General features: G+C 66.3%; 53 protein-coding genes (1 of these 53 cut by a window edge). 24 read left to right on the plus strand and 29 right to left on the minus strand.

Going from position 1 to position 55,510, the window contains the following annotated elements; genetic code table 11:
* The 5 genes in view from BW970_RS00535 to BW970_RS00555 are tightly spaced (at most 52 nt apart) and all read left to right on the plus strand, a layout consistent with a single transcriptional unit that may run on beyond the window.
* Positions 1 to 1,216, plus strand: the 3' portion of a protein-coding gene (locus BW970_RS00535) for an ABC transporter substrate-binding protein (protein WP_076527671.1). Its footprint begins 389 nt before the window's first position; 1,216 of the gene's 1,605 nt are visible here — the last part of the coding sequence; its start codon lies beyond the left edge, outside the window; the stop codon is at positions 1,214 to 1,216.
* Between the two features lie 52 nt (positions 1,217 to 1,268).
* The gene (locus tag BW970_RS00540; RefSeq protein ID WP_076527673.1) at positions 1,269 to 2,336 is read left to right on the plus strand and encodes an ABC transporter permease; all 1,068 of its coding nucleotides are present in this window, start codon (positions 1,269 to 1,271) and stop codon (positions 2,334 to 2,336) included.
* A 9-nt stretch (positions 2,337 to 2,345) separates the two neighbouring features.
* Positions 2,346 to 3,251, plus strand: coding sequence for a nickel transporter permease (nikC, locus tag BW970_RS00545; protein ID WP_076527675.1), 906 nt, complete (start codon positions 2,346 to 2,348; stop codon positions 3,249 to 3,251).
* Positions 3,248 to 4,081, plus strand: coding sequence for an ABC transporter ATP-binding protein (locus tag BW970_RS00550; RefSeq protein ID WP_076527677.1), 834 nt, complete (start codon positions 3,248 to 3,250; stop codon positions 4,079 to 4,081). The genes nikC and BW970_RS00550 overlap by 4 nt, the downstream gene beginning before the upstream one ends.
* Before the next feature lies 1 nt (position 4,082).
* Positions 4,083 to 4,844 carry an ABC transporter ATP-binding protein gene (locus tag BW970_RS00555; protein WP_076527679.1) on the plus strand — a complete coding sequence of 254 codons (762 nt, stop codon included), beginning with the start codon at positions 4,083 to 4,085 and terminating at the stop codon, positions 4,842 to 4,844.
* 104 nt (positions 4,845 to 4,948) lie between these two features.
* Here the strand turns inward: BW970_RS00555 and BW970_RS00560 are convergent, their stop codons facing one another.
* A complete protein-coding gene (locus BW970_RS00560; RefSeq protein WP_076527680.1) occupies positions 4,949 to 5,548 on the minus strand; it encodes a response regulator transcription factor in 600 nt (199 codons plus the stop codon).
* A gap of 43 nt (positions 5,549 to 5,591) precedes the next feature.
* Entirely contained in the window at positions 5,592 to 6,185 is a 594-nt protein-coding gene (locus BW970_RS00565; RefSeq protein WP_076527682.1) for a GcrA family cell cycle regulator, read from the minus strand.
* A 129-nt stretch (positions 6,186 to 6,314) separates the two neighbouring features.
* On the opposite strand from BW970_RS00565, the gene BW970_RS00570 reads away from it, so the two are divergent.
* The 5 genes from BW970_RS00570 (at position 6,315) to BW970_RS00590 (ending at position 11,997) form a co-directional block, all read left to right on the plus strand.
* Positions 6,315 to 7,457, plus strand: a complete 1,143-nt coding sequence (locus tag BW970_RS00570; RefSeq protein WP_076527684.1) for an HPP family protein — start codon at positions 6,315 to 6,317, stop codon at positions 7,455 to 7,457.
* Between the two features lie 161 nt (positions 7,458 to 7,618).
* Positions 7,619 to 8,797, plus strand: a complete 1,179-nt coding sequence (locus tag BW970_RS00575) for an aspartate aminotransferase family protein (RefSeq protein ID WP_076527686.1) — start codon at positions 7,619 to 7,621, stop codon at positions 8,795 to 8,797.
* Positions 8,798 to 8,903: 106 nt separating this feature from the next.
* Positions 8,904 to 10,559 (plus strand): calcium-binding protein, encoded by a 1,656-nt coding sequence (locus BW970_RS00580; RefSeq protein WP_076527688.1) that lies wholly within the window; start codon positions 8,904 to 8,906, stop codon positions 10,557 to 10,559.
* Between the two features lie 151 nt (positions 10,560 to 10,710).
* Positions 10,711 to 11,637, plus strand: a complete 927-nt coding sequence (gene argF / locus BW970_RS00585) for an ornithine carbamoyltransferase (RefSeq protein ID WP_076527690.1) — start codon at positions 10,711 to 10,713, stop codon at positions 11,635 to 11,637.
* Between the two features lie 99 nt (positions 11,638 to 11,736).
* The gene (locus tag BW970_RS00590) at positions 11,737 to 11,997 is read left to right on the plus strand and encodes a sulfurtransferase TusA family protein (RefSeq protein ID WP_076527692.1); all 261 of its coding nucleotides are present in this window, start codon (positions 11,737 to 11,739) and stop codon (positions 11,995 to 11,997) included.
* Between the two features lie 376 nt (positions 11,998 to 12,373).
* On the opposite strand, the gene BW970_RS00595 is transcribed toward BW970_RS00590, so the two are convergent.
* Positions 12,374 to 12,817 carry an iron-sulfur cluster assembly scaffold protein gene (locus BW970_RS00595; RefSeq protein ID WP_076529086.1) on the minus strand — a complete coding sequence of 148 codons (444 nt, stop codon included), beginning with the start codon at positions 12,815 to 12,817 and terminating at the stop codon, positions 12,374 to 12,376.
* Between the two features lie 69 nt (positions 12,818 to 12,886).
* Between BW970_RS00595 and hisI the strand changes: the two genes are divergently transcribed.
* The gene (gene hisI / locus BW970_RS00600) at positions 12,887 to 13,246 is read left to right on the plus strand and encodes a phosphoribosyl-AMP cyclohydrolase (protein WP_076527693.1); all 360 of its coding nucleotides are present in this window, start codon (positions 12,887 to 12,889) and stop codon (positions 13,244 to 13,246) included.
* Positions 13,247 to 13,294: 48 nt separating this feature from the next.
* On the opposite strand, the gene gluQRS is transcribed toward hisI, so the two are convergent.
* The 3 genes from gluQRS to BW970_RS00615 are packed head-to-tail and all read right to left on the minus strand — an operon-like array spanning position 13,295 to position 15,845.
* On the minus strand, positions 13,295 to 14,164 hold the full coding sequence (gene gluQRS / locus BW970_RS00605; protein WP_076527695.1) for a tRNA glutamyl-Q(34) synthetase GluQRS: 870 nt from the start codon (positions 14,162 to 14,164) through the stop codon (positions 13,295 to 13,297).
* Between the two features lies 1 nt (position 14,165).
* Positions 14,166 to 15,506 (minus strand): methylenetetrahydrofolate--tRNA-(uracil(54)-C(5))-methyltransferase (FADH(2)-oxidizing) TrmFO, encoded by a 1,341-nt coding sequence (gene trmFO, locus BW970_RS00610; RefSeq protein WP_076529088.1) that lies wholly within the window; start codon positions 15,504 to 15,506, stop codon positions 14,166 to 14,168.
* A 36-nt stretch (positions 15,507 to 15,542) separates the two neighbouring features.
* On the minus strand, positions 15,543 to 15,845 hold the full coding sequence (locus BW970_RS00615; protein ID WP_076527697.1) for a hypothetical protein: 303 nt from the start codon (positions 15,843 to 15,845) through the stop codon (positions 15,543 to 15,545).
* Between the two features lie 298 nt (positions 15,846 to 16,143).
* Between BW970_RS00615 and BW970_RS00620 the strand changes: the two genes are divergently transcribed.
* A complete protein-coding gene (locus BW970_RS00620) occupies positions 16,144 to 17,304 on the plus strand; it encodes an isovaleryl-CoA dehydrogenase (protein ID WP_076527698.1) in 1,161 nt (386 codons plus the stop codon).
* Between the two features lie 11 nt (positions 17,305 to 17,315).
* Positions 17,316 to 17,804: a lysozyme inhibitor LprI family protein gene (locus tag BW970_RS00625; protein WP_076527700.1), complete on the plus strand. Its 489-nt coding sequence runs from the start codon at positions 17,316 to 17,318 to the stop codon at positions 17,802 to 17,804.
* A gap of 65 nt (positions 17,805 to 17,869) precedes the next feature.
* Here the strand turns inward: BW970_RS00625 and BW970_RS00630 are convergent, their stop codons facing one another.
* Positions 17,870 to 18,469 carry an OmpW/AlkL family protein gene (locus tag BW970_RS00630; protein ID WP_076529090.1) on the minus strand — a complete coding sequence of 200 codons (600 nt, stop codon included), beginning with the start codon at positions 18,467 to 18,469 and terminating at the stop codon, positions 17,870 to 17,872.
* Positions 18,470 to 18,684: 215 nt separating this feature from the next.
* On the opposite strand from BW970_RS00630, the gene BW970_RS00635 reads away from it, so the two are divergent.
* From BW970_RS00635 to BW970_RS00645, 3 genes are all read left to right on the plus strand, one after another.
* A complete protein-coding gene (locus tag BW970_RS00635) occupies positions 18,685 to 20,289 on the plus strand; it encodes a carboxyl transferase domain-containing protein (protein WP_076527702.1) in 1,605 nt (534 codons plus the stop codon).
* 150 nt (positions 20,290 to 20,439) lie between these two features.
* Positions 20,440 to 21,399 carry an NAD(P)H-dependent flavin oxidoreductase gene (locus BW970_RS00640; protein ID WP_076527704.1) on the plus strand — a complete coding sequence of 320 codons (960 nt, stop codon included), beginning with the start codon at positions 20,440 to 20,442 and terminating at the stop codon, positions 21,397 to 21,399.
* A 70-nt stretch (positions 21,400 to 21,469) separates the two neighbouring features.
* On the plus strand, positions 21,470 to 23,410 hold the full coding sequence (locus BW970_RS00645; protein ID WP_076527706.1) for an ATP-binding protein: 1,941 nt from the start codon (positions 21,470 to 21,472) through the stop codon (positions 23,408 to 23,410).
* 127 nt (positions 23,411 to 23,537) lie between these two features.
* Here the strand turns inward: BW970_RS00645 and BW970_RS00650 are convergent, their stop codons facing one another.
* From BW970_RS00650 to BW970_RS00675, 6 genes are all read right to left on the minus strand, one after another.
* Positions 23,538 to 24,539, minus strand: a complete 1,002-nt coding sequence (locus tag BW970_RS00650; protein ID WP_076527708.1) for a FliM/FliN family flagellar motor switch protein — start codon at positions 24,537 to 24,539, stop codon at positions 23,538 to 23,540.
* 57 nt (positions 24,540 to 24,596) lie between these two features.
* Entirely contained in the window at positions 24,597 to 27,293 is a 2,697-nt protein-coding gene (locus BW970_RS00655; protein WP_076527710.1) for an ATP-binding protein, read from the minus strand.
* 3 nt (positions 27,294 to 27,296) lie between these two features.
* Positions 27,297 to 27,563 (minus strand): hypothetical protein, encoded by a 267-nt coding sequence (locus BW970_RS00660; protein WP_076527712.1) that lies wholly within the window; start codon positions 27,561 to 27,563, stop codon positions 27,297 to 27,299.
* Positions 27,560 to 27,931: a response regulator transcription factor gene (locus tag BW970_RS00665; RefSeq protein WP_076527714.1), complete on the minus strand. Its 372-nt coding sequence runs from the start codon at positions 27,929 to 27,931 to the stop codon at positions 27,560 to 27,562. The genes BW970_RS00660 and BW970_RS00665 overlap by 4 nt, the downstream gene beginning before the upstream one ends.
* Before the next feature lie 79 nt (positions 27,932 to 28,010).
* Positions 28,011 to 28,826 carry a histidinol-phosphatase gene (gene hisN / locus BW970_RS00670; RefSeq protein WP_076527716.1) on the minus strand — a complete coding sequence of 272 codons (816 nt, stop codon included), beginning with the start codon at positions 28,824 to 28,826 and terminating at the stop codon, positions 28,011 to 28,013.
* A gap of 80 nt (positions 28,827 to 28,906) precedes the next feature.
* Positions 28,907 to 29,269, minus strand: a complete 363-nt coding sequence (locus BW970_RS00675) for a helix-turn-helix domain-containing protein (RefSeq protein WP_076527718.1) — start codon at positions 29,267 to 29,269, stop codon at positions 28,907 to 28,909.
* Positions 29,270 to 29,598: 329 nt separating this feature from the next.
* Between BW970_RS00675 and BW970_RS00680 the strand changes: the two genes are divergently transcribed.
* Positions 29,599 to 30,558, plus strand: a complete 960-nt coding sequence (locus BW970_RS00680) for an NADPH:quinone oxidoreductase family protein (protein WP_076527721.1) — start codon at positions 29,599 to 29,601, stop codon at positions 30,556 to 30,558.
* A 94-nt stretch (positions 30,559 to 30,652) separates the two neighbouring features.
* Here BW970_RS00680 and BW970_RS00685 read toward each other — a convergent pair whose 3' ends face one another.
* The gene (locus BW970_RS00685) at positions 30,653 to 31,507 is read right to left on the minus strand and encodes a LysR family transcriptional regulator (RefSeq protein ID WP_076527724.1); all 855 of its coding nucleotides are present in this window, start codon (positions 31,505 to 31,507) and stop codon (positions 30,653 to 30,655) included.
* A gap of 123 nt (positions 31,508 to 31,630) precedes the next feature.
* On the opposite strand from BW970_RS00685, the gene BW970_RS00690 reads away from it, so the two are divergent.
* Positions 31,631 to 31,858: a YjiS-like domain-containing protein gene (locus BW970_RS00690; protein ID WP_076527725.1), complete on the plus strand. Its 228-nt coding sequence runs from the start codon at positions 31,631 to 31,633 to the stop codon at positions 31,856 to 31,858.
* A 126-nt stretch (positions 31,859 to 31,984) separates the two neighbouring features.
* Positions 31,985 to 32,764 carry a Bax inhibitor-1/YccA family protein gene (locus BW970_RS00695; protein ID WP_076527727.1) on the plus strand — a complete coding sequence of 260 codons (780 nt, stop codon included), beginning with the start codon at positions 31,985 to 31,987 and terminating at the stop codon, positions 32,762 to 32,764.
* Between the two features lie 165 nt (positions 32,765 to 32,929).
* On the opposite strand, the gene BW970_RS00700 is transcribed toward BW970_RS00695, so the two are convergent.
* From BW970_RS00700 to BW970_RS00760, 13 genes are all read right to left on the minus strand, one after another.
* A complete protein-coding gene (locus BW970_RS00700) occupies positions 32,930 to 33,202 on the minus strand; it encodes a putative quinol monooxygenase (RefSeq protein ID WP_076527729.1) in 273 nt (90 codons plus the stop codon).
* Entirely contained in the window at positions 33,199 to 34,755 is a 1,557-nt protein-coding gene (guaA, locus tag BW970_RS00705) for a glutamine-hydrolyzing GMP synthase (RefSeq protein ID WP_076527731.1), read from the minus strand. Before guaA ends, BW970_RS00700 begins: the two co-directional genes overlap by 4 nt.
* Before the next feature lie 48 nt (positions 34,756 to 34,803).
* Positions 34,804 to 35,640, minus strand: a complete 837-nt coding sequence (locus BW970_RS00710; RefSeq protein ID WP_076527733.1) for a DMT family transporter — start codon at positions 35,638 to 35,640, stop codon at positions 34,804 to 34,806.
* Positions 35,641 to 35,903: 263 nt separating this feature from the next.
* Positions 35,904 to 37,250, minus strand: coding sequence for a phosphoglucosamine mutase (gene glmM, locus BW970_RS00715; protein WP_076527735.1), 1,347 nt, complete (start codon positions 37,248 to 37,250; stop codon positions 35,904 to 35,906).
* 146 nt (positions 37,251 to 37,396) lie between these two features.
* The gene (locus tag BW970_RS00720; RefSeq protein WP_076527737.1) at positions 37,397 to 38,158 is read right to left on the minus strand and encodes a cell wall hydrolase; all 762 of its coding nucleotides are present in this window, start codon (positions 38,156 to 38,158) and stop codon (positions 37,397 to 37,399) included.
* Between the two features lie 170 nt (positions 38,159 to 38,328).
* On the minus strand, positions 38,329 to 40,920 hold the full coding sequence (locus tag BW970_RS00725) for a putative PEP-binding protein (protein ID WP_076527739.1): 2,592 nt from the start codon (positions 40,918 to 40,920) through the stop codon (positions 38,329 to 38,331).
* A gap of 36 nt (positions 40,921 to 40,956) precedes the next feature.
* Entirely contained in the window at positions 40,957 to 41,676 is a 720-nt protein-coding gene (locus BW970_RS00730; RefSeq protein ID WP_076527741.1) for an alanyl-tRNA editing protein, read from the minus strand.
* Position 41,677: 1 nt separating this feature from the next.
* Positions 41,678 to 44,209 carry a DUF3772 domain-containing protein gene (locus BW970_RS00735; RefSeq protein ID WP_083701078.1) on the minus strand — a complete coding sequence of 844 codons (2,532 nt, stop codon included), beginning with the start codon at positions 44,207 to 44,209 and terminating at the stop codon, positions 41,678 to 41,680.
* Complete coding sequence (locus tag BW970_RS00740) at positions 44,209 to 45,240, minus strand: cysteine synthase A (RefSeq protein WP_076527743.1); 1,032 nt, start codon at positions 45,238 to 45,240, stop codon at positions 44,209 to 44,211. Before BW970_RS00740 ends, BW970_RS00735 begins: the two co-directional genes overlap by 1 nt.
* 64 nt (positions 45,241 to 45,304) lie before the next feature.
* Positions 45,305 to 46,414, minus strand: a complete 1,110-nt coding sequence (locus BW970_RS00745) for an NUDIX domain-containing protein (RefSeq protein WP_076527746.1) — start codon at positions 46,412 to 46,414, stop codon at positions 45,305 to 45,307.
* A 142-nt stretch (positions 46,415 to 46,556) separates the two neighbouring features.
* Complete coding sequence (locus BW970_RS00750; RefSeq protein ID WP_083701079.1) at positions 46,557 to 47,000, minus strand: TrgA family protein; 444 nt, start codon at positions 46,998 to 47,000, stop codon at positions 46,557 to 46,559.
* 98 nt (positions 47,001 to 47,098) lie between these two features.
* Positions 47,099 to 48,331, minus strand: a complete 1,233-nt coding sequence (locus tag BW970_RS00755) for an aminotransferase class V-fold PLP-dependent enzyme (RefSeq protein ID WP_076527749.1) — start codon at positions 48,329 to 48,331, stop codon at positions 47,099 to 47,101.
* A 173-nt stretch (positions 48,332 to 48,504) separates the two neighbouring features.
* Positions 48,505 to 49,134, minus strand: coding sequence for a J domain-containing protein (locus BW970_RS00760; protein WP_076527752.1), 630 nt, complete (start codon positions 49,132 to 49,134; stop codon positions 48,505 to 48,507).
* 85 nt (positions 49,135 to 49,219) lie between these two features.
* Here BW970_RS00760 and BW970_RS00765 point away from each other — a divergent pair, with 85 nt between their 5' ends.
* Positions 49,220 to 49,477: a BolA family protein gene (locus tag BW970_RS00765; protein WP_076527754.1), complete on the plus strand. Its 258-nt coding sequence runs from the start codon at positions 49,220 to 49,222 to the stop codon at positions 49,475 to 49,477.
* Between the two features lies 1 nt (position 49,478).
* Here the strand turns inward: BW970_RS00765 and BW970_RS00770 are convergent, their stop codons facing one another.
* The gene (locus BW970_RS00770) at positions 49,479 to 49,955 is read right to left on the minus strand and encodes a DUF4177 domain-containing protein (RefSeq protein ID WP_076527756.1); all 477 of its coding nucleotides are present in this window, start codon (positions 49,953 to 49,955) and stop codon (positions 49,479 to 49,481) included.
* A gap of 232 nt (positions 49,956 to 50,187) precedes the next feature.
* On the opposite strand from BW970_RS00770, the gene BW970_RS00775 reads away from it, so the two are divergent.
* The 4 genes from BW970_RS00775 (at position 50,188) to BW970_RS00790 (ending at position 54,197) form a co-directional block, all read left to right on the plus strand.
* Complete coding sequence (locus BW970_RS00775; protein WP_076527758.1) at positions 50,188 to 51,459, plus strand: FAD-binding domain-containing protein; 1,272 nt, start codon at positions 50,188 to 50,190, stop codon at positions 51,457 to 51,459.
* Between the two features lie 343 nt (positions 51,460 to 51,802).
* A complete protein-coding gene (locus tag BW970_RS00780) occupies positions 51,803 to 52,576 on the plus strand; it encodes a gamma-glutamyl-gamma-aminobutyrate hydrolase family protein (RefSeq protein ID WP_083701080.1) in 774 nt (257 codons plus the stop codon).
* Between the two features lie 84 nt (positions 52,577 to 52,660).
* Complete coding sequence (locus BW970_RS00785) at positions 52,661 to 53,359, plus strand: glutathione S-transferase family protein (RefSeq protein WP_229740417.1); 699 nt, start codon at positions 52,661 to 52,663, stop codon at positions 53,357 to 53,359.
* Complete coding sequence (locus tag BW970_RS00790) at positions 53,343 to 54,197, plus strand: hydroxymethylglutaryl-CoA lyase (protein WP_076527762.1); 855 nt, start codon at positions 53,343 to 53,345, stop codon at positions 54,195 to 54,197. Before BW970_RS00785 ends, BW970_RS00790 begins: the two co-directional genes overlap by 17 nt.
* A 202-nt stretch (positions 54,198 to 54,399) precedes the next feature.
* Here BW970_RS00790 and BW970_RS00795 read toward each other — a convergent pair whose 3' ends face one another.
* Positions 54,400 to 55,473, minus strand: a complete 1,074-nt coding sequence (locus tag BW970_RS00795; RefSeq protein ID WP_076527764.1) for a saccharopine dehydrogenase C-terminal domain-containing protein — start codon at positions 55,471 to 55,473, stop codon at positions 54,400 to 54,402.
* Between the last annotated feature and the right edge of the window lie 37 nt (positions 55,474 to 55,510).

Here is a 55,510-nt window from a genome sequence, read left to right on the forward strand (position 1 = left end):
GACCCCGGCCTTCATCCTGACGCAGTTCGGCTTCACCCCCGACAACGTGGATGATCTGATCAAGGCCGATGGCGATATGCTGACCATCACCATCGACAAGAAATTCGCTCCGTCGATGTTCTACAACTGCATGACCGCAGTCGTTGCCTCGATCATCGACAAGGAAACCGCCATGGCCAACGAGGTCAACGGCGATTTCGGCTATGAATGGCTGAAGACGAACACGGCGGGGACCGGCGCCTATGTGCTGCGCAGCTACAAGCCGCAGGACAGCTATATCCTGGAGGCCCGTCCCGGCTATTGGCGCGGCGATGCCAAGCTCAAGCGCGTCTTCATGCGACATGTGCCCGAAGGGTCGGCCCAGCGGCTGTTGCTGGAAAAGGGTGACATCGACGTGGCCCGCGGCCTGACGCCGACCGATGTGCAGGGCCTGGCCGGCAGCCCGGATGTGTCGGTGGATGCCGATATGGAAGGCTATATCTACTACCTCGCCGCCAACCAGAAGGTCGAGCCGCTGAACAACCCCAAGGTGCTGGAGGCGATCCGCTACCTGGTGGACTACGAAGGCATGGTAAACACCGTGCTCAAGGACAAGATGATCGTGCAGCAGGGCTTCCTGCCGCGGGGCTATCTGGGCGAAGTGACCGATACGCCTTATGCGCTGGACGTCGAAAAGGCCAAGGCCCTGTTGGCCGAAGCCGGGTTCCCCAACGGAATCGAAGTCACCATGTCGGTGCGCAACGACCCGCTGCGGATGGAAATGGCGCAGGCGATCCAGAATACGCTGGGGCAGGGCGGTATCAAGGTGACGCTGAAGCCCGGCGCAGGTGCCGAGGTTCTGGGCGACTATCGCGCGCGCAACCATGAACTGACGCTGCAAAGCTGGGGCCCGGACTATCCCGATCCGCATACCAATGCCTCGACCTTTGCCTGGAACCCGAACAACTCGGACGATGCCAAGCTGACCGGGGTTCTGGCCTGGCGCACGGCATGGGATGCGGGCGAGATGACGGCGATGGTGGATGCAGCCGTTGTCGAGCGCGATTCTGAAAAACGCCGCGTGATGTACGAGGATATTCAGAAACTGCACCGCGACACCTCGGCCTTTGTGACCATGTTCCAGGAAATCGGCCTGACGGCACGCCGCAACAATGTGGCGAACCTGCACACCGGCGGGACCACCGATCAGGTCACCTACTGGTATGTGACGAAGTAAGTTGGCTGGCGCCCCCCGAAGGTAGTCTTCGGGGGGCGCCCGCATGACGCGCATGACCGCACCCGACATCTCCTCCCCCCGCCCGCCGTCCCAGATCGCCCGTCGTTTCAAAAGGGTAGCCAGTGTTGTTCTGGCGCTTTTTGCAACGTTTCTCGGGCTGTTGCTGGTTACTTTCATCATCGGGCGTGTGGTGCCCATCGACCCCGTGCTTGCGGTGATCGGCGAACGCGCCAGCCAGGCGCAATACGAGGCCGCGCGCGAGGCGCTGGGTCTCGACAAGCCGATGTGGCAGCAGTTCGGGATCTATGTCTGGAACGCGCTTCAGGGCGATCTGGGCCAGTCGCTGCTGACGCGGCGCCCGGTGGCCGAAGATATCGCCCGCGTCTTTCCCGCCACGCTCGAACTTGCGACCATCGCAACCATCTTTGGTATCCTGGCGGGCATTCCGGCCGGGGTGCTGGCTGCGACACGCCCTGGCAGCTGGATTGATCAGCTTGTGCGGTTGATCGGGCTGATGGGCTATTCCATGCCGGTGTTCTGGCTGGGCCTGATGGGGCTGCTGCTGTTCTATGGCATGTTGGGCTGGGTCGGCGGGCCGGGCCGGCTGGATGCCGTGCACGAAATGATGTTCGAACTCGAGGTGCGGCGGGTCACAGGCATGATCCTGATCGACACCGCGCTGGCCGGACAGTGGGAGATGTTCCGCAACGCGGTCAGCCATATCATCCTGCCGGCCGGTGTGCTGGGCTATTACTCCATGGCCTATATCAGCCGCATGACGCGCAGCTTCATGATGAATGAACTCAGTCAGGAATACATCACCACGGCGCGCGTCAAGGGAATGCCCGAATGGCGCGTGGTCTGGGTCCATGCGTTGAAGAACGTGATGGTCCCGCTGATCACGGTGATCGCCCTGTCCTATGCCAACCTGCTGGAAGGGTCGGTCCTGACCGAGACGGTCTTTGCCTGGCCCGGTCTTGGCCTTTACATCACCAATGCCCTGTTCTCTGCCGACATGCCTGCGGTGCTGGGTGGCACGGTCGTGGTCGGGCTGGTGTTTGTCGGGCTCAACATGTTCTCCGATGTGCTGTACCGGCTCGTCGATCCGCGTGCGAAGTAAGAGGGCGCCATGACCACATTGACCGAATGGCTGCGCGACCCGTCGCCGTCTTCGCGTGCCCAGGCGCGGCTGGGGCAGCTCTGGCTGGGCTGGCTGCGGTTCCGCCGCAACCCGATGGCCATGCTGGGCGCAACGATCGTCGTGCTGCTGCTGCTGATGGCGGCATTCGCGCCCTGGGTGGCGCCCTATGATCCGATCACCCAGAATCTGGCCGAACGGCTGAAGCCGCCGATGACGGGCGGCCATCTGATGGGCACTGACGAATTCGGGCGCGACATCTTTTCGCGCATCGTCTGGGGTTCGCGCGTCACGCTCTATATTGTCGTGCTGGTGGCGGTGACCGCGCCAGTCTTTGGCATGTTGATTGGCACCGTCGCCGGATATGCCGGCGGCTGGGTCGATCAGGTGCTGATGCGGATCACCGATATTTTCCTGGCCTTTCCCAAGCTGATCCTGGCCCTGGCGCTGGTTGCCGTGCTGGGACCGGGGATCGAGAATGCGGTCCTGGCCATCGCGCTTACGTCCTGGCCGCCCTATGCGCGGGTGGCGCGGGCGGAAACGCTGACCGTGCGCAACTCGGACTATATCGCTGCGGTGCAGTTGCAAGGCGCGGGGCCGGTGCGGATCATCCTGGGCCATGTGATGCCGATGTGCCTGTCGTCGGTGATCATCCGGGTGACGCTGGACATGGCGGGGGTCATCCTGACCGCTGCGGGCCTGGGCTTTCTGGGCCTTGGGGCGCAACCGCCGATGGCCGAATGGGGCATGATGATTTCCTCGGGCCGCAAGTTCCTGTTCGAACAATGGTGGGTCGCCACCATGCCGGGTCTTGCGATCTTTATCGTCTCGCTCGGCTTCAACCTGCTGGGCGATGGCCTGCGCGACGTGCTGGACCCAAGGAGTGCCGGGAAATGAGCCTGCTGTCCGTCAAGAACCTGCGCGTCACCTTCGATACCGAATCCGGCCGGGTCGAGGCGGTGCGCGGGGTCAGCTTCGATCTGGGCCGCGAGCGGCTGGGCATCGTGGGCGAATCCGGCTCGGGCAAGACCATGACGGGGCGGTCCGTCCTGCGCCTGATCCGCCCGCCGGGGCGGATCGAGGCCGACGAGATGACCTTTGACGGCATCGACCTGATCCGGGCATCAGAGCGCAAGATGCGGTCCTTGCGCGGGCCCCGCATTGCCATGGTGATGCAGGATCCGAAATATTCGCTGAACCCCGTGATGAAGATCGGCCGCCAACTGACCGAGGGTTTGCGCCTGCGCGACCGGATCGGGGCCGCCGAGGCGCGCAAGAAGGCCATCGAGGCGCTGGAGGCCGTCCAGATCCGCGACCCGGAGCGCGTCATGGAGGCCTGGCCGCACGAGCTTTCGGGCGGCATGGGCCAGCGCGTGATGATTGCCATGATGCTGATCCCGAACCCCGATCTGCTGATCGCGGATGAACCCACATCGGCGTTGGATGTGACCGTTCAGGCCGAGGTGCTGAAGATCCTCGACGACCTGGTGAAAACCCGTGGCATGGGGCTGATCTTCATTTCCCACGATCTGCGGCTGGTGGCGCGGTTCTGCGACCGGGTTCTGGTGATGTACAAGGGCCGCGTGGTCGAGGAAATCGAGGCGGGCAATCTGATGGCGGCGAAACATCCCTATACCCAGGGCCTGCTGAACTGCCTGCCACGTATCGGGGGTGCGCGCGAACCGCTGCCCTCGCTTGATCGTAGCGGTGCATGGGCGGAGATGTAGAATGGCATTGATCGAAATCGACAATCTCTCCGTGCACTTCGACGCAGGGGACCGCATCGTCAAGGCGGTGCAAGAGGTCTCGCTCAAGGTCGATGCCAGGGAAAGCTATGGGTTGGTGGGCGAATCCGGCTCTGGCAAATCCACCATCCTGCGGGCGATTTGCGGCCTTGCGCCCATTTCGGGCGGTTCGATCCGCATCGGCGGCGAGCCGTTGAAAACCCCGCGTGGCAAGGGGTTTTCCGCCCGTGTCCAGATGGTGTTCCAGGATCCCTATTCCAGCCTGCATCCGCGCCATACCATCGACAGCACTCTTGCAGAGCCTTTGGCAATTCATGGTGTTGGCGATACCGACCGCCGGGTGGTGCAGGCACTGAAGGACGTGGCGCTGGACCCGAAGTTCCGCTTCCGCTACCCGCATCAGCTCTCGGGTGGCCAGCGGCAACGGGTGGCGATTGCGCGGGCGCTGATGCTGCAACCGGAAATCCTGCTGCTGGACGAACCGACCTCGGCGCTCGATGCCTCTGTTCAGGCGGAAACGCTGAATCTGCTCAATCGGTTGCGGGCCGAACGCGGGCTGACCTTCCTGATGGTCAGCCATGATCTGGCGGTGATCGACCACATGTGCGACCGGGTTCTGGTCATGCAGCATGGCCGCGCGGTCGAGGAACTGGCCCGCGCAGATCTGGCAGCGGCGCGGATGCAGACCGACTATGCCCGCACCCTGTTCGAGGCCAGCGCCGACCGTTTGCTCGACACGGCCTGATCTTCGCCCTGATCCCGATATCTTGCGGGGCGCCGACCGGCAATGCCGGTTGGCGGCGGGGGGCAACGCCCGCCCCTGACTGCATCCGGGGCAGGTGCAAGCGGTCAGAACAATCCGGTCTCACGGGCGACCATGGCCGCCTGCGTGCGATTGGCCGCGCCAAGCTTGCGGCACAGGGTGCGGGCGTGAAGTTTGACCGTAGGTTCGCTGATGTCGAGCTTTGCCGCGATCTCCCGGTTGGACAGCCCATGGCAGAACCCTTCGAGCACCTGCAATTCGCGCCGCGTCAGCGGGCGTTCGCCAGTGGCTGGCCGGGACTGTTCCGACCGTTCCTGCGGGCAGGCGGCGCCGCTTGCCATGGCGCGGATTGCGGCGGTGAAATCCTCTGGCGACAGGGTTTTTTCCAGAAATCCCGCGGCGCCAAGGGCTTTGGCCTGGTCAACGGTTTCGCGGCGCACGCTGCCCGAGATCAAGGCGACCGGGCGGCCGCCATTGGCCTCCAGCATATGGCGCAGGCCAGCCAGCCCGTTCATGCCCGGCATGGCCAGATCCAGCAGCACAAGATCGAAAGGCCCTGCCGCGTCGATCCGGGCCATCGCGCCGTCCAGATCGGCCGCCGTGTCGGTGCGTATGCCTGCGGAGTGCAGGAAAAGCGCGAGCGTATCGCGCAGCAATTCGTGATCGTCGGCAAACAGTACCCGCATCGCGGTCACTCCGGGGACAGGGCGATGCGGGCAGAAAGTCCGATCAGCGGCGACGGTCGCGCCGTGCACTCATGGGTTGGAACGCGACGCCGACATGCGCCTCGCAATAGGGTTTTCCCGGTTGCGACGGCAGGCCGCAGAACCAGAAATCATCCGTCGCCGGATCGCCGATGGGCCATTTGCAGGTCCGCTCGGTCAATTCCATCAGGGTGATCTTGCGCGCACGCTTTTCAACCTCGCGCACCGAGGCCAGCGCCTCGGGGCTGATCTCGTTCAGCGCGGGTTGGGGCGGCAAGGGCTGGCCTGCCGGAATGATCGCCTTGCGCGTGATCGGCACAACGGGCGCCGGGGCTGCCGCGGCTGCCCGCACGGGTTCGGGCTCGTGCGGCGGTGCTGCCGCATGCACAGGCTCGGGCGGCTCGCGCCGGGGTTCGGGGTCGGGCGGGGCCACCACTTCGGGCTCTGCCTCGGTTTCGGCACTGGTGCCGGCCACACGATTGGACAGACCCAGGCGGTGGACCTTGCCGATCACCGCGTTGCGCGTCACACCGCCCAGTTCCTTGGCGATCTGGCTGGCCGACTGGCCCTCGCTCCACATGCGTTTGAGCGTCTCGACCCGCTCGTCGGTCCAGGTCATCGGCAACCCTCTCAAATCCGGCTGATGGTGCCGCATTCTAGCGGCAAAGGCACGGGATACAAGGTCGCGCGGGCAAGTTCAAGCACCAGCTGCCTTGCCCAGGGCGCAAGGCGGTGCCACAACACCCTCATGTCACGTTCGTCGCCCCGATTTTCCCTGTCCCGCGGCCTGCACCGCCTGATCCAGGCGTTTCGCCCGCCGCCAGGGCAACTGGATCGCGTGGCGCTGATGCGTGTCTCGGCAGGTACGGCGCTGGCGGTCTTGCTCGCGGGGGCGTTTGTGGCGGCGGTGCAGATGCCTGTGATGAGCGGACTCGCGCTGATCGCGCCGTTCGGGGCCTCGGCGCTGCTGGTCGTCGGCGTGCCCAACAGTCCGATGGCGCAGCCCTGGCCCTTGCTGGTCGGGAATGGCGGGGCGGCGGTTCTTGGTGTGCTGGCGGCGCATTGGGTGCCATGGCCACTGCTTGCGGCGGCATTGGCGCTGGGGGGGGCGGTGGCCTTCATGTATCTGGCGCGGGCGCTGCATCCGCCTGCCGGGGCGATTTCGCTGTTGCCGGTGCTGGAGCCGGAGATCGCCACCGACCTGGGCCTGCGCTTTGCGCTGATGCCGGTGATCAGCGAAGGGATCTTGCTTCTGGCATTCGGCATGGTCTGGCACCGGGCCACCGGGCGGGTCTACCCCTATCGCCAGATGAACGAGACGCCGCGCGCCGCGCAACGCTTCAGCGCGTCGGATCTGGCGATGATTCTGGCGCGGTTGCGGCTGTCTGCCAACATCGGGGTGGCCGATTTTGCCCGGCTTCTGGCCGCGACGGATGAAATGCGGTTTGCCGACCAATGCACCGAAGGGTTGGTCTGTTCGGATGTTGCCGGACCGCCACCTGCACCGCTGGCGCCGGACACGCCCCTGGCCGAGGCGCGCACGCGGATGCTGGCACAGCGCGCCTATGCCTTGCCGGTGACAGATGCGGCCGGGCAGCTTGTCGGCATCGTGTCGCAAAGCGACCTGCTGCGTGCCGATCCGGCCCGGACAGAGGCCGTGGTGGCCGACAGCATGACCGCCCACCCGGTCAGCCTGAGTGCCGATGCGCCATTGCGCAAGGCGTTGTCGGTCCTGGCCGAGGGGGGCTGGCGCTCGGTTCCGCTGACGGATGGCGACGGGCGGTTCGTGGCGATGCTGAGCCGCGCCGATCTGATCGACATCCTGGCCCATCGTCCTGGCGCGACTTCGCCCTTGCAGCCGCGGTCGCCATCGGGTATCGCCGAACCATGACCAACGCGGCTTTCCAGTTCCAACTGCCCCGACGCCGACGCTGATGCGTTCCGGCGCCTTGGTCGCGCCTGCCCGGACATCGGGCCTGTTCCCCGCCTTTGCAACGTTGACAGCCCGCAGTGCCCTTGGCACGACTTGGGCCTGACTTCAGGGATATCCACATGATCGCTTCTGTCCTGCCGACCTATTCCCGCGCCCCCATGGCCTTTGATCATGGCATCGGCGCATGGCTTGTCACCACGGGGGGCGAGCGTTTCCTTGACCTTGGTGCCGGTATCGCGGTGAACGCGCTTGGCCATGCCAACCCCGAACTGGTCAAGGCGCTGACCGATCAGGCGGGCAAGCTGTGGCACACCTCGAACCTGTACGAAATTCCGAACCAGCAGCGCCTGGCGGATCTGCTGGTCGAGCACACGTTCGCCGATACGGTCTTTTTCACCAACTCGGGGACCGAGGCGGCGGAGCTGGCGATCAAGATGGCGCGCAAGTTCCATTCGGCGGCGGGTCATCCCGAACGGCAGAAGATCATCGCCTTTGAAGGGGCATTCCATGGCCGGTCCACCGGCGCCATTGCGATGGCGGGCGGCGACAAGATGACCAAGGGCTTTGGCGATCTGATGCCTGGTTTCGTCCATCTGCCGTTTGGCGACATGGCGGCCCTGCGCGGCGCGATGGGCCCCGATGTGGCCGCTGTCATCGTGGAACCGCTGCAAGGCGAAGGCGGCATCCGGCAGGTGCCGGACCAGATGCTGCGCGACATGCGGGCGGTCTGCGATGCCCATGGCGCGCTGCTGATCTTTGACGAGGTGCAATGCGGCATGGGGCGCACCGGCAAGCTGTTCGCCCATGAATGGGCCGGTGTCACCCCTGACATCATGATGGTGGCCAAGGGCATTGGCGGCGGCTTCCCGCTGGGCGCCCTGCTGGCCACGGAAACGGCGGCGGCGGGCATGGTCGCGGGCAGCCATGGGTCCACCTATGGGGGCAACCCGCTGGCCTGTGCCGTGGGCTGCAAGGTGATGGAGATCGTGGCAGAGCCGGCATTCCTCGCCGAGGTGAACCGCAAGGCATCGCTGTTCCGGCAGGGGTTGGAGGGGCTGGTCGCCAGCCATCCCGACGTGTTCGAAGAGGTCCGGGGCCAGGGGCTGATGCTGGGCCTGAAATGCAAGGTTCCCAATGTGGATGTGGTCAAGGCCGGCTATGCCGCCCAGGTGCTGACCGTCCCCGGCGCGGACAATGTCATCCGCCTGTTGCCGCCCCTGAATATCGAAGATGCCGATATTGCCGAGGCGGTTGCCCGGCTGGATGTGGCCGCGCAGTCTGCCCGCCCGGCAGGCTGAGCCCGGAACCCCCGCGGGTGCCCGCTCCCCTCCCCGGTTCGAGGGGGAGAGCCGCGCCCGCTGTGCGTGATAGCTTGGCGCGGATTTGTATCAAGGGGAGGTTGGAATGCCTGTCACGATGAACATGGTCCGCTTCGAGGCAAGCGGGCCCAGAGAATTGAACACCCTCGTCGGCTCGGGGCTGATTTTCCCGCAAGGCACGTTCAGCCTTGTTGGTGGCGTCGCTCCGGCGGTTGTCGGCGGCCCGGTCGAAGACGGGATGCCCGTCCTGATCGGGGTGAATGCGTCCAATGGCGTGCGCGTCTCGATGGTCGGGGCATTTCCGGCGCCGTTGCGCGTGACCGACATGTTCGATCTGCCGAAGGTCGATGCCTGGCTGGCGCAGGCGGCAAATGTCCGGCTGACGGCCGTGCGGGTCGAGATCCCGAACGAGACCGGCTCTGGTCATGCGCTGATCGCCAATATCTGGTTCAACGATGTCCAGGGGCCAACGGCCAAGACCCTGTTCGAAAGCTGGACGCTGGCCACGCTGTCGGCATTGAACCCGGTCTTTGGCGAGGCGCCGGTCGACCCTGACGGGGTGATCCGCGGCACCGATGGCGCGGACCGGCTGGAGGGGACCGGCGGTGACGATACCATCCGTGCCCGTGACGGCGACGACACCGTGTCGGGCGAGGCTGGCAATGACGAGATCTATGGCGGCAAGGGCAAGGATTCGATCCTTGGCGGCGCCGGGACCGACCGGATCTGGGGCGATGGCGGCAATGACACGCTTGTCGGCGACAGTGGCAACGACACCCTGAACGGTGGCAAGGGCAACGATCGGCTGTTCGGCGGCACGGGCAACGACTCGCTGTCCGGGGATGCGGGCGATGACCGGCTGTATGGCGGCGATGGCAATGACAACCTGATCGGCGGCGACGGCAATGACAAGCTGTTCGGCGGCCTGGGCAATGACCTGCTGCAAAGCGGGCAGGGCACCGATACGCTGAACGGCCAGGCAGGCGATGACCGGCTGTACCTGACCGCCAGCGGCGTGGCCAGGGGGGGCGACGGCAACGATTCGATCTACGGCGGTTCCGCCGGAAGCCGCAGCGAGATCTTTGGTGGCAAGGGCGACGACCTGGTCATCCTGTTCAACGGCACCAATGTGATCCGGGGCGACGGCGGCAACGACGACCTGCGCGCCAGCAACGGCGATGACCGGCTGTTCGGTGGCAAGGGCAGCGATACCTTGTCGGGCAGCGGGGGCAACGACCTGCTGGATGGCGGCGATGGCGCCGACATTCTGTATGGGGGCACCGGCAACGACACGCTGCGCGGAAGCAAGGGCAAGGACGTGCTGGGCGGCGGCAGCGGCGATGATGTCCTCTATGGCGGCGATCATGGCGATGCGCTGAATGGCGAGGCTGGCAACGATATGCTGTACGGCGGCGCAGGCAATGACACGCTGCGCGGCGGAGGCGGAACGGATACGCTTTACGGTGGCAAGGGGGCCGATACCTTTGTCTTTGACATCCGCTCGGGCATCGTGAGTGTGATGGATTTCCGCAAGGGCCAGGATGACCGGCTGGAACTGACTCAAAGCTCTTTCCTGGGCAGTTGGGGCAATTCCACCGTCCAGCAGGTGCTGGACACCTATGGCAGCCTGAACCTGAATGGCGATCTTATGCTGACATTCTCGGGTGGCAATTCCATCACCTTTGTCGGCATCGATTCTGCAAATGCGATCCGGTCACAGATCGACCTGATCGACCTCTGATCCGGTCCGATAGTGGCGACCGCAGCCCGGTGTTGTGGTCGCTCTGCGGATCGGTGAGACTATCGGCCGTCAGACGCGGGCGGCCGGTCCGATACGATCCCTGGTTCCGGGCATACGAGGTGCCCGGCTCCCTTCTTGTGAAAGTCCAATGATGAACCACTTTCTCGATCTGCACACCACCGACCCTGCGGCCCTGCGGCACATGATGGATACGGCCCACGCCATGAAGACCGCGCGCGCCGGTCTGCCGCGCGGCACCCGAGACGCCGATCAGCCGCTGGCCGGGCGCATGGTGGCGCTGATCTTCGAGAAACCCTCGACGCGGACGCGGGTGTCGTTTGACGTGGGTGTGCGCCAGATGGGCGGCGAAACCATGGTGCTGTCGGGCAAGGAAATGCAACTGGGCCATGGCGAGACGATTGCCGATACCGCGCGGGTGCTGTCGCGGTATGTCGATCTGATCATGATCCGCACCTTCGAGGAAGCGACGCTTCAGGAAATGGCTGAGCACGCCACCGTGCCGGTGATCAACGGGCTGACCAACCGCACCCACCCCTGCCAGATCATGGCCGATGTGATGACCTACGAGGAACATCGCGGCCCCATCGCCGGGAAAAAGGTGGTCTGGTCCGGGGATGGCAACAATGTCTGTGCCAGTTTCCTTCATGCCGCGGGGCAGTTCGGCTTTGATTTCACCTTCACCGGGCCGCCCACGCTGGACCCCGAGGATGCGGCGGTCAGGTTTGCCCGCGAAAAAGGCGTGCGGGTGGCGATCGAGCGCGATCCGCACAAGGCGGTCGACGGCGCCGATCTGGTCGTGACCGATACCTGGGTGTCGATGCATGATCCTGAAAGCGCCAAGGAACGGCGGCACAACCAACTGCGGCCCTATCAGGTCAACGAGGCGCTGATGGCGCGGGCCAAGCCCGATGCGTTGTTCATGCATTGCCTGCCCGCGCATCGCAATGACGAAGCAACCAGCGCCGTGATGGATGGCCCGCATTCCGTGGTGTTTGACGAGGCCGAGAACCGCCTGCACGCGCAAAAGGCCGTGTTGCGGTGGTGCCTGGGCCTGTGATGCGCGGGCGGCAGGCGGCAGGCGCCAGCGACGACCTGCCACCTGCCGGCCCCTGCTTGCCCTGGCACTGACAGACCGGAAAAGACGGGACAACATCAGATGACTTCGGTGCCAGAGGCGCATGTGACCGTGGATGCCCGTGGCCTGCTGTGCCCGCTGCCGGTGCTGCGGGCACGCAAGGTGCTGCTTGGCATGTTGCCCGGCCAGATCCTGTGCCTGCGCGCCACGGATCCGGCTGCTGTGGTTGATGTGCCGCATTTCGCGCGAGAGAATGGGCATGAGATCCTGACCTCGGACGACAGCGGGGGGGAAAGCCGTTGGTGGGTGCGGCGGGGCGAATATTCCCCATTTGTTCCGTAAAGTTCTTAAAAAGTTCTTGACGTAAGGCGGTGTGAATGAGAACAATGAGGCAACATCAGCAAGGAGGCCCCGATGATTTCCGATTTCTTCGCCATCGCCGCCAGATCGCGCCGCCATCTGGCGCAGGATGCAATCGGGGTGTGCGGGTTGTTTGTCCTGCTGATCGGTTCCTTGCATTTCGCTGCTGTCTGACCTGCCTGTTCTCTGTTCAGCAAGGGCCTTGTCCCGGTCCGAGCCTGTCCCCGACAGAGACGACTGCCGCCGCCGCGTACCCCCGCGGCGGCGGTTTTTTCTTGGGCAAAGCGGTCGTCGGGCAGGGGGTGCCTCTGTGGCAGCCGCTGTGGCGCGACAGATCCGCCACCGGCATCGCGGCAGGCTATGGCTGCTGGTCTTCGGCGGCGGCGATGGCCTCTGCGGCGGCCTGAAGGGCCAACTGGATCGAGGCGTGGCGGTTCTTGTAGTCGCGTGCGGGCATCAGCACCTCGAACCCGTCGAAAGGCGCATCAGGGACCGGCCCGCCTTGCAGCATGGTGGCAAGCTGGTCGCGGGCCTGTTCGACCTCGGCCCGTGTGCGGCCGGGTAGCACGGCGCCCATGACCGACGCGGCGGCCTGACCCAGGGCGCAGGCCTTGACGTCTTGGGCGAATTGCGCGACGCGGCCGTCCTGCATCGTCACATCCACCGTCACCGTCGAGCCGCACAGGGGCGAGCGCCGCCGCGCGCTGCCTTGCGGCGCGGGCAGGCGGCCCAGATGCGGAATGGATGCCGTCAGCGCCAGGATGCGCGCGGAATAGAGCTTCATCAGGTCGCTGTCGCTCATGGTCGGGGTGCTTTCGTTCGGGACCTTGCAGGTATAGATAGGCGCCTGGACCACGCGAGGAAAGACGCCATGACCTTTGATCCTGCCAGCCTGACCTACGATGTGAACGGATTGATCCCCGCCATTGCACAGGACCATGCGACGGGCGAGGTGCTGATGATGGCCTGGATGAATGCCCGATCGCTGGCGCTTACGCTGGAGACCGGGCAAGTCACCTATTGGTCGCGGTCGCGCCAGGCGTTCTGGGCCAAGGGCGAAACCTCGGGCCATGTGCAACGGCTGATCGAGCTGCGAGTGGATTGCGACCGCGATTGCCTGTTGTTGCGTGTCGATCAGGCCGGGCCTGCCTGCCACACCAACCGCCGCTCGTGCTTTTATACCGCTGTACGGGGCGGAGACGAGGTGGAAATCATGGCGCCCATGGTCTGAGCGCCCGCCTGATACCGGGGGCGAATGCCTTTGGCGGGGATACCCGGATCAGGCCGACGGGGGCACCGGATCGAGACCCACCATACGGCGGATTGTCTGCGGGGTGGCGCCTTCGGCCCGGAATTTCGCAAGGGCGCGGGCATCGTCGCGTTTGGCCAGGCGCTTGCCCTGACTGTCCCGGATCAGTCGGTGATGGTGATAGACCGGATGGGGCAGGCCAAGCAGGCGTTGCAGCAGGACGTGGATGGCCGTCGCCTCGAACAGATCGGCGCCGCGGGTGACATGGGTGATGCTCTGGGCGGCATCATCCACCACGACCGACAGGTGATACGAGGTGCCGAAATCGCGCCGGGCGAGCACGATGTCGCCAATGCGGGCGGCGTAGTCCTGCGCGGTGCGCGTGATGGTGCCTGCGTGGTCCGGGCCGGTTTCGAGGAAGGTGGTGGAGCTGATCCCCGACAGCGCGGCTGCCATGTCCAGCCGCAGGTGCTGGTCGGTCGGGCGCGGGCCGCTGCGCGGTCGGGTGCGGCAGATGCCGGGATAGACCGGGCCATCGGGGCCATGATGGGGCGCGCCTTCCTGCGGGGCGCCAAGCGCAAGGTCGATGTCGCGCCGGGTGCAGGTGCAGGGATACAGCAGGCCCAGCGCCCAAAGCTGGTCGAGCGCGGCGCGGTAGGCGGGCATCCGGTCCGACTGCCGCATCGGTGCGGCGTCCCAGCGGATGCCCAGCCAGGCAAGATCGTCGATCAGTTGGGCGTGCCATTGCGGCTTGCTGCGCTGGGGGTCGATATCTTCGATCCGCAGCAGGAAGGTGCCGTGGTTGGCCCGCGCCATGTCATGGGCCAGAAGGGCGGAATAGGCGTGGCCCAGATGCAGCGGCCCGGTGGGCGAAGGGGCAAACCGGGTGGTGAAGCTCACGTCAGCTTTGCCCTGCAAGCCATTGGTTGAACGCCTCTTTCGCGCGGTCGGTATAGGCTTTGTAGCGATCCTTGCGCCCGCGGCGCCCGCCCTTGGCCTCGATCGGGGGGAACAGGCCGAAGTTGACGTTCATCGGCTGGAACGTCTTGGCATCGGCATCGCCCGTGATATGCGCGACCAGCGCACCCAGAGCGGTTTCGCGCGGCGGCGGCGCAAGGTCGCGGCCCAGGATCTCTGCTGCTGCCATCCGGCCTGCCAGAAGGCCCATCGAGGCGCTTTCGACATAGCCTTCGACGCCGGTGATCTGTCCGGCAAAGCGGATGTTGGGCCGCGATTTCAGGCGCATCCGGCCATCCAGCAGCGTTGGCGAATTGATGAACGTGTTGCGGTGGATGCCGCCAAGCCGGGCAAAGGACGCCTGTGTCAAGCCGGGAATCATCTTGAAAACAGTGGTTTGCGCGCCATACTTCATCTTGGTCTGAAAGCCCACGATATTGTAGAGCGTTCCCAGCGCGTTGTCCCGACGCAATTGAACCACGGCATAGGGTTTGACATCGGGCCGGTGCGGGTTGGTCAGGCCCACCGGCTTCATCGGGCCAAAGCGCAGCGTTTCGCGCCCGCGTTCGGCCATCACCTCGACCGGCAGGCAGCCATCGAAATAGCCCGCCGTCTCGCCTTCGTGGAACTCGGCCTTCTCGGCGGCCAGCATGGCGTCGATGAAAGCTTCGTACTGGTCGCGGTCCATCGGGCAGTTGATATAGGCGGTGCGCTCTTCCTCGGTCTCGCCCTTGTCATAGCGCGACTGGCGCCAGGCGACCGACATGTCGATGCTGTCGGCATAAACGATGGGGGCGATGGCATCGAAAAAGGCGAGCGACTCGGCCCCGGTCACGGCCCGGATACTGTCGGCCAGCGCGCCCGATGTCAGCGGGCCGGTGGCGACGATCCAGTGGCCGTCGGCCGGTAGCTCTGTCACTTCGGTTTCAGAGACCGTGACCAGCGGATGGGCGCGCAACTGTGCGGTGATCCATTCGGAAAACGGGTCGCGGTCCACCGCCAGCGCGCCGCCCGCTGGCAGGCGGTGGCGTTCGGCCGATTGCAGCACGATGCCGCCGGCCGCGCGCATTTCCCAATGCAGCAGGCCCACGGCATTGCGTTCGTCATCGTCCGACCGGAACGAATTGGAGCAGACCATCTCGGCAAAGTTGCCGGTGCGGTGGGCAAAGGTGCCGACATGGGGCCGCATCTCGTGCAGCACAACGGGCACGCCCATGGAGACGGCCTGCCAGGCGGCCTCGGATCCGGCCATGCCGGCGCCGATGATATGAAGGGGTTCTGTCATGGCGACGATGTAATCCCCCGCCACGCCAAAGGGAAGTCAGCGCGCGCAGAACGCCTCGGCCATTTCGCCGAAAGCGCGGTAGCGGGCCCAGAATTCGTTGTCGCTGTCGGATTTCGACATGCGGATCTGCTGTGCCTGATCGGGATCCTTGAAGAACCGGGCGGCGCGGCGCTGTTCGCTGCGTTGCAAGGTGCGGTCGGCGGCCTGCTGGATGCAGGTGCACAGCGCCCGGTCGCCTTTGGCGCGGGGGCTGGACATGCAGGCGTTTTCAATGGGTCCGGCAAGGGTGGCGGTGCCGCTGGCCAGAAGGATGCCTGCGGAGAGAAGGAATTTGCGCATGGTCTGCCTCATATCTTTGGTCGCGGCGCTCGTCCGGCCCGCTTGAGCCCCTTGCCATCCTGCCCGAAGGCGCGCCGAGTTTCAATCGCGGTGCCGCCGGGCGGCGGCGCCCAAGGGGCAGGGGCGCCCGAACCGGCGAGCGCAAGATGCAGTGGGCGGGGCCTGCCTGGCATGGATGTTTGCGCGAATCTGCCGGGGCCCTGTGTCATCGCGCCGCAAGTGGATCACAGAATCGTTGACCGACTCTGCATCGGATGGTAGGAAATGAACATTCGTTCAATAAACGGGAGGGGAGCCCATGTTCACCGCATCCATGCGCTTTGATCTGGGTGAGGATGTCGACGCACTGCGCGAGACCGTGCATCGCTGGGCGCAGGAGCGGGTAAAGCCCCTCGCCGCACAGGTGGACCGCGACAACACCTTTCCACATGATCTGTGGCGCGAGATGGGCGATCTGGGCCTGCTGGGCATCACCGTGTCCGAGGAGTACGGCGGGGCGGGAATGGGCTATCTGGCCCACGCCATCGCCACAGAGGAAATCGCGCGGGCATCCGCCAGCATCAGCCTGTCCTATGGCGCGCATTCCAACCTGTGCGTGAACCAGATCAAGCTGAACGGAACCGACGAGCAAAAGCGCAAATATCTGCCCGGCCTGATTTCGGGCGAACATGTCGGCGCGCTGGCCATGTCCGAGCCTTCGGCAGGGTCGGATGTGGTGTCGATGAAGCTCAAGGCCGACAAGCGCAACGGGTATTACGTGCTCAACGGCACGAAATACTGGATCACCAATGGCCCCGATGCCGATACGCTGGTGGTCTATGCCAAGACCGACCCAGAGGCCGGATCCAAGGGCATGACCGCCTTTATCGTCGAAAAGTCGATGAAGGGATTCTCGACCTCGCAGCATTTCGACAAGCTGGGAATGCGCGGGTCGAACACGGCGCAGTTGTTCTTTGACAACTGCGAAGTGCCGTTCGAGAATGTTCTGGGCACCGAAGGCAAGGGCGTGCGCGTCCTGATGTCGGGGCTGGATTATGAACGGGTCGTGCTGTCAGGCATCGGCACGGGCATCATGGCGGCCTGTCTGGACGAGGTGATGCCCTATGTGAAGGAGCGCCAGCAGTTCGGCCAGCCGATCGGGAATTTCCAGCTGATGCAGGGCAAGATCGCCGATATGTATGTCGGGCTGAACACGGCCCGCGCCTATCTTTACGAGGTCGCCAAGGCCTGCGACCGGGGCCAGGTCACGCGGCAGGATGCGGCGGGCTGTGTGCTGTATTGCTCTGAACAGGCGATGGTGCAGGCGCATCAGGCGGTTCAGGCGCTTGGCGGCGCGGGCTTTTTGAATGACAGCGTGGTCAGCCGCCTGTTCCGCGATGCCAAGTTGATGGAAATCGGCGCCGGCACCTCCGAGATCCGCCGGATGCTGATCGGGCGCGAATTGATGGGCGCCCAATAGCGGAGGGCGCGATGCGCAGTGTTCTGGTTCTTGCTGCCCTGTGTCCCGCCCCGGCGCTGGCGCAGGACATGACCTTTGCCCCGGATGCGACGGCGGCCTGTCTGGTCGCAGGTGGCACCGATTGCGCAGGCAAGGCGGCGGATGCCTGCATGGCGGGCAATCCGGGCGGCGACTCCACCTATGGCATGGGGTTCTGCCTGGAGAACGAGCGCGTGTGGTGGGATGACCGGCTGAACGCGGCCTACAAGGCGCTGACCTCGATCCATGCGCGGCAGGACCGGGCGGCAACGGTGGCAGGCGAACCTGTTGCCAACCGCCAGTCGGCCTTGCGCGACATGCAGCGCGCCTGGATCGGCTGGCGCGATGCGGCCTGCGCCTATGAGGCGGCGCAATGGGGCAATGGCACCGGGGCGGGGCCCGCCACGCTGGCCTGCCTGATGCAGATCACCGCGGATCAGGCCCTTGCGCTTGAGGCGCGGGTGGCCGAGGCAGACCGCTGATGCGCCGCCCCGGCCGATCCCCCTGCGCGGCGCGCACTCCCGCGCGCGCCACGGCAGCGGGGCGATCAGAACTTCATCACATAGGCAAGGCCAAAGACCAGCGGGTCCACCTGGGCCTTGCCGATCTTGGCGCCGTTCAGCGACACATCGGCATTGATGTCGATCCAGCGCAGGTTCATCCGCAGCGCCGATTTTTCGCTGACCGCATAATCCAGCCCGACCTGCGCCGCGAGGCCCCAGCTATCGCCGATCTTCACGCTGCCCAGCGGGGATTTCTCTTCGAAGAATTTGGTATAGTTCACCCCAAGGCCGACAAAGGGTTTGACCGCGCTACCCGTCGGGAAATGCCAGTTCAGCGACAGCGTGGGCGGCAGGTGCTGGGTCGATCCGATCTTGGCCCCGCCCACCTTCAGATCGTGCTTGAAGGGCGTGGCGGCCAGAACCTCGATGCCCAGATTGTCGCGGATGAAATATTCGAAGGTGATTGTCGGGCGCGCACTGTTGCCAATGCTCAGCGGCCCGGCGGTCAGCGTGCCATTGTTCGATTTGGGCGCGACGACACCCAAGCCAAAGCCCAGCGTCATGTCACCCCTGGACTGCGCAAGCGCCGGGGCGGCCGTGCCCATGACAGCGATCATGGCAAGGGACATCAAGGAACGTTTCATCGGTTTTCTCGCAGGTTGGTTGCGGGCCGACCCTGCGCCTGCGTGCCCGCGCAACACGTTGATCTGGATCAAGCGCACCGCGAAACCGCCTGCGGCATTTCGGCCCGGATGCGCAAGCAAGCCCATGATGCGCATGTGAAAAACATGACTATGACATATTGCATCAGACCGGCCGCCTTTGGCCGCGCCCTGACATCCCCAGAAGGGAACCGCCCATGAAGCTGACGACCAAGGCCCTTCCGACTTCGGAGACCTTCAAGGCGAACCGCGCCGCGCATCTGGCATTGCTGGACACCGTTGCCCAGGCCGCAGCGGCGGCAGCGGCAGGGGGCGGCGAAAAGGCCCGCGCCCGCCACATCGCCCGTGGCAAGATGGCCCCGCGCGACCGGGTGGCCAACCTGCTGGATCCCGGCTCGCCGTTTCTGGAAATCGGCGCCACGGCGGCGCATGGCCTGTACAACGGCGATGCCCCCTGCGCAGGCGTTATCACCGGCATCGGTCGCGTGATGGGGCAAGAGGTGATGGTCGTGTGCAACGATGCCACGGTCAAGGGTGGCACCTACTACCCGATGACCGTGAAAAAGCACCTGCGCGCGCAAGAGATTGCCGAGGAATGCCAGTTGCCCTGCGTCTATCTGGTGGATTCGGGCGGTGCCAACCTGCCCAACCAGGATGAGGTTTTCCCCGACCGCGACCATTTCGGGCGCATTTTCTACAATCAGGCGCGGATGTCCGCCAAGGGCATTCCGCAGATTGCCGTGGTCATGGGCAGTTGCACCGCAGGCGGCGCCTATGTGCCTGCGATGTCGGATGTGACGATCATCGTCAAGGATCAGGGCACCATCTTTCTGGCCGGTCCTCCGCTGGTCAAGGCGGCCACCGGCGAGGTGGTCAGCGCCGAGGATCTGGGCGGCGGCGATGTGCATACCCGCCTGTCCGGCGTGGCCGATTATCTGGCCGAAGACGATGCCCATGCGCTGGCGCTGGCCCGTCGTGCCGTGGGCAACCTCAACCGCGCCAAACCCGCCACCGTGCAATGGCAGTCGCCCGAAGACCCGGCCCATGACCCCGAGGACATCCTGGGTGTCGTCCCCGCCGATCTGCGCACGCCCTATGACATCCGCGAGGTCATCGCCCGCGTTGTCGACGGCAGCCGCTTTGACGAATTCAAGGCACGTTTCGGCGAAACGCTGGTGACGGGCTTTGCCCATGTGATGGGCTGTCCCGTTGGCATCATCGCCAACAACGGCGTGCTGTTCTCGGAGGCGGCGGTCAAGGGCGCGCATTTCGTCGAGCTTTGCTCGCAGCGCAATATCCCGTTGGTCTTCTTGCAAAACATCACCGGCTTCATGGTCGGTCGCAAATATGAGAACGAGGGCATCGCCCGCCATGGTGCCAAGCTTGTCACGGCGGTGGCCACCACCAATGTGCCCAAGATCACCATGCTGGTGGGTGGCTCGTTCGGGGCAGGCAATTATGGCATGGCGGGCCGCGCCTACCAGCCGCGCTTCTTGTGGACCTGGCCCAACAGCCGCATTTCGGTGATGGGCGGCGAACAGGCCGCCGGTGTGCTGGCCACCGTCAAGCGCGACGGGATCGAACGGGCAGGCGGCCAGTGGTCGGCTGAGGACGAGGCCGAATTCAAACGCCCGACCATCGAGATGTTCGAGCGCCAGTCCCACCCGCTTTATGCCTCGGCCCGGCTGTGGGATGATGGCATCATCGACCCGCGCAAGACGCGGCAGGCGCTGTTCCTGTCGCTGTCGGCGGCACTGTGCGCACCCATCGAGCCGACACGCTTCGGCGTGTTCCGGATGTAGCGCGATGAGCCGCGCGAAGCCTTGTGATCTGTCCGGCGGCCCGTGGCGGTTTCGCGCCATGTGCCTGCGGCGGGATGCGATGCCCGCCCCTGCGGTCCGGCGTGGCCTCCACGCGGCGCCCCATATGCAGCCTTGCAACGGATGGTCCCCATGCCTGTGACGACACGCTTCACGACGGCCTTCGATCTGACCCATCCCGTGGCCCTTGCCCCCATGGCCGGGGCCGCTGGCGGCGCGCTGGCGGCGGCTGTGGCCAGGGCTGGCGGGCTTGGCCTGCTGGGCGGTGGCTACGGCGATCCCGACTGGATCGCGGCGGAATGGGATCGGGCGGGCGATGCGCCGATTGGCGTTGGCTTCATCACCTGGCGCCTGACCCCGGCGGTGCTTGCCGCGGCGCTGGCGCGGGCGCCAAAGGCGGTGATGCTGTCCTTCGGCGATCCGGCGCCCTTTGCCGCCGCCATCCATGACGCAGGCGTTCCGCTGATCTGCCAGTGCCAGACGCTGGACCACGCCCATGCCGCATTGGACGCCGGGGCCCGCGTGATCGTCGCCCAGGGGGCAGAGGCCGGGGGGCATGGCGCCACCCGTGGCACCATGTCGCTGGTGCCGGAACTTGCCGATCTGCTGGCTGCGCGTGCGCCCCGGACGCTGCTGCTTGCGGCGGGCGGTATCGCCGATGGCCGGGGGGTTGCGGCGGCGCTCATGCTGGGGGCCGATGGCGCCATGATCGGCTCGCGCTTCTGGGCGGCGGCCGAGGCGCTGGCGCCTGCCGGGTTCCACCAGGCCGCCGTGGCGGCCAACGGCGATGCCACCTTGCGCAGCCGGGCGCCCGATGCGGCCCGCCTGCTGGATTGGCCCGCGCCGTTCACCATCCGCACCCTACGCAGCGCCTTTACCGACCGCTGGGCCACCGATACGGCGACCGAGGCGCTGCGTGCCGATGCCCCGGCGCGGGACCGCTGGGCCCAGGCGCAGGCCACGGGCGATGCCAAAGCGGGAAGCCCGGTCGTCGGAGAGGCCGTGGGCCTGATCCATGACATTCGCCCTGCGGCCGATATCCTTGCCAGAATTTCGTCCGAGGCAGACCAGCGCCTGCTGTCTTTGCCGTGATCCAGATATTCCGGGGGTGCGGGGGCAGCCCCCCGCGCCGACGCCCGCCCATCCCGAACCGAGGTCCGACATGTTCCAGAAAATCCTGATCGCCAACCGCGGCGAGATCGCCTGCCGGGTGATCGAGACCGCGCGCAAACTGGGCGTGGCAACCGTGGCCGTCTATTCCGATGCCGACCGGGGGGGCAAGCATGTCGCCATGGCGGACGAGGCGGTCCATATCGGCGGCCCGGCCCCGGCCGACAGCTACCTCCAGGGTGCTCGGATCATCGCGGCGGCGCAGGCCACCGGGGCACAGGGCATTCATCCCGGCTATGGCTTCCTGTCCGAGAACCCCGATTTCGTCGATGCGGTCGAGGCGGCGGGCCTTACCTTCATCGGGCCCTCGGCCAGCGCGATCCGGGCCATGGGGCTCAAGGATGCCGCCAAGCGCCTGATGCAAGAGGCGGGCGTGCCCGTCGTGCCGGGCTATCATGGCGAAAACCAGGACCCCGAGCATCTGGCGGGGGCGGCCGAGTCCATCGGGTATCCGGTCTTGATCAAGGCGGTGGCTGGCGGTGGTGGCAAGGGGATGCGCAAGGTCACACGTCCGCAGGATTTCGCCGATGCGCTGGCCAGCGCCCAGGGCGAGGCGCGGACGGCCTTTGGCAATCCTGCGGTGCTGATCGAGAAATATGTCGAGAAACCCCGCCATATCGAGGTGCAGGTCTTTGGCGATGGCACCCGCGCGGTGCATCTGTTCGAGCGCGACTGCTCGTTGCAGCGCCGCCATCAGAAGGTGATCGAGGAAGCCCCCGCCCCCGGCATGACGGCCGAGATGCGCGCGGCCATGGGGGCCGCCGCCGTGCGCGCGGCCGAGGCGATCGGCTACAAGGGCGCGGGCACCATTGAATTCATCGTCGACAGCAGCCGGGGCCTGCGGTCCGACGGGTTCTGGTTCATGGAGATGAACACGCGGCTTCAGGTCGAACATCCGGTGACCGAGGCGATCACCGGCGTCGATCTGGTGGAATGGCAGTTGCGTGTCGCCAGTGGCGAGTCCCTGCCTGTGCGGCAGGAGGATCTGACGATCACCGGCCATGCGTTCGAAGCGCGGCTGTATGCCGAAGACGTGCCCGCAGGGTTTCTGCCAGCGACCGGGCGGCTGGATCATCTGGCCTTTCCGCCGGGTGTGCGGGCCGACAGCGGGGTGCGCACGGGCGATGCGATCAGCCCGTGGTATGACCCGATGATCGCCAAGGTCATCGTCCATGGCCCGACCCGTGCGGCTGCCTTGCAGCAATTGGCCGATGGGTTGGCGCGGACCCAGGTGGCGGGGTCGGTCACGAATCTGGCGTTCCTGGGGGCGCTGGCGCGGCACAGCGGATTTGCGGCCGGGGATGTCGATACCGGCTTGATCGAACGCGACCTGTCTGCGCTGGTGGCAGACCCGCCAGTGGCCCCGGTGGTGCCGGTGGCGGCAGTGTTGGCCGCCGCAGGCCTGTGGGACGGCGCGTCTGTGCCGGGCGGCTTTGCCCTGTGGGCGCCGCTGAACCGGACCGTGCGGCTGGAGCGTGGCGACACGGTGCTGGAGGCGGTGGTCCGGCTTGCCGGTCCCGAGGCCATCGAGGTCGAGCTGGAGGGCCAGGCCCATGCCTGCCGCCGGATCGGCGGGCGCTGGTGGATCGGGGATGCGCCGTCGCAGGCGTCGGTCGTCGTGGCGGGTGGTTCAGTGCATGTCTTCGATGGCGGATGCGTCAGCTTTGCCCTGCATGACCCGCTGGCGCGGGGCCTCACGAGCGGGGCGGGTGGCAATATCACGCTTTCGCCAATGCCGGGGCTGGTCAAGGCGGTGTTCGTGGCGACGGGGCAGGCGGTGGCGGCGGGGGATCGTCTGGCGGTTCTGGAAGCGATGAAGATGGAGCATGTCCTGACAGCGGCGCGCGATGGTGTCGTCGCAGAGGTGCTGGTTGCCCCCGGTGCCCAGGTCGAGGCGGGCGCGGCGCTGATCGCCCTGGAACCAGAGGCATAGCACCCGCCGCAGCCCGGCAGGATGTGCGCGCGCGTTTGCGGCATCGGGCCGGGCGCCGGGGCCGTGGCGGCTTGCGGGCCAGGATGCGCCAATCTGGCGGCGGCATCGCTGTTCGCCCCTGACCACATCAGGCACTGCGCGCAAGGGGGGCCACCGCGCCGACGGGCGCAGAGGCCGGGGCGGCGAGTGCGGGGGGCGCCACCGATGTTTGGGCCGCAGCGGTCGCATGGGCGGGGTGCTGCCCGCCCGCGTCAGTCTCTGCCGCCTGGAACTTGAGGGCGCGCAATCCCCGGTTCTGCCCCAGCCGTGCCGTGCCCATCGGTTGCCCGGCAGGACCGATCAGGGCGATACAATCCAGCCGCGCCCCGGTCAGCGGCAGGATTGCCCCGGCCTCCAGTCCCATCGCCTGACCAAGCGGCAGCCGCAATCGACCGATTACCGCATCTATGGCCACGTCTGCCCCCAGGACCGCGCCATTCAGCGCGGCTTGCCAGGCCAGGGTCGTGGACGGCGTCTCGTCAGGGGTGTGCGGCGTGGGTTTGGGCCCCCGTCCTTCGGCCGGCAGGGCAAGCAGCACCCGCCCCCGCCGAAGGCCATCGGCGATATCAAGGTCGCAGATCAGCAAGCGGTAGGGAATATCTTCCAGCAGAAGGCCAAGCGGGCGCGGCTCGTCCAGAAACGAGGCATAGCGAAAGCCCGCGGTCCAGCGCAGATCAGGCGAATGCGCCAGCGCGGTTTCCAGTGCGGCCAGCGCACCGTCGATCAGCCGGGCCGCCATGGCGCCATCGGTGCGGGTGGGGCGGCGCGGCAGGGGGGGGCTGGCGGATATGCGGCCGATGGTCTGCGCCTCGATCACCGAGGCGGTCAGTTCCGGCGACATCGCCAAAAGGCCCAGCCCTTGCCCCGGCCCTTCCAGCACGGCCAGCAGCGCACGCTCGGGGACAAGTTCCAGCAGTTCCGTCAGCGAGCGGCGGTCATCGTGCAGCACCGGGACCGCCAGATCCAGCCCGACCATATCGCGGGCGACGCGGGCAAAGGCGGTGCGCCAGGCGCGCGCACCCGTTTCGACACCGCGATGATCGGCCCTGCGCACCGCGACCTTGCGTCTGAGAACCCCCTGTGCCGACATGCCGCCACCCTTCTTCTGCGTGGGGGCCACTGTGCCATGCCGGGGTTAGCGGCAGGTTTACGTCCTGCGGTTTTCGGGCAGAACCAGCACCATCGGAAAGGCGACGCGAAAGGCGGCCCCGCCCTGTCCGGGAACGTAAGAGATGTCGCCATCCAGATTCTGCATGATCTCGCGGCAGATCGCCAGGCCCAGCCCTGCGCCACCCGCCTGGGCCGAATCGGTGAGCCGGGCGAATTTCTCGAAGATCAGCGCCTGCGATCCCTTGGCAATACCGCTGCCATTGTCGATGAAATCCACCCGGATCTGCGCGCCCTTGCGCCGGACGGCAATACGCAGCACCGGCGCCCCGGCATCACAATATTTGCGCGAATTCGAGATCACGTTGATAAAGACCTGCGTCAGCCGGTCGATGTCCGAGGTCACGGTGATCTGTTCGCTCTGCGGGTCGCGCTGGATGGTAAAGGCGCGTTCGGGCCGGGTAGAACCGGCAGCATGGAGCGCGCGGTCCAGCATGTCATGCAGGCTGGCGCTGCGCAGGCTGAGCTGCACCGTGCCGCTTTCCAGCACCGACAGGTCCAGCAGATCATCCAGCAGCCTGGTCAGGCGGATCGCCTCGTCATGGATGATGCGGGCATAGCGCGCGTTCAGATCCGGGGGCACGTCGTCGTCCATCATGATCTCGGAAAACGCGCGGATCGAGGTCATGGGGGTGCGCAGTTCATGGCTGATCTGGCTGAGAAAGGCGTCTTTCTGAACCGAAAGCTGGGTCAGTTTCTCGTTTGCTTCGCGCAATTGGCGGGCGGTGCGGGTCAGTTCATCCTGCTGCGCTTCCAGCCGGGCGGAATATTCCATCATCTGCGCGGTTTCGTTGGCCACCGCCATCAGATCCTCGACCGATACGGCGGCGCCCCCGGCAATCTGGGCGATCATCGCATGGGCGGCTGCGGCGCCGATCGACCCCGACAGCCGCCGTTCCAGATCGTTCATGAAATCGGGGGTGATGTCGGGCAGATAGCCATCCTTGCCCTGCACCCGAGCATGGGTCTGGAAATAGGCCAGCGCCACATCCTCGCCCATGATGCGCTGGGCCATCACCAGCAGATCCTCGGCTTCGGCCTGGCCGCGCGCCCAACTGGACGCCGGGCCCGACTGATCGAAGGCCTGAACAAAGCGCGCACCTTGCAGACGTTCCATCGGGGACGGGAAGGTCAGCAGCGATCCAAGACCGAACAGCAGGGTGTTCATGGCCAGCGACCAGAACATCGCGTGCAGCAGGGGATCCATGCCGTCGATGCCGAACAGCGCCTCGGGGCGCAACCAGCCGATCCCCCAAGGCCCCTCGACAAACACCTGCACCGGAATGACCCCGCCTTGCCCGAAGGACGGAAGATACAGCGTATACAGCCACAGCCCGTAGCCGGCACACAGCCCAAGCAACGCACCCGTGCGCGTGGCGCCGCGCCAGAACATGGCGCCCAGCATCGCGGGCAGGATCTGCGCCACCCCGACAAAGGCGATCAGCCCGGTTGCGGCCAGCGCGCCACTGCCGCCGGTCAGGGTGTAATAGCCATATCCCAGCGCCATCACCCCGGCGATGGACAATCGCCGCGCCAGCAGAACGACGCGGCGCAGGTCGCCCGGTTCTTTCCCCTTGCGTTCGCCAAAGGCCAGGATCAACGGCATGACCACATGGTTCGACACCATGGTTGCCAGCGCGATTGCCGCGACGATCACCATCGAGGTGGCCGAGGAAAACCCGCCCAGAAACGCCAGCATCGCCAACCCGCCCTGATCCAGCGCCAGAGGCAGGGTCAGCACGAACAGATCGGGGTTCGATCCTTCCGGCAGGATATCCAGGCCGACCACGGCGATGGGCACCACGAACAGGCTCATGGCGGCAAGATACAGCGGAAAGGCCCAACTGGCCGTCGTCAGGTGGCGCTCGTCGGCGTTCTCCACCACCAGAACCTGGAACATGCGGGGCAAGGTCAGAATGGCGGCGGCGGACAGAAAGATCAGCCCGGCCCAGCGGCCCGGCACCATCTGCCATCCGGCAATCGGCGAATTGTCGATCCGGGTCACGATATCGGCCGGGCCATCGGCGACGATCCATACGACAAAGACCCCCACCGCGACCAGCGCCACCAGCTTGACCGCCGCCTCGACGGCAATGGCCATTACCACGCCATGGTGCTGTTCGTTGGCATCCAGGTTGCGGGTGCCGAACAATACCGTGAACAGCGCCAGACCCGCCGCCACCCACAGCGCCGTCGTGTCGCGGTCGGGCAGGTGCCAGCCATCGGGCGTGTCCGACGCAAAGACCGAAAACGACAGCGCCACCGATTGCAGTTGCAAGGCGATATAGGGCGTCGCTCCGGTAACGCAGATAGCCGTCACCACCACGCCCAGCAGGCTGGATTTGCCGTAGCGGCTGGAGATCAGATCGGCGATCGAGGTGATGCGCTGCGCCTTGGCGATCCGCACCAGCTTGCGCAGGATCACCCACCAGCCGACAAACACCAGCGTCGGGCCAAGATAGATCGTCAGGAATTCCAGCCCCGAACGCGCGGCATAGCCAACCGCGCCATAGAAGGTCCATGCGGTGCAATAGACCGACAGCGACAGCGTATAGACCATGGGCGAGCGCAGCCAGGGCAGCGTACCCGCCTCGGCCCGCCGGTCGGCCAGAAAGGCCACCGCGAACAGGAAGGCGACATAGGCAAGGCAGGCAAGGATCAGCAGGTTGAAGGGCACCGCCTAATCCTCTGTCTGTCCGGGGGCGGGCGGGTCTTCTCCCAGGCGGGGGGCCAGCAGGCGGGCGGCCAGGATCAGCGCGCCCCACAGCACGAACAGATAGATCCCGTCGCGCGCCGTGGACCGCGCGCCGTCACCGGCGGGATCCCACAGGATGGGCACCAGCACCAGAAACCCGCCCAGCACCGGCAGGATGCGTGCCGCATCCCGCAGACGGCGGCTGCGATAGATGCGCGGGGCCACGAACAGCGGCTGGCGCGGCGGTTTCATGCCTGACCCAGCAGCGCACGGACCGAGGCCAGAACCTCGGCGTTGGAAAACGGTTTCGCCATGAATCCGCTGGCCCCTGCCGATTCTGCAAGTTCGCGGTCGCGCCCCTGGCCACGCGCGGTCAGCATCAGCACGGGCAACAGCGCGGTATCCGGCTCTGCCCTCAGGTCGCGCAGGATGTCATATCCGGTGCGGCCCGGCAGCATGGCATCCAGGATCAGCGCATCGGGGCGCTCGGCCCGCACCACCTCCAGCGCATCGCGGCCCTGATCATGGCACGACACCCGGAACCCGTCGCGGGTCAGGATGAAGCGGATCGCCTCGGATATGTTCGGCTCGTCCTCGATGAGGAGCACGTGCTTGCCCATCCGTCGGCCTCCCCTCCGTGCGGTTGGCATGGTGCCATGCGCGACTATTGCCGCAATTCACGGATCTGTCAAAACCCTGTCATGGATCGGGCGCCTGCGACAGCACGGCCAGCGCCTCGGCATGGATGGTGGCATTCGCGGCGGCAAGGATGCGCCCGCCACCATGGGCCGGCCGCCCTTGCCAGTCGGTGACGATACCGCCTGCCGCCTCGATCACCGCGATGGGGGCCACCACGTCATAGGTCTGCAATCCGGCTTCGACCACCAGGTCGATCTGCCCCGCGGCGATCAGGCCATAGGCATAGCAATCCATGCCATAGCGCACGAGCCTGCACTGCCGCGCCAGCCGGTGAAAGGCCGCGCCTTCGGCGGGCGTGCCCACTTCGGGAAAGGTGGTGAACAGGATGGCCTGCGCCAGAGGGCGCGGCGCGCGGCTGCGCAATGGGGCGGTGCCCTGCGGCCCTGTCACCTGCGCCACGCCGGGCGCCCCGATGAAACGCTCGCCGATATAGGGCTGGTCGATGATGCCAAGCACCGGGCCGGTGGCATCGGTGACGCCGATCAGCACGCCCCAGGTGGGCGTTCCCGAGAGATAGGCCCTGGTCCCGTCGATCGGATCCAGCACCCAGGTCAGCCCGCTGGTGCCCGCTGTCAGGCCGCGCTCTTCGCCCAGAATGGCGTCATCGGGCCGCAACTGCGCCAGAAGCGCCCGCATCGCATCTTCCGAGGCCCGATCCGCCTCTGTCACCGGATCAAAGCGGTCGGTTTCCTTGCTGTCGGCCGCCAGATCTGTCCGGCGGAAATGCGCCAGCGTGGCCACCCGCGCCGCATCGGCCAGGGTTTCGGCCACGGCCACCAGTTCGGCAGCGGTCTGTGCATCGCGTTGAGGGATCATTGCGGCCTCCGGTCCGTTGTTCCCTGCCGCGGCTAGCGCGGCAGGGGCAGGGCGGTCAAGCCCGCAGTCCGGGGCCGGGGTCAGGCCGCCGACGTATCCGACAGCACGCGTGCCAGATCGAACAGCCGCCGCCGCTGTGCTTCGGGGATGCTGTAATAGGCGCGGATCAGCTCCATCGCCTCCTTGTCGCCCATCAGATCTCCTGCGGGGTGCGGCGTCTCGGCGGCATCCAGCCCGTCAAAGAAAAAGCTGACCGGCACCTCCATCTCGCGCGAGATATCGTACAGCCGCGAGGCGCTGACCCGGTTCATGCCGGTTTCGTATTTCTGGATCTGCTGGAACTTGATACCCACACGGTCGGCCAGTTGTTGTTGTGTCATCCCCACCATCCAGCGGCGGTGACGGATGCGTTTGCCGACATGAGCGTCTACTGGGTGCTTCATGGTACTTTCCCTTCCCGGACCTCGTTACCTTAGGGCCAACACTCGCGGCCCTGGAAAGATTTGTTTCATATTTTTCCCGCACTGCAAGGAATCTGACGGCTTGATGCCCGTCAAGGTAGCAGATTTTCGCGTCAGACAAGGGAAACCCACGTTATGGCTGTTATCTTTTGGGCATTTTACCCGCCAAGGGTTGAGTGAGGCTTTGCATTTTGCAAAAATCGCTGCATTTTGCGAATTGGCAGGTCGCGCATAAATTGCATTCTGCAAGCGCTGGTCTTGCAATACCCAAGCCGCTACCGTCCGGGGCGACCAATCACAGGGGGATTCTCATGCGTGCCTATCGTGTCATGGACTTTGGCGGCAAGGCCGGGCTGACAGAGATCGACCGGCCCGAACCCGGCCCCGGCGAGGTTCTGTTGCGCATCGCCGCCTGTGGTCTCAACTTTGCCGATCTGCTGATGGTCAAGGGCGAATACCAGGAACGCCCCGATCCGCCCTTTACCCTTGGCATGGAAGTGGCGGGCCGGGTCGAGGCCCTTGGCGCGGGTGTCTCGGGCCTGGCGCCGGGCGATCGCGTGGCGGTCTTTGCCGGGCAGGGCGGCCTGGCCGAATGGGGCGTGTTCCCGGCCGATCGGTGCGTGCGCCTGCCCGATGTGATGCCGTTCGACCATGCGGCGGCCTTTCTCATCACCTATGGCACCTCGCATCTGGCGCTGAAACACCGCGCGCGCCTGCAACCCGGCGAAACGCTGCTGGTCACGGGTGCGGCTGGCGGGGTCGGATTGACGGCGGTGGAAATCGGCAAGGCCATGGGCGCAAGGGTCATCGCTTCGGCGCGTGGCGCCGACAAGCTTGCGGTGGCGCAGGCGGCGGGTGCCGATCACCTGATCGACAGCGATGGCGCGGATCTGCGTGCCGCGGTCAAGGCGCTTGGCGGGGCGGATGTGGTCTATGATGCGATCGGTGGCGATACGTTCATGGCCGCGCTGCGGGCCACCAACCCCGAGGGCCGCTTGCTGCCCATCGGTTTTGCCGGGGGCGCGGTGCCACAGATCCCGGCCAACCTGCTGCTGGTCAAGAACCTGACGGTGATGGGGGTGTATTGGGGCGGCTACATGGCGTTCAAACCCCGGATCTTGGCCGACAGCATTGCCGAACTGATGGGCATGTATGCGGCGGGCCAGCTCAAACCCCATATCGGCCAGACCCTGCCGCTAGACCGCGCCGAGGAGGCGATGGACCTGCTGCGCAGCCGCAAGTCCACTGGCAAGGTCGTGGTCACGATGTAGCGGCGGGGGCTGTTCGCCCGGATCCGGATCTGCCGCAGGGGGCAAGCAAGGCTGTCAGCCGCCCTTTGCCCCGACGCGCCGTGATCCGCCGCCATCACGGCGCGGCATATTCCTGCCGGATCATCGCGGCCAGTGCGCCCGCCGCATCGCCCTGGCCCGTGGCGGCCACATACAGGTTCACCTGTGTATGGCCCAGATCCGGCAGCGTCCCGCCATGCGCCACCCGCTGGATTTCGCGCGGTTCCGCCCCCTCGACCAGAACATGGACCGCCAGATCGGCCGACAGCGAAGCTTCGATCGACCGTGTGGTTTCCGATTCCGCCGCCATCACCCAGGGAATCCCGGCCCGGTCCAGCGCCGCCTGCACATGGGTGCGGAAGATGCAGTTGTATTCAAAGGCCAGCGGCAGGGGGCGTTGCTTCCAGGCATTGCCGCCTGGCGCCCCGACCCAGATCAGCGGGATCGACCGCAGCGTCTCGCCCCCCGGATCGGCGACATCCTCGGTGGTCAGGATCACGTCGCATTCGCCCAGTTCGAACAGCCGCTTCAGCCGACGGGTATAGGAAGAGACCAGCGTGACGCGCATCTTGGGGTAATCCTGGGCAAACCGGCGCAGCACGCGGGGGATCGCCGGATAGACGATATCCGACGGCACCCCCAGCACCACCTCGCCTTCAAAGCTCTGGCCGGTCAGCCGCGCCAGCGCCTCGTCATTCAGGTTCAGCATCCGCCGGGCATAGCCCAGCAATTGTTCGCCCGCAGCCGTCAGCGCCACCCCGCGCCCCGCACGATCCATCAGATCGACACCCAGCGCCTCTTCCAGCCGCTTGAGTTGCATCGAAACCGCGGATTGCGTCAGATTGAGGAAACCGGCGGCCCGCGTGACGCCGCCGGCATCGGCGATAGCCACGAAACTGCGCAGGGAGGTGAGGTCGAGTTGGCGCGGCATATCACAAATCCTGATGATATTCTTCAAAACCATTCACTTTTACAATGAACGATATTCTGGCACAAGGATCAAGACATTTGATGGTCCGGCGAATCGGATCACGATACCTGAAAGGATACGACCATGTTTGCCTCGCTCCACACCTCGTCCCTCGCGCTTGGCCGCGTCGAGCGGCAGGGCAAGCGCGGCCTGTTCGCGCGGGTGCGCGACGCCATGACGCTGTCGGCGCAGCGCCGTCAACTTGCCGCGCTGGACGATGCCCTGCTGGCCGATATCGGCCTGAGCCGCCAGCAGGCGCTGACCGAGGCCGCGCGCAGCGCTTGGGATGTGCCGCGCCACTGGCTGCGCTGATCACATTCAATTCATGTTCCGGTGTCGGAACTGCTTGAATTTCCGGGGTTCCGCCCCGATATTGATGTCAGACGCCTGTGTGATCCTGCACAGGCGGCTTTCGCCATGACTGACGGAGGCTGACCAATGGCAGACTATCAGACGATCCGTGCAGGATCTGTCGGTGCACAGAACGTACGGATCGACGAGGGCCTCAAGGCCCATATGAACAAGGTTTACGGGCTGATGTCCGTGGCCATGCTGCTGACCGGCGGCGCGGCCTGGGCAATCTCCGGCCTTTCCGTGACAACCGACCCCTCGGCCGCCGTGGCCGAAATGGGCAATGGCAAGTATCTGACGCAGCTTGGCTATGCGCTTTATGCCTCGCCGCTGAAATGGCTGATCATGTTCGCCCCGCTGCTGATGGTGTTCGGCTTTGGCGCGATGATCAACCGCATGTCCGCAGCCACCGCGCAACTGGTGTTCTACGTCTATGCGGCCGTGATGGGCCTGTCGCTGTCGTCGATCTTTCTGGTCTATACCGGCACGTCGATCGCCCATACCTTCCTTGTGACGGCCATCGCCTTTGCGGGCCTGTCGCTGTATGGCTACACCACCAAGCGCGACCTGTCCGGCATGGGCACCTTCCTGATGATGGGGCTGATCGGCCTGATCGTCGCGATGATCGTGAACATCTTCATCGCCTCCTCGGCATTGCAGTTTGCAATCTCGGTGATCGGCGTGCTGATCTTTGCCGGTCTGACGGCCTATGACACCCAGTCGATCAAGACGGAATATATCGCCCATGCCCAGCATGGCGATACCGAATGGCTGGGCAAGGCGGCGATCATGGGCGCGCTGCGCCTGTACCTCGACTTCCTCAACATGTTCATGTTCCTGCTGCAATTCCTGGGCAACCGGGAATAAGCTGTCAGGACAGATACAGTGGAGCCGGTGCGACAACGCGCCGGCTTTTTCATTGCGCAAGCTGACAGGTGGAGGGGGGCAGTCTGCCCCCCTCTTGGCCTGGCGGCCAATTCACCCCCCGAGGGTATTTGTGGCAAGATGAAGGTGCAGGGGCGGTCTGGCCCCTCAGCCTTCGGTGAGGGTGTAGTCGCGGCGGATGCCTGCGCTGGCGCTGGCCCAGACGCTGGCTGCCGTGCGACGCTGATGCGCCTCGAAGGCGGGGCGGTCGGTAAAGCGTTCACGCACCTGCCAGACCAACGGGTCGGCGGTGGGCGCCACATCAAAGGACAGGCAGCCGGGTTCGGCGCGGGTCAGGCGCAGGTGGTCGGGCAGATGGGCGCGGACGCGCGCCGCCTCCTCGGCTGTCGTGCAGCGAAGGAGGTCGGTGAGCGTGATCATTCCAGCTCGATCGTGCCGGGCGGCTTGGAGGTGACGTCGTAGAACACCCGGTTCACGCCCTTGACCTCGTTGATGATCCGGGTGGCGGTTTCGCCAAGGAACTCATGGGTGAAGGGGTAGTAATCGGCGGTCATCCCATCGACGCTGGTGACAGCGCGCAGGCCGACGGCGAAATCATAGGTCCGGCCGTCGCCCATGACACCCACGGTGCGCATCGGCAGGATGGCGGCAAAGGCCTGCCAGATCTCGTCATAGAGGCCATGTTTGCGGATCTGGTCGATGTAGACCGCATCGGCGCGACGCAGGATGTCCAGTTTTTCGCGGGTGATCTCGCCGGGGCAGCGGATGGCAAGGCCGGGGCCGGGAAAGGGGTGGCGGCGGATGAATTTTTCCGGCAGGCCCAGTTCGCGGCCAAGCGCGCGCACCTCGTCCTTGAACAGTTCGCGCAGCGGTTCCACCAGCTTCATGCCCATCTTTTCGGGCAGCCCGCCGACATTGTGGTGCGACTTGATGGTGACCGAAGGACCGCCCGAGAACGACACCGATTCGATGACATCGGGGTAGAGCGTGCCCTGGGCCAGAAAGTCGGCGCCGCCGATGTCCTTGGCATGTTTGTCAAAGACCTCGATGAACAGGCGGCCGATGGTTTTGCGCTTGACCTCGGGGTCGCTGACCCCTTCCAGCGCGCCAAGGAACAGGTCGGATTCATTGGCATGGATCAGCGGAAGATTGTACGCCTCGCGGAACATCGTGACGACTTCTTCGGCCTCGTTCAGGCGCAGCAGGCCATGGTCCACGAAGACGCAGGTCAGTTGTTCGCCGATCGCCTCGTGGATCAGGATGGCGGCGACCGAACTGTCGACCCCGCCCGACAGGGCGCAGATCACCTTGCGGTCGCCCACCTGTGCGCGGATCCGGGCGATCGCATCCTCGCGGTAGCTGGCCATTGTCCAGTCGCCGGTGAAGCCGGCCAGGCGAACGAAATTCTCGTAGAGTTTCGCGCCCTTGGGTGTGTGGTGCACCTCGGGGTGGAACTGTACGGCGTAGAAGTTGCGCGACACATCCGCCGTGATGGCAAAGGGCGCATTGGGCGAGGTGCCGTAAACGGTAAAGCCGGGTGCGATCTTTGACACATGGTCGCCGTGGCTCATCCAGACCTGTTCGCGGCCATCCGCGAACCAGCCGTCCAGGATGGGCAGCATATCATTGGCGGGCGTCACATAGGCACGGCCGAATTCGGCGGTGCCATGGCCCGATTCCACCAGGCCACCCAATTGGGTCATCATGGTCTGCTGGCCATAGCAGATGCCAAGCACCGGCACGCCAAAGGTCCACAGCGCCTCGGGCGCGCGGGGGCTGCCGGGGCGGGTCACACTGTCGGGGCCGCCCGACAGGATCACGGCCTTGGGCGCGAAGTCGCGCAGAAAGCCATCGTCCACCCGGTTGTAGGGGTGGATTTCGCAGTAGACGTTCAGCTCCCGCAGGCGCCGCGCGATCAGCTGCGTCACTTGCGAACCGAAGTCGATGATGAGAAGGCGCTGGTGCTGGGTCATGCGCCCGCGTAGCCCGCGAAACGCAGAATCGCAAGGGGGTGCGGTGCACTAGAGCCGTGTCAGGACCACGCCGCCGACAATCAGCGCCGCAGCCAGTGCCTTGTTTGGGGTCATCCGTTCGCCAAAGACCAGCCAGCCGATCAGGACCGCGAACAGGATGGAGGTTTCGCGCAAGGCAGCCACCAGCGCGATGGGCGCCACCGTCATGGCCCAGACAGAGATCGCATAGGCTCCGTAGGAGGCAACAGAGGCCGCGCCCCCCGTTGCCCAGGCGCGCGCGCCGCCGCCCAGCACGCCGCGCCCGCGCAGCGCCACCATTCCGGCGGCAAAGAGAATGCCATCGACCACATAGATCCAGCCGACATAGGCGATGGCATCGCCCGACACCCGCGCGCCCATGCCGTCGATCAGCGTATAGCTGGCGGTGGCCAGCGCCGAGCCAAGGGCGTAGGGCAGCAGCCGGCGCGATTCGCCGTCGGTGAACACGCCGCGTGCCATGGTCAGGATCCCAAGCCCCAGCACGGCGATGCCGAGATATTCGATGGGCCGCACCGCATCGGCCAGCAGGAACAGCCCGGCCAGCGCGGCAATCATCGGGGCTGCGCCACGCGCGATCGGATAGACCCGGCTGAGGTCGCCCACCTCATAGGCATGGGCCAGAAAGAACTTGTAGCCGAAATGCGCGACCCCGGCGGCCAGCACCCAGGGCACGACATCGACCGGGGGCAGGGGGCGCAGCACCACCACCGCAAGCCCGATGGGGATTTCCATCACCGACAGGATCACCATGGCCCCGATGCGCGAGGTGCCTACGCGGATCAAGGCGTTCCACAGCGCATGGAGCGCCGCCGCCCCCAGCACCGCCAGCAGCACACCAAGGGTCATGTGGGGTCATCCATCCGTTGCAGAACCGTCGCACAGCTAGCGCGGCGGGCTCTGGGCGGCAAGGGGGCGACAGGCGTGACGGGCGGGGGGGCTGCGCCGCCAATCGCCGGAACCTTTCACGACGCGGTGCGTTGGCTTCGCAGCAACATCATCGAGGGAGCAGCGCCATGAAAGGCATCTTTGCCTGGCTGATCGGTATTCCGATCCCGATCATCATCCTGTTGTATGTTCTGGATGTATTCTAGGGCGCTAGGCGCGGCGGGTCAGCCCGCCGCCGCCTGCACCTCGGCCACGATAGTCCCGACGACCTGCGCCAGAAGGCCCTCGTCCTCGCATTCCGCCATGACGCGGATCAGCGGTTCGGTGCCCGATTTGCGGATCAGCAATCGACCGCGTCCCGACAACTGCGCCTCGGCCCCGCGGATCGCCGATTGAACGCTGGCCGATCTCAGCGGTTCCAGGCCAGAGGTGTAGCGGACATTCTGCAACAGTTGCGGCACCCGCTCAAAGCTTTGGGTCAGGGCCGAGGCCGGTTTGCCCGCGCGCCGCATCTCTGCCAGGAACTGCAAGCCCGCGATCAGCCCGTCGCCCGTGGTGGCATAATCGGTCATCACGATATGGCCCGATTGTTCGCCGCCAAGGTTCCAGCCGCCCCGCCGCATCGCCTCGACGACATAGCGGTCGCCCACGGCGGTGCGTTCCAGATGCAGGCCGCGCCGGTCCAGAAACCGCTCCAGCCCCAGATTCGACATGACGGTCGCCACCAAGGTGCCACCGTTCAGGCGCCCCTCGTCGGCCCAGCGTGCGGCCATCAGCGCCATGATCTGATCGCCATCCGCGACCTGCCCGCGCTCATCCAGCAGGATCACCCGGTCGGCATCGCCGTCCAGGCAGATGCCCACATCGGCGCCATGGGCCACCACCGCCTCTGCGGCGGTCTGCGGATAGGTGGAACCGCAGCGAAGATTGATGTTGTTGCCGTTGGGCGAGACGCCCACCGGGATCACCTCGGCCCCCAGTTCCCACAATACCTCTGGCGCGGCCTTGTAGGCGGCACCATTCGCGCAGTCGATCACGACCTTCAGCCCGTCGAGCCGCCCGCGGCCGGGAAAGGTGGTCTTGGCATACTCAACATAGCGACCGCGCCCATCCTCGATCCGCTTGGCGCGACCGATATTCTGCGGTTGGGCGGGGGCGATCTCGCCCGACAGGATCGCCTCGATCTCGGTCTCGGCCTCGTCCGACAGTTTGAAACCGTCGGGGCCAAAGAACTTGATGCCATTGTCATGGGCGGGGTTGTGGCTGGCAGAGATCATCACGCCCAGATCGGCACGCATCGAGCGTGTCAGAAACCCCACGGCCGGGGTCGGGACGGGCCCCAGCAACAGCACGTTCATCCCGGTGCTGGTCAATCCCGCTGTCAGGGCGTTTTCCAGCATGTAGCCCGAAAGCCGGGTATCCTTGCCGATCACCACCCGGTGCGCGCCGCTTCCTTCGCGGCGAAAGTATCGTCCGGCGGCTGCGCCCAGTCGCAGGGCCATTTCGGCCGTCATCGGATAGGTGTTGGCGGTGCCCCTGACCCCATCGGTTCCGAACAGCTTCCTGCTCATGCCCAGTCCTTTTGTGCGGTTCTGCCAGACATCTGCGTCTGGCTGTCTGGCACGGGGGTGCCATGGGGCGGGCAGGGGATCAAGGGCCGCCGGACAGGGCCGCGCGGCTTCCCGCCAGTCTGTCATGCGGGCGTGATCGCTGGGCGCTACAGTCCGGTGCCCTGGTCGAGCCCGGAGCCGCGTTCCATGTTCTTGCCGCTGACCGTCGTCATGCCGCGGCCAAAACCGGGCACCGCGCCAGGCTGGCGATAGAACAGATGGGTGCCGATCCTGGTGGTCTGCGGAAAGACCTGCGCCCAGTTGGGCCGCACGCGATGGGTGTGGAAATGCGTGGCGCCTTCGGTCAGCCGTTCGCGGGCCTTGCCGTCCAGCATCAGCCGGGCCACCTTGCCCGCACGATCCCAGGCGTGCGATTCCGAAATCACCTCGGGCTTGCCGTCGCAGGCGTAGGAGAACTGGCAGCCGCCCTTGCGGCTGGCACCTTGCAGAACGACACCACAAACACTGTTGGGATAGCCCGGCGCGGCGACACGGTTCAGGATCACTTCGGCGACCGCGAACTGCCCTTTCAGGCTTTCGCCCCGCGCTTCGAAATACAGTGCCTCGGACAGGCATTTCCATTCGGCGCCGCCGGTGGCGGTGGGCAGGGTGGCCAGCCAGCCATCATCGTACAGCTTGGTGTCCGCGCGGGCCTTGGGCCGCTTGGACCACTGCGGGCTGGCACTGCGCAATGCGACCGGGGGCGCCGCCTCCAGCGCGGCGCGTTCGCCGTCCAGCAACCGCCGCAGATCGGCGGCATAGCCTGCATTCGGGTCGTTGGACTTGCTTACCGTGACTTCGGCAAGCGCGGTCCCCGACATGGCACACAGCACGACAAGGCTGCGAACCAGCATCGAACGAACGTGCATGGTTCAATTCCTGGGTCAGTTTCAGGGCGCCGCCGCCGGGGCAGGACCGGCTGGCAACCGCGCGTTCTTAGCCCAAAATTGCCGCCTGGTCCACCATGCCACGCCGCGCTGCGGAAAATCCCATTTGCACCCGAGGCTTAGAGGGCGATCACGAATATGTTAACTATCTGTCATCGCAAGGTTTCTTCGCCATCCAGCGGTGTCTCGCGGTCTGCCAGCGCAAGGTGCGCGGCAGCCAGCCGGGCAAGGGGAACCCGATAGGGCGAACAGGAGACATAGTTGAACCCCGCCTTGCGGCAGAAGGCGATTGATTCGGGGTTTCCACCATGTTCGCCGCAGATCGAAAGTGTCAGGTCGGGCCGCGTGGCGCGCCCCCGGTCGGCGCCGATCAGCAGCAGTTCGCCCACCCCGTCGATGTCGAGCATGTGAAAGGGATCTTCGGGGAATACGCCCTGATTGACATAGGCCGACATGAACCGCCCCGCATCGTCGCGCGACAGGCCATAGGTCATCTGTGTCAGGTCATTGGTGCCGAACGACAGAAAGGCCGCGTGTTGCGCGATGTCACCTGCCCGCAGCGCCGCGCGCGGTGTTTCCACCATGACGCCCAGCTTGTAGCCGAACTGCACCGTGCGTTTGGTGCGCACGGCGGCGGCCACCGCGTCGATCCGGGTCTTCACCAACTCGACCTCGCGCATGGCCGAAACAAGGGGGATCATGATTTCTGGTTCCACCTTGATGCCGCGCGCGCCGACGGCCAGGGTCGCCTCGAAGATTGCCTGCGCCTGCATCTCGTAGATTTCCGGCAGCACGATCCCCAGCCGCACCCCGCGCATTCCCAGCATCGGGTTGAATTCCGACAGCGCCTCGGCGCGGCGGGTGATGTCGGACAGCGGCTTGTCCAGCGCCTCGGCCAGTTCGCGCATCCCTTCGCGCGTGTGGGGCAGGAATTCGTGCAACGGCGGATCGAACAGGCGGATACAGACGGGCAGGCCGGCCATGATTTCGAACAGATGGATGAAATCCTCGCGCTGCATCGGCAGCAGACGGGTCAGGGCCGAGGCGCGATCCTTGGCATCATCGGCAAAGATCATCTGCCGCATGACGATCAGCCGGTCGGATTCAAAGAACATGTGCTCGGTCCGGCACAGGCCGATGCCTTCGGCGGCAAAGTCGCGGGCGACCTGCGCATCTTCGGGCGTATCGGCATTGGCCCGCACCCCGATGTCGCGGAAACTGTCGGCCCAGCCAAGGAACTTGCGAAAATCGTCGTCCAGCGCGGGGGCCAGCATGTCGGCGGCGCCGGCTAGCGCCTCTCCGGCGGTGCCGTCCAGCGTGACCAGATCGCCTTCGCGCAGGATGCGCCCGCCGGGGGCAATCAGCCGCCGCTCGCGGGCATCCAGCTGCATGGACGAGGCGCCCACGACACAAGGTAGGCCAAGGCCGCGGGCGATCACCGCCGCATGGCTGGTCATGCCGCCGCGTTCGGTCAGAACCCCTTGGGCGGCGTGCATCCCGCGAATATCCTCGGGGCTGGTTTCGCGCCGTACCAGAATGCAGCCCTCGCCGCGCGCCGCGCTCGCCTGCGCGGCTGCCGACGAGAATACCAGCCGCCCGACAGCGGCGCCGGGGCTGGCGGCAATGCCGCGCACCACCACATCGCGCGCGCCGCGCGGATCGACCTGCGGATGCAGCAGTTCCGAAAGCGCGCGGGGTTCGACCCGCAGAACGGCTTCGTCCTTGCCGATGATGTCGTCCTCTGCCAGCGCCACGGCGATTTTCAGCGTCGCCCGCGATGAACGTGTCACCTTGATCGCGTCCAGCACCTTCAGCGCGCCATCTTCGAGGGTGAATTCGATCTGCATTTCCTCGCGCAGGCGGCGGCGGCAGACGATACCGTGATGGATCAGCGCCGTGAACGCCTCGGGCGCCAGCTCTTCCAGCGAGGGGCCGCGCGGATCGCGGGCAAGATAGATGGTGCCTTCGGCCGCGCGGGCCAGCGCATCGCGCCCAAGGCTCTGGCTCAGGTAGCGGCCCGTTACCTGCGGCAGTCCCGTTGTCGGATCGACAAACTGGATCACCCCGGACCCGGAGACACCGTGCCCCATGCCAAGCGCCATTTCCTGCACCACAAGCCCCAGCGCAGCATCCGCGGGGGCGCCCTTGGCCTGGCGCAGCAGGCGCGCGGTCGTGCCTTCCCAGGCGCGGGCCATCGACCGCAGCGCCTGTGTCAACTGCACGGCGGGATCCTGGGGGAAAGGTTCGTCGGTTTCCTGCTCATAGGCGCGCAGCGCGGTGCGCAGCGCCTCGGCGCTGGGGGCCGACACGTCGAACATATCCGGATCCAGCCGCGCAACATGGATCGCATAGGCCTGAACAAACCGCAGATACAGCGCATCCGCCACTTCATGCCCATGGCTGCTTGCCAGAAGCCGGTGGCGTTCCGCGTTCAGCCCGATGTTCAGGATAGTGCCCGGCCCGCCCCAGTCGGGGTTTTCCGGGCTGGGCCGTATCGACACCAGCGGCGCGGCATCGAAGGCGGTCAGGATGGCGGCAGCGGGGGCAGGTTGCCCGGCGGCGATGCTTCGGACGGCCGAAAACGACAATGCCACGGTGCGCGGCACCGGCAGGTCCAGCCGCACCAGGCGTTGCAGACATTTCGCCCGCCAGCCATGCGTGGTGGCGGCGATGGCGGCGGTAGGCGTGATCGGCGTGTGGTCAGGATGTTTCTGCACTGCGGCACCTTTTGCTGCCGGAAGCATACGCCGACCCCGCCCGTGTGCAAGCGGGGTTTCGGCTCAGTCTTCGAGCGTCAGGGTCACGCGCCGGTTGACGCGGCCCTTTTTCTCGATCTTGCCGATGGCCACGCGGCCGATTTCCGCTGTGCGCGCGACATGGGTGCCGCCACAGGGTTGCAGATCGACCTGGGTCTCGCCGTGCCCGATCCGTACCAGCCGGACCCGGCCCTGACCCGTCGGGGGCTGTACGGACATGGTTTTCACCAGGCCCGGATTTGCCGCCAGCTCTGCATCGGTGATCCAGTCGGTCGTTACCGGCAGATCGCGCGAGATCAGCGCGTTGAGCGCGGTTTCCAGTGCCGCGATATCCTGCGGCGCTTCGGGCATGTCGAAATCCAGCCGCCCCTTGCCTGCGCCGATCTGCCCCCCCGTCACGGGCAGCGGGATCACCACCGACAACAGATGCAAGGCGGTATGGACCCGCATATGTGCATGGCGCCTATCCCAGTCCAGCCGCAGCGTGACCGTGGCGCCGACCGGGGGCAGGGCAAGGGGCTCGGCCGGCAGCATGACCGAGCCGCCATCGTCGCCCTTGACCGTCGTGGCAATGGGAATCGTCCCGCCCTCCCAGTCCAGCCAGCCGCAATCGCCGGGCTGGCCGCCGCCCTGGGGGTAGAACAGCGCAGGCTCTGCCACCAGCCCGCCTTCGGATGTCACCGCGACAATCTGCGCCTGGGCGCTGCGGGCATGGGCATCGGTGCGGTACAGTGGCTCTGTCATGTCAGTCTCTTTCGTCTTCGCGGCCGTATCCGGGGGCGTGGTCGCTGACGCCCGGTTCCTCGCGCAGGGTTTCGTCATCGCGCAGCGGGTTGGCGACACTGGACGGTTCGGGCGGCAGGGCGGCCGCGGGCCGTTCGGCGGCGCGGCCGGTCAGTGCCTCGGGGTTGCGGATCCACAGGTCGCGTTGGGCAAAGGGAATCTCGATGCCTTCCTCGGCAAAACGCGCGGCGATCTGGTGGTTGATCTCGGAGCGCACCGACAACATGAAGTTGATGTCGCGCAGGATGGCGCGGATCTCGAAATTCAGGCTGTCGGCGCCGAATCCGACAAAGGGCACGGCGGGGGGCGGGTTCAGCACGACCAGCGGTTGCGCTTCGGCAATCTCGCGCAGGATACGTTCCACCTTGCGCGTGTCGGTGCCATAGGCGACGCCGACCGGCACGATCAGGCGGCCATTCAAGTTGAACCCGGTCCAGTTGGTCACCTGACCGGAAATCAGGTCGGCATTCGGCACGATCACCGTGGTGCGGTCAAAGGTCTCGACCTTGGTCGAACGCACCGAGATTCCGCGCACGATGCCCTGAATGCCGCCGACCTCGATCCAGTCGCCCTCGGCCACGGGACGTTCGATCAGCAGGATGATGCCCGACACGAAGTTCGAGACGATGTTCTGCAAGCCAAAGCCGATCCCGACCGACAGCGCCCCGGCAACGATGGCAAGGTTCGACAGGTCAAGTCCGGTAGAGGTGATCGCGGCCAGCGCGGCCAGCACGATCCCGACATAACCCACACCGGCCACGATGGCGTTCTTGCCGCCGGTGTCCAGCGAGGTCTTGGGCAGGATCGTCGTGCGCAACGCCCCCTGCATCAGCCGTGTCACGCCATAGCCGATGCCGAAGATCACGCCCAGCATCACGAAATCGGTGGGGCTGATCCGGGTATCGCCCAGCCGGAACCCTTCGCGAAAGCGGGTCCAGTATTCCCACAGATCCGCACTGCGCACGCCCCACAGCAAGGCCAGAACGGGGATCGCTGCGAGGACAAGGGCAAAGGAGATCAGCACGGGGATCAGCGCATCGCGCGCCAGCCGCGGATCTCCACGGGTGACGACGGCGTAGATGTCGTAGATCAACCGTTGCAGCAACGCGACCACCGCCAGCAATCCCAGGGTGCTGAGTGCGGGCCGGACCATCGCATCGGCCAGGGCAATATAGCCGATCGCGCCCAGAATGGGGCCGACAATGCCGATGGCCATCGCGGCCTTGCCCAGGATCGTCAGTATCAGGGGCCGGAAGCCGGGGGTTTCCTGCCCGTCGTTCTCGATTGCGGCGCTCTGGCGCAGCAACTGGCCCAGACGGAACAGCAGCAGACCGATCAAGGCGGTGACAGGGTAATTCACCGTGCTGACCGCGGCCACCCCATAGGCCCCGGCGGTGAATGCCGGGGCAAGCAGCGCCTCTGCCCCCATGGCCATCGCGGCCAGCGTCACATGCAGCCGGCCTTCGGCCCGGCGCGGGGCTGGCAGCACCACGACCTGGGTCAGCCGCTCGTCGGCGGGAAACACGTGCCAGCCGATCCACAGCATGACAGAGATCACAAGCCCCGCCGTCATCACCCCGTCGGTGGCGATGCTTTCGGCCAGCGGACCCAGAAAGCCCGTCTGTTCCAGCGCCGAGGTCAGGAACAGCAAGGCGGCGACCGGCAGGATAACCTGTGTCAGCGACAGCGGCAGTTCCACCACCCCCCACCAGCCGGTGGGCAGCCTGTCCTGCAAGCGTTGGATCACGCGGTCGATCCAGCGCCGCCCCTGCCACAACAGCAGCGCGGCAATCAGCAATTCGCCAAGCAGAAGCGGCGCGGCCTGTACCAGCGAGGACCGGCGCGCGGGATCGGCCCAGGAGGCCGACAGATCGGCCCACAGATCCGTTGCAAAGCCGCTGAGCGCCGCTGCCGCCATGGTCCAGTTGGCCGGGTTCACCGGGGCAGGGTCGCGGCGCACCAGCTTGCTTGCATCGCGGGCGCGCAGGATGCTGTCGGCCTCGTGGATCAGGCCATCGGCACGGCGATAGGCTTCTTCGGCAGCAATGGCCGGGGCCTGCGCGGCGGCCAGTTGTGTGTTCAGCTCGGCCCGGCGTTCGGCCAGTTCCGGCGGCTCGGTGCTGCCTTCGGCGGGGGCCGGGCCCAGGGCGGCGATCTGTTCGCGCAGCGTGTCGATGCGGGGCTTGTTCGCGCTCTGGGCCTGAAGGAACCGCTCTCGCCAGGCGGCCAGTTCCCCGCGCAGGGATTCCAGCCGGTCCGACACGGTGGTCGGATCTGAGATCATGCGCTCTGTCTGGCCTGCAAAGGTGGCCCAGGCCCGGTAATCTATGCCGGTCTCGGCAGGGGCGGGCGCCGGGTCGGTCTGGGCGCTGGCCGCACCGCTGCCGACAACGCCGCCTAGCCACCACGCGCGGGATTGCGCAGGCGCCGGCCCTGCGGCCATCAGCAGTACCAGCAGGACAAGAGGCAACAGACGGGACAGCACGGCGCGCATCAGCCCTGATAGACTTCGGGCAGGGCACGGCCCGGCTGGTCCAGCCAGGCAGGCACCGGCAGCCCCTTGGCCTTGAGGAATTCGGGGTTGAACAGTTTTGACTGATAGCGCGTGCCGTAATCGCACAGCACGGTGACAATCGTATGGCCCGGCCCCATGGCCCGCGCCATCCGGATGGCGCCTGCCACGTTGATGCCCGACGATCCGCCCAGGCACAGCCCCTCTTGTGCCAGCAGGTCGAACACCACCGGAAGCGCCTCGGCATCGGGGATGCGGAAGGACATGTCGGGGGTGAACCCCTTGAGGTTGGCGGTGATGCGGCCTTGGCCGATGCCTTCGGTGATCGAGCCGCCTTCGGCCTTGAGCACCCCGTCGGTGTAGAAGGAATGCAGTGCCGCCCCCTCGGGATCGGCGAGGCCGATCTTCACGCCCCTGGACTGCAAGGCCATGCCGACACCGGCCAGCGTGCCGCCGGATCCGACCGCGCAGATGAACCCGTCCACCTTGCCGCCAGTCTGGTCCCAGATCTCGGGTCCGGTCGTTTCGATATGGGCCTGACGGTTCGCCACATTGTCGAACTGGTTGGCCCAGATCGCCCCGTTCGGTTCTGTGCGGGCCAGTTCCTCGGCCAGACGGCCCGAATAGCGGACATAGTTGTTCGGGTTGGAATAGGGCGCGGCGGGAACCTGCACCAGTTCAGCCCCGGCCAGGCGCAGCATGTCCTTTTTCTCCTGGCTCTGGGTTTCGGGGATCACGATCACGGTCTTGAACCCCATGCTGGCCCCGACCAGCGCCAGCCCGATCCCGGTGTTTCCGGCCGTGCCCTCGACGATCGTTCCGCCGGGCTTCAGTTGCCCGCGCGCGACTGCATCCCTGATGATATACAGCGCGGCGCGATCCTTGATGGACTGGCCGGGGTTCAGGAACTCGGCCTTGCCCCAGATATCGCAGCCGGTGATCTCGGACGCCTTGCGCAGGCGGATCAGAGGGGTCTTGCCGATGCTGTCGGCGAGGTCACGGCACATGCGCATGGGATGCGTCCTTTCGCGTTTCGTCTGCAAGGTTTAGGCCGCAGGTGCCAAGGATACAAGCGTATCAGCCGGCCGAACGCAGGGTTGCGCGGTTCGCGTGCAGCCACATCGCCGTGAGGATCAGCGGCCCGTTCCCCGCCTCGCGGCGCCGGATCAGGTCCATCAGCCGGTCGAACGGCAGGACATGGGCGCGGATATCCTCGACTTCTTCGGCCAGACCGCCGCTGCGGGGGGTGGCATCGGGCAGATCGCACAGGCCGACATAGGAATAGAGATATTCCGTCTTGGCACCGGGGCTGGGATAATATTGCGCAACCTCGATCAGATCGCGCAGCACGACGCCCGCCTCTTCCTGCGCTTCGCGCCGCGCGCAGGTTTCGGGGGTTTCGAACGGGTCGATCCGGCCCGCCACCGCCTCCAGAAGCCAGGGATTCGCCTCGCCTCGGGCATAAAGACCGGGGCGGAACTGTTCGACCAGCAACACCCGGTCGCGCACCGGATCATAGGGCAGCACGGTCGCGGCATCGCCCGACACAAAGGCGGCGCGGGTGGTCTGGTCGGACCAGGTGCCATCGAACCGGCGATAGCGCAGGTCGAATTCCTCGACGGCAAAGTAATTCGCATAGGGCTGGCGATGCGCCACGATGTCCACATCCGCAGATGTGGCGGCCCGGCGCAGGGTCGGCGGCTCGGACCGGGCGGCGCGCAGCCGCGAGGCCCCGCGCCCCAGCATCATGCCATAGCGCCGCAGCGCCTCGGCCGCGGGGGTGTTGCCGTAAAGCGCCATCACATCGCGCGCGGTTTCGGTCACGACGGCGCCGCGCGCCGCAACCCAATCCGCCAGCGACCAGGGCGCGCCGGGCAGCCAATGGCCGGGATCGGGGAAATAGACGCGGGCCGAATGGCCGTTGTCCAGCGTCACCTCGCGGGTGTGATAGGCAAAGCCGCCTTCGTAATAATCCAGCCGCGCCATGTCCTCGGCCCCCAGATCCGGCACGAACAGCCCTTGGGCGGTCTGGCCGGGGGCCGCGACGATCAGCGGAAAGGGCTGGGACTGTGCCCAGAACACGGCATGATCGGGCAGGCGCGCGGGCACCGCAGCGACCGCGCGTCCCAGGACGGTTTCCAGCAAGGGCAGGTGGCACAGGGTGCCGTAGACAAAGACATTGGCCATCGACAGGCTCCGTTCCGGGGGCGGCATCGCGGTTGGCAAGGGCAGGGGCCAGACCCCCGCGCCAGTCAGGGCCAGGGGAAATGCAGCCCCGACCGGCGCGCGTGGGATAGGTGGGTTGCGGCCCAGATGGAAGGGGCGGCGATCATCCCGCGCGGCGGGCGACCCATTCGGTCAGCAGACCGGCCAGCAAGCCCCCGGCAACAAGCGCGATCAGCGGTTCGGGGCGCAACAGCGCGGCCCCATAGATCAGGATGATGTCGAAGGTGCCCTCGATCGCCTCGAACACACCGGGATAGCGTTTGCGCAGCGCGCGCAGGATCATCTCGTAGACCGAGAACAGGATCATGGCGTGAAACAGCATCGTCGCCGAGGTCCGCAGCCCCGCACCAAGGGCCGTGCGCGTGCCGCGCCCGGCCAGCCGCCCCATGACGATCCAGCCGCACAACAGGCCGATCACCGTGCAGATCAGGGTGAACCGGCCCCATTGCGTTTCGGGCGGCAGGCCGGGCTTGTAAAGTTCGGCCGTGAAGAAGCCGACCACGGCAAAGGCCAGGGCGGCAATCAGGCGGGCGGCGGTGGGCATCATCGGCGGGGCCTGCGGGCTGATCTGGATTGATCCGCACTGTCGGCCGCTGCGCCGCGTGGCGCAAGTGGGGCGGCTCAGGCGGTGGTGGCGGTGTGGCGCTAAAGCACCCGGTCCAGCGCGGCGATCAACTGGTCGATTTCCGCCTGCGCCGTGTAATGCACGAAGGACAGCCGCAGAACGCCTTGCTCCCCGGACAGGCCAAGGGCCTCCAGCGGGCGCTGGGCATAGAAGTTGCCGCCCCCCGCCATGATGCCATGCGCCGCCAGGGCTGCGGCCACCGGATGGGCCGGGCGGTCCAGTGCCACCGCCACGGTGGGCGCGCGTCCTGCCGATGTGCGCGGCCCGATCAGGCGCAGATCGTTGCGGGCGGCCAGATAGTCCAGCAGCGGTTGGGTCAGCGCGCGTTCATGGCTGCGCATCAGATCATGCACGGCATTGTTGCGCGCCAGCGGCGTGGCGGTCTGGCCGGGGAAATGGTGGGCGTGCAGCGCATCGACATAATCCGCCATGCCCGCACAGGCCGCGACCTGCGCATGATCCGGCCCCGCAGGGGTGAACCGCTTGAACAGCGTGTCGCCGTTGAACCCATGCGCCTGGTTGGGCAGGGCAAATCCCACCTCGGGCCGGATGACCATGATGCCCTGATGGGGCCCATAGGTCTTGTACGCGGAAAACAGGTAGATGTCGGTGCCAAGCGCCGGAATGTCGGGAAAGCCATGCGGGGCATAGCTGACCCCGTCAACGCAGGTATAGGCCCCGGCCGCGCGCGCCATGGCGCAGATCTCGGCCACCGGATTGATCTCTCCCACCACGTTGGAGCAATGCGGAAAGGCCACCAGCCGCACCTTGCCATCGGCCAGAAGCGGGGACAGGTCTGCCGGATCAAGGTGCCCGGTGTCCGGGTCGATCCGCCATTCCCGCACCTCGACGCCGGCATCGGCCAGGCGGCGCCAGACGCCGGTGTTGGCCTCGTGGTCCTGATTGGTGACAACAATGGCGCTGCCTTGGGGCAGCCATTGGCGGAACGCCTGCGCCAGCACATAGGTGTTCTGGCTGGTCGAGGGGCCAAAGGACACCTGATCGGCCTCGACCCCCATCAGGGCCGCCAGCCGGCTGCGCGCCTCATCCATTTCGGCGCCGCCAAGCTGGCTGGCCTCGTACGGGGCGTAGGGTTGCACCTTGCGGCTGTGATAGAACCGGGTCAGCCGCCCGATCACCTGCGTGCAGGTATAGCTGCCGCCCGCATTCTCGAAAAACGCCTGCCCTTGCAGCGAGGGTTCGGCAAAGGCGGGGAACTGGGCGCGGACAAAGTCAAGGTCGAGGCGGGTCATGGCGGCATTCCGGATGAAGGATCCGGCGCAGACTGGCCGCAGTCCGGCGCAGGCGCAAGGGGAAACCGGCCCGCCCCGGCCCCCCGCACCTTGTGCCCGCGCCCGTCCCGTGCGGCCGCGAGCAGGCGGGGCCGATGGTCTGCACAGGGTCCGGGCGACCAGGCCGTCGCGGTTCAGTCCTTGAAGCTGCGGCTGTCCTTCAACTGATCCCAAGCCCAGACCACCTCTTGCAGGCGGTCCTCGTCGGCGCGGTTGCCGCCGTTGAGGTCGGGGTGCAAATCCTTGACCAGGCTCTTGTATTGCTTGCGGATTTCCGTGCGCGTCCAGCTATCGCGGGCGTCAAGAATTTCCAAAGCCTTGCGCTCGGTCGGCGGCAGGCGGCGGGTCTGGACCGAGGCGGGCGCATTTCGCGTGCCCTTTTCGCCAAGGATCTCCAGCGGGTCGTCCACCCCCAGGCGCGACCAGGCCCGCCCCTCGTCCGGGCGTTTGCCAAAGGGTTGGGTGTCGCGGCCCCAGACGCGGTCCTTGTCGACAAATCGCTGGAATTCCTCTTCGGTCTGGCCCTGGAAGAAATTCCACTTGAGGTTGTATTCGCGGACGTGATCCTTACAGAACCAGACGAATTCGTCGAGGTTGTCCGGGGACTTGGGCGCGCGGTATTGGCCAAGCTCCTTGCAGCCGGGAAAGGCGCAAGGTTTGTCGGTGCCTTCGACGGCCCCCGACATGCCACGCCGGCCACGCGCCTTGCGTTTCTTGTCCGAAGACACGCGAATGTCGAAGTCGAACGGCGAACGGGTTGTCATGGCGGGCTCCGGGGCTTGCCTTTCCGATTCAGGGCGGTGATTTTAGCTTGATCGACGGGCACTTGTAGGGGGTTGACAGCCAAAAATGCAGATCGAGGACAAAATTCGCGCATCCTTGATGGACGCTTTCGCCCCGGAGCGGCTGGAAGTGGTGAATGAAAGCCATCGCCACGCCGGTCATGCGGGCGATGACGGCTCTGGCGAAAGCCATTTCCGGGTGGCGATCCGGGCCCCGGCCTTTGCGGGCCAGTCGCGCCTAGCGCGGCACCGTGCGGTTCATGCCGCCCTTGGCCCCGAGATCATGGGGCGCATTCATGCGCTGGCGCTGGAGATCGAGGGATAGGCTATTCCGCAGCCTGACCGCCGCCGCCCGGCCCGGCCGACCGCGCCGGGCCGACCGACGGGGCAAGCCCGGTGTCCGTTGTCGCCGAAACGCGCGGCGCCGGCCCGAACTGGGGCCGCGCCACAAGGGCCGCACGCCGGGCCGCCACATCCATCGGATCCAGCTCGATATCGTCGGCAGTGGCGGGATCGTCAAATCCGGGCATCGGCAGGGCGGCCAGCGGCGCCTTGGCGGTTGCGCCCGGCGCCAGTTCCTTGCGGAACACCAGCATGTGCTGAAAGGTCGTGGTCCGTCCGGTCAGGCCGACCCGCTCTTCGACCGGCAGGGTGTCGGTGCGCAGATACTCCCAGCCCTCGGCGGCCATCTCGTTCATGGCGCGGGTCAGGGCATGGGCAAAGCGCGCCTCGGTCGTCTTGGCGCCTTTGACCTTTTCACCCCTGCGCGGTGCAGGCACCACCTTGTATTCGAAACGTTGCATTCACGACCCCCTGCATCTGCCCGCAAGATTAAGAGATATGCCGACCAAGGCCAAGCGGGCGGGGGGAATTCTGCCGAAGGTGTGACCGGACCGGCCCCCGCACCAGTCGCTGTGTGCCGCATGGCCGGAGCTGGCACATATGGTATCTGTCCGGGGTGTTCAATGCGGTTGCAGGTGGCGGGCGCAAACGCCCTCTTTACGAATCGCCGCCGCCGCCCTAGCGATTTGTTCCATGAATGTTCTTGTCTGGATCAGGCGCGATCTGCGGGTGGGCGACCATGCGGCCCTTGTGCGGGCCGCGGGGATGGGGCGCGTATTGCCGCTGTATGTCGCGGATCCTGCCGACTGGCAGGCGCCGGGCGCCTCGGCCCGGCAATGGGAGTTCGTGGCCGAGACGCTGGCCGGGTTGCGGGCCGATCTGGCCGCCCTGGGCGCCCCGCTGGTGGTCCGCATGGGGCGGGCCGACGAGGTGATCGCGCGCCTGACCCGGTCTTATCGCATTGACCGGGTGCTGGCGCTGCACCGCCCCGGATACCCCTTGCCGGAGGGGGTCGAGGAGGTGGCGCCCGATGCGCCGCTGGCGCCCCCCGGCCTGACGCCGGTCGCAGGGGTCGAGCCGGGGTTGATCCCCACGGCCCGCGCGCTTGGTCTGGGGGCCGATCCCTGTCCGCACCGCCAGCCTGGAGGGCGGGCGGCCGGGCTGGCCCTGGCCGAAAGCTTCGCGGCCGGTCGCGGTGCGGCCTATCCGGCGGCGCTGGCGTCACCCGTTGCGGGCGAGCGCGCAGGGTCGCGGTTGTCGCCGCATCTGGCGCATGGGACGCTGTCGGTGGCAGAGGTGCGGGCGCTGCTGCCCGGTCGGCTTCCGTCGCGCGCGGCACGGGCGTTTCTGGAGGCGCTGCGTCAGCGTCCCGGCGCAGGGCGGCTGTCCGACGAGGGCGAGGCAAGACATCTTGGCGCGTTTTCCGCCGCGCAGACGGGGTTGCCGCTTGTCGATGCCTGTCTGCGCCAGTTCAGGGCGACGGGATGGCTGAATGCGCGCGGGCGCTGGATGTTGGCCTCGGTTGCGGTGCATCTTCTCGGGCTGTCGCCGCAGGCCGTGGCGGGCGTATTGGCGCGGCTGGCGACAGACCATGATCCGGCAATCCTGGGGCCGCAGATGGCCGCGTTGTGCCAGCCCAATGCGCGGATCGCCAATCCGGTCAGGCTGGGGCAGGAGCATGATCCGCTTGGCGGCTTTACCCGCCGCTGGGTGCCGGAACTGGCGGATGTGCCCGATGCCTGCCTTCATGCGCCATGGCGGTGGGAGGCAGCCGGAAGGCTGCTGGGCCGTCGCTACCCCGAGCCGGTGATCGACCCGGCACAGGCCGCCCGCGATGCCCGCCTGCGGCTGGGGCCCGCGCGGCGGGCCTGGGCGGCTCCGGCGAACCGGCAGGATCTGGTGCTGGTCGAGGATGCCGTCCCGCGCCCGCGTGCCGCAACGGCGCAGCTGTGTCTGGATCTCTAGCGGGGCGGCACCAGCGGCAACGCATTTACGCACAGATGGCGCCCGTGCAGTCGCGGTGGCCATGTCCGGTCGTGCCGGGCCTCGTGTCTGGATGCCGGGCCAGGGCAGCCCCCTCGCAAGTCGCGCCGGACTTTTGCCAATGCACCATGTTTCGCCCCTGCAAGGGCAGAGGGGCGCCTGGCGCCCGGTCGCCCGCAACTGCGTGCCGGGATCCGGCATCAGATGGCTGCGATGTTCACAGGTGCACAACCGGAGGGGCCGATCTGCTAGGGTCTCTCCCCTTTTCCTTTCCGTTTCGCGGCGCTACCTTGACGGTGCAAGGGGCGCGAGGACGGAAATGGCAATGCAGAACCGCAGGCCGGTAATCGGCATCATCGGCAACGAAAGCATCCTGAACGATACCTATCATGTGCAGGCGGCTGGCATGATGAACTGCCATGCCGTGGCCGAGGTGGCGGGATGTCTGCCGCTGATCGTGCCAGCCGATCCGCGGGTCGCCTCGGTGGCCGAACTGCTCGAGTCCTGCGACGGGTTTCTGCTGACGGGGGGGCGCCCGAATGTGCACCCCAGCGAATACGGCGAGGATGAAACCCCCGCGCATGGCGCCTTTGACCGCAACCGCGATGCGATCACGCTGCCGCTGGTGCGGGCCTGCGTCGAACGGGGCCAGCCGTTCTTTGGCATCTGCCGTGGCTTTCAGGAGGTGAACGTCGCCCTTGGCGGGACGCTGTATCCGGAAATCCGCGATCTGCCTGGCCGTATGAACCACCGGATGCCGCCCGATGGCACCATCGAAGAGAAATTCGCCCTGCGCCATACCGTGAAATTTGTCTCTGGCGGGGTGTTTGCCCGGCTTCTGGGGGCTGACGAGGTGATGACAAACACGCTGCACGGTCAGGGGATCGCCCGTCCCGGCAGCCGCGTGGTGATCGAGGGAACCGCCCCCGACGGCACGCCCGAGGCGATCTATGTCAAGGATGCGCCGGGCTTTACCCTGTCGGTGCAATGGCACCCGGAATACAATGCAGGCGCGGATCCGGTGTCGCGCCCGCTGTTCCAGGCCTTTGGCGAGGCGGCCCGCGCCTGGGCCTGTTCGGGCGCTGCCCGCGCCGCCTGATCCGGTTGCGCCAGCCCGCCAAACCCATGGACCGCCGTGCGGTGATGGTGCTAGGTCGGGGCGGGGGCAAACCGGGAGGGAACAGTGACCGCCGACGACAGATCCGCCGAAGATTCCGGGATCAGGCTTTGGCATGTGCCTCAGGCCCGGTCCTTCCGCATATTGTGGTTCCTGCACGAAACCGGACTGCCGCACCGGGTCGAGCGGCTCAGCTTTGCAGGCAAGGCCCTGCGCGATCCGGCGTTTCTGGCGATATCCCCGGCTGGCCGGGTGCCTGCGGTGCAGATCGACGGCGCAACGATGTTCGAGAGCGGGGCGATCCTGGAATATCTGTGTGAAACCCGTGCGCCCCATATGGGCCGCGCGCCTGGGCATCCCGAGCGCCGCGCCTGGCTGGAATGGCTGCACTACGCCGAAACCATCGGCCAGCATCTGGCGCAACTGACCCAGCAGCATATCGTATTGCGCGAGGACTGGATGCGCAGCCCGACCGTGATGCGGTTGGAGGCGATGCGGCTGGCGCGCGCGCTGGATGGTGTGGCGCGTGCGGTCGGCGGGCAGGACTGGACCCTTGCGTCGGGGTTTTCCGCGGCGGATGTGGCGCTGGGCTATGGGGTGCATCTGGCCCGTCGGTTCGTGCGGTTCGATGACAGTCCCGGCCTTGCCGCCTATCACGCCCGACTGACCGCGCGTCCCGGCTTTCAGGCCGCCCTTGCTGCCGATGGCGCCCCCGAGATTTATACCCGCGATTTCTATGAGGCCCCCGATGACCAGCCACGTTGAGATTTTCGAAGTCGGCCCGCGCGACGGGTTGCAGAATGAACAGCGCCCGATCCCGACAGCAGAGAAGATCGCGCTGGTCGATTGCCTTGGCCGTGCCGGGTTCCGCCGGATCGAGATTGCCAGTTTCGTCAGCCCCAAATGGGTGCCGCAGATGGCCGACAGTGCCGAGGTGCTGGCAGGCATCGCCCGCGTGCCGGGGGTGCGGTATGCCGCGCTGACGCCCAACCTGAAGGGGTACGAGGGCGCGCTGGCGGCGCGTGCCGACGAGGTGGCGATCTTTGGGTCGGCGTCGGAAGGGTTCTCCAAGGCCAATATCAACGCCTCCATCGCCGAAAGCCTGGAGCGGTTTCGCCCCGTGGCCGAACGCGCGCAGGCTGATGGGATGCCAGTGCGGGGCTATGTGTCCTGCGTGACCGATTGCCCCTATGACGGGCCGGTCGCTCCCGATGCGGTGGCGCGGGTGGTCGCGGCCTTGCGTGACATGGGCTGCTACGAGGTGTCATTGGGCGATACCATCGGGCAGGGCCGGCCCGAGACGATTGACGCCATGTTGCAGGCGGTGCTGCAAGAGATGCCGGCCGGGCGTCTGGCCGGGCATTATCACGATACGGCAGGCCGGGCGCTGGAGAATGTCAGCGTCTCGCTGGAGCGGGGCCTGCGGGTGTTCGATGCGGCGGTCGGCGGGCTGGGCGGTTGCCCCTATGCGCCGGGGGCCAAGGGGAATGTGGCGACAGAGGCGGTTGTCGCCCATGTCGAGGCGCTGGGATATGCGACCGGGCTGGATCGCGCCGTGATTGCCGAAGGCGCGGCCATGGCCCGCGCGATGCGCGGCGTCTAAGCCGGAAACGCCCCATCCGCAGGTCTGCGGGCGGGGCGCGGTTTGATGTCTGGCCCCACAGGGGCCGCGTGCGATGGCGTTTCACGGCGTGCCGCTGGTTTGGTGTCGGCCTTGCCCCCCGGTGTTTCAGAGCGCCGGGTTTCGCAGCGCCGGATCAGGGCAGAGTTGCCGCCCGCAGGGCTGTGCCGGGGCGGCGACCTTTTCAGCGACGGGCGCCTTGCTCGTACAGGGCGCCGGTGCGGGTTGCCTCCCATGGGGCCAGCCGGATGTCTTCCTGTTTCAGGAACCCCTTGGCGGGCAGGGTGCCTGCGCGGACCATCTCGATCACCGCGACGACCGAGGCAGAGGTGGTCCAGGCAATGGCCGTGCGCCGGGTGCCGTTGATTTCCAGCGGATAATAGGCGCGCACGAATTCCTTGCGTTTCAGTTGCCCGCCATCCCAGCCTTCGGCGGCGACGTGAACATAGACGACATCCTCGTCCACCGGCGGTTTGGCATGGGTCAGGATGCGGCCCGCTTCGGCGCGGTTCTCCCGCATCAGCAATTCGTGGAAGAAAAAGTTCATCAACTGCGCATGGCCCGGATAGCGCATGGTCTTGTAGTCGAGATTCTCGATCTTGCCGGCATAGGTCTCGCACATGGTGCCAAGGCCGCCCGAGGTGGTGAACGCCTCCAGCTTGACGCCGTTGACATAGATGGTTTCCATCCATTCCATCGCCGAAACCATCTTGCGCGTGCCCTCCTCGATCACTTCGCAATCGTTGAGGTATTCGTTCACCACGCCTTCGGGGGACCAGTTGAACGCATAGCCCAGCAGGCCGGTGGGGTTCTGGGGCAGCGCGCCCACGCGCAGGCGGATCGAGCGGACCTTTTCAAAGCGGTTCGCCAGATCTGCGCCCACGATGCCGACAAAGCCGGGCGCAAGCCCGCATTGCGGGGCCATCACGCCAGAGGAGGTTTCTGCCAGTTTGCGGATGTGGTTGGTCGTCGGCACATCTTCGGTCAGGTCGAAATAGTGCAGCCCCATCGCATGGGCCACGGTCGAGACGCCGATGTTCAGGTGATAGGGCAGGCAGGACAGCACCGCCTGTTGCCCGGCCAGCGCGCTGCGCAGGGCGGCATCGTTGGAAATGTCGACGGCCTTCACCTTGAACGGGGCGCCTTCCAGCCCGCGGGCATCAATGCCCGTCACCTCGAATCCGGCCCCGGCCAGCAGTTCGGCAGCCAGATGCCCGACCTTGCCCAGACCCAGAACCGCAACCTTTTCGAACGCCATGACATGTCCCTTTCATTCCGGCGCCCGCTGCGCCTGT

Origin of the sequence: Gemmobacter megaterium (genome assembly GCF_900156815.1) — a bacterium.
GTDB classification, from domain to species: domain Bacteria; phylum Pseudomonadota; class Alphaproteobacteria; order Rhodobacterales; family Rhodobacteraceae; genus Wagnerdoeblera; species Wagnerdoeblera megaterium.

Excerpts from the sequence above, each read along its gene's own strand:
- BW970_RS00720 (WP_076527737.1), bottom strand. The coding sequence starts at position 38,158 with ATGCACGTTCGTTCGATGCTGGTTCGCAGCCTTGTCGTGCTGTGTGCC.
- BW970_RS00750 (WP_083701079.1), bottom strand. The coding sequence starts at position 47,000 with ATGATGCCCACCGCCGCCCGCCTGATTGCCGCCCTGGCCTTTGCCGTG.
- glmM (WP_076527735.1), bottom strand. The coding sequence starts at position 37,250 with ATGAGCAGGAAGCTGTTCGGAACCGATGGGGTCAGGGGCACCGCCAAC.
- BW970_RS00595 (WP_076529086.1), bottom strand. The coding sequence starts at position 12,817 with ATGAGCGACAGCGACCTGATGAAGCTCTATTCCGCGCGCATCCTGGCG.
- nikC (WP_076527675.1), top strand. The coding sequence starts at position 2,346 with ATGACCACATTGACCGAATGGCTGCGCGACCCGTCGCCGTCTTCGCGT.
- trmFO (WP_076529088.1), bottom strand. The coding sequence starts at position 15,506 with ATGACAGAACCCCTTCATATCATCGGCGCCGGCATGGCCGGATCCGAG.
- BW970_RS00555 (WP_076527679.1), top strand. The coding sequence starts at position 4,083 with ATGGCATTGATCGAAATCGACAATCTCTCCGTGCACTTCGACGCAGGG.
- BW970_RS00765 (WP_076527754.1), top strand. The coding sequence starts at position 49,220 with ATGCAGATCGAGGACAAAATTCGCGCATCCTTGATGGACGCTTTCGCC.
- BW970_RS00650 (WP_076527708.1), bottom strand. The coding sequence starts at position 24,539 with ATGTCGGCACAGGGGGTTCTCAGACGCAAGGTCGCGGTGCGCAGGGCC.
- BW970_RS00755 (WP_076527749.1), bottom strand. The coding sequence starts at position 48,331 with ATGACCCGCCTCGACCTTGACTTTGTCCGCGCCCAGTTCCCCGCCTTT.
- BW970_RS00740 (WP_076527743.1), bottom strand. The coding sequence starts at position 45,240 with ATGCGCATGTGCCGTGACCTCGCCGACAGCATCGGCAAGACCCCTCTG.
- BW970_RS00580 (WP_076527688.1), top strand. The coding sequence starts at position 8,904 with ATGCCTGTCACGATGAACATGGTCCGCTTCGAGGCAAGCGGGCCCAGA.
- BW970_RS00640 (WP_076527704.1), top strand. The coding sequence starts at position 20,440 with ATGCCTGTGACGACACGCTTCACGACGGCCTTCGATCTGACCCATCCC.
- BW970_RS00770 (WP_076527756.1), bottom strand. The coding sequence starts at position 49,955 with ATGCAACGTTTCGAATACAAGGTGGTGCCTGCACCGCGCAGGGGTGAA.
- BW970_RS00710 (WP_076527733.1), bottom strand. The coding sequence starts at position 35,640 with ATGACCCTTGGTGTGCTGCTGGCGGTGCTGGGGGCGGCGGCGCTCCAT.
- BW970_RS00630 (WP_076529090.1), bottom strand. The coding sequence starts at position 18,469 with ATGAAACGTTCCTTGATGTCCCTTGCCATGATCGCTGTCATGGGCACG.
- BW970_RS00560 (WP_076527680.1), bottom strand. The coding sequence starts at position 5,548 with ATGCGGGTACTGTTTGCCGACGATCACGAATTGCTGCGCGATACGCTC.
- BW970_RS00685 (WP_076527724.1), bottom strand. The coding sequence starts at position 31,507 with ATGCCGCGCCAACTCGACCTCACCTCCCTGCGCAGTTTCGTGGCTATC.
- BW970_RS00780 (WP_083701080.1), top strand. The coding sequence starts at position 51,803 with ATGCAGAACCGCAGGCCGGTAATCGGCATCATCGGCAACGAAAGCATC.
- BW970_RS00745 (WP_076527746.1), bottom strand. The coding sequence starts at position 46,414 with ATGGCCAATGTCTTTGTCTACGGCACCCTGTGCCACCTGCCCTTGCTG.
- BW970_RS00695 (WP_076527727.1), top strand. The coding sequence starts at position 31,985 with ATGGCAGACTATCAGACGATCCGTGCAGGATCTGTCGGTGCACAGAAC.
- BW970_RS00590 (WP_076527692.1), top strand. The coding sequence starts at position 11,737 with ATGACTTCGGTGCCAGAGGCGCATGTGACCGTGGATGCCCGTGGCCTG.
- BW970_RS00550 (WP_076527677.1), top strand. The coding sequence starts at position 3,248 with ATGAGCCTGCTGTCCGTCAAGAACCTGCGCGTCACCTTCGATACCGAA.
- BW970_RS00575 (WP_076527686.1), top strand. The coding sequence starts at position 7,619 with ATGATCGCTTCTGTCCTGCCGACCTATTCCCGCGCCCCCATGGCCTTT.
- BW970_RS00725 (WP_076527739.1), bottom strand. The coding sequence starts at position 40,920 with ATGCTTCCGGCAGCAAAAGGTGCCGCAGTGCAGAAACATCCTGACCAC.
- BW970_RS00730 (WP_076527741.1), bottom strand. The coding sequence starts at position 41,676 with ATGACAGAGCCACTGTACCGCACCGATGCCCATGCCCGCAGCGCCCAG.
- BW970_RS00790 (WP_076527762.1), top strand. The coding sequence starts at position 53,343 with ATGACCAGCCACGTTGAGATTTTCGAAGTCGGCCCGCGCGACGGGTTG.
- hisI (WP_076527693.1), top strand. The coding sequence starts at position 12,887 with ATGACCTTTGATCCTGCCAGCCTGACCTACGATGTGAACGGATTGATC.
- BW970_RS00775 (WP_076527758.1), top strand. The coding sequence starts at position 50,188 with ATGAATGTTCTTGTCTGGATCAGGCGCGATCTGCGGGTGGGCGACCAT.
- BW970_RS00635 (WP_076527702.1), top strand. The coding sequence starts at position 18,685 with ATGAAGCTGACGACCAAGGCCCTTCCGACTTCGGAGACCTTCAAGGCG.
- BW970_RS00615 (WP_076527697.1), bottom strand. The coding sequence starts at position 15,845 with ATGCGCAAATTCCTTCTCTCCGCAGGCATCCTTCTGGCCAGCGGCACC.
- BW970_RS00565 (WP_076527682.1), bottom strand. The coding sequence starts at position 6,185 with ATGACCTGGACCGACGAGCGGGTCGAGACGCTCAAACGCATGTGGAGC.
- BW970_RS00700 (WP_076527729.1), bottom strand. The coding sequence starts at position 33,202 with ATGATCACGCTCACCGACCTCCTTCGCTGCACGACAGCCGAGGAGGCG.
- BW970_RS00645 (WP_076527706.1), top strand. The coding sequence starts at position 21,470 with ATGTTCCAGAAAATCCTGATCGCCAACCGCGGCGAGATCGCCTGCCGG.
- BW970_RS00665 (WP_076527714.1), bottom strand. The coding sequence starts at position 27,931 with ATGGGCAAGCACGTGCTCCTCATCGAGGACGAGCCGAACATATCCGAG.
- BW970_RS00680 (WP_076527721.1), top strand. The coding sequence starts at position 29,599 with ATGCGTGCCTATCGTGTCATGGACTTTGGCGGCAAGGCCGGGCTGACA.
- BW970_RS00570 (WP_076527684.1), top strand. The coding sequence starts at position 6,315 with ATGTCACGTTCGTCGCCCCGATTTTCCCTGTCCCGCGGCCTGCACCGC.
- guaA (WP_076527731.1), bottom strand. The coding sequence starts at position 34,755 with ATGACCCAGCACCAGCGCCTTCTCATCATCGACTTCGGTTCGCAAGTG.
- BW970_RS00760 (WP_076527752.1), bottom strand. The coding sequence starts at position 49,134 with ATGACAACCCGTTCGCCGTTCGACTTCGACATTCGCGTGTCTTCGGAC.
- hisN (WP_076527716.1), bottom strand. The coding sequence starts at position 28,826 with ATGATCCCTCAACGCGATGCACAGACCGCTGCCGAACTGGTGGCCGTG.
- BW970_RS00735 (WP_083701078.1), bottom strand. The coding sequence starts at position 44,209 with ATGCGCGCCGTGCTGTCCCGTCTGTTGCCTCTTGTCCTGCTGGTACTG.
- BW970_RS00690 (WP_076527725.1), top strand. The coding sequence starts at position 31,631 with ATGTTTGCCTCGCTCCACACCTCGTCCCTCGCGCTTGGCCGCGTCGAG.
- BW970_RS00540 (WP_076527673.1), top strand. The coding sequence starts at position 1,269 with ATGACCGCACCCGACATCTCCTCCCCCCGCCCGCCGTCCCAGATCGCC.
- BW970_RS00620 (WP_076527698.1), top strand. The coding sequence starts at position 16,144 with ATGTTCACCGCATCCATGCGCTTTGATCTGGGTGAGGATGTCGACGCA.
- argF (WP_076527690.1), top strand. The coding sequence starts at position 10,711 with ATGAACCACTTTCTCGATCTGCACACCACCGACCCTGCGGCCCTGCGG.
- BW970_RS00660 (WP_076527712.1), bottom strand. The coding sequence starts at position 27,563 with ATGAAACCGCCGCGCCAGCCGCTGTTCGTGGCCCCGCGCATCTATCGC.
- BW970_RS00625 (WP_076527700.1), top strand. The coding sequence starts at position 17,316 with ATGCGCAGTGTTCTGGTTCTTGCTGCCCTGTGTCCCGCCCCGGCGCTG.
- BW970_RS00795 (WP_076527764.1), bottom strand. The coding sequence starts at position 55,473 with ATGGCGTTCGAAAAGGTTGCGGTTCTGGGTCTGGGCAAGGTCGGGCAT.
- BW970_RS00675 (WP_076527718.1), bottom strand. The coding sequence starts at position 29,269 with ATGAAGCACCCAGTAGACGCTCATGTCGGCAAACGCATCCGTCACCGC.